The sequence below is a fragment of the Pseudoalteromonas sp. 2CM37A genome (assembly GCF_023161885.1).
Classification (GTDB): domain Bacteria; phylum Pseudomonadota; class Gammaproteobacteria; order Enterobacterales; family Alteromonadaceae; genus Pseudoalteromonas; species Pseudoalteromonas atlantica.
Genome location: NZ_JALNTJ010000010.1, coordinates 1 through 57,671 on the forward strand (window position 1 = coordinate 1; position 57,671 = coordinate 57,671).

At 42.5% G+C, this 57,671-nt stretch carries 56 protein-coding genes (1 of these 56 running past the window's edge); 16 read left to right on the forward strand and 40 right to left on the reverse strand.

The features are described 5' to 3' along the window. Positions 1-492: 492 nt before the first annotated feature. From rplQ to MTF68_RS16870, 18 genes are all read right to left on the reverse strand, one after another. Positions 493-894 carry a 50S ribosomal protein L17 gene (rplQ, locus tag MTF68_RS16785; protein WP_004589197.1) on the reverse strand — a complete coding sequence of 134 codons (402 nt, stop codon included), beginning with the start codon at positions 892-894 and terminating at the stop codon, positions 493-495. Between the two features lie 39 nt (positions 895-933). Beyond that, complete coding sequence (gene rpoA, locus MTF68_RS16790; RefSeq protein WP_004589198.1) at positions 934-1,920, reverse strand: DNA-directed RNA polymerase subunit alpha; 987 nt, start codon at positions 1,918-1,920, stop codon at positions 934-936. A 24-nt stretch (positions 1,921-1,944) separates the two neighbouring features. Then, the gene (gene rpsD / locus MTF68_RS16795) at positions 1,945-2,565 is read right to left on the reverse strand and encodes a 30S ribosomal protein S4 (RefSeq protein WP_004589199.1); all 621 of its coding nucleotides are present in this window, start codon (positions 2,563-2,565) and stop codon (positions 1,945-1,947) included. Between the two features lie 21 nt (positions 2,566-2,586). Further along, on the reverse strand, positions 2,587-2,973 hold the full coding sequence (gene rpsK / locus MTF68_RS16800; protein WP_002959471.1) for a 30S ribosomal protein S11: 387 nt from the start codon (positions 2,971-2,973) through the stop codon (positions 2,587-2,589). 12 nt (positions 2,974-2,985) lie between these two features. Further along, the gene (gene rpsM, locus MTF68_RS16805) at positions 2,986-3,342 is read right to left on the reverse strand and encodes a 30S ribosomal protein S13 (RefSeq protein ID WP_004589200.1); all 357 of its coding nucleotides are present in this window, start codon (positions 3,340-3,342) and stop codon (positions 2,986-2,988) included. Positions 3,343-3,467: 125 nt separating this feature from the next. Then, a complete protein-coding gene (gene rpmJ / locus MTF68_RS16810) occupies positions 3,468-3,581 on the reverse strand; it encodes a 50S ribosomal protein L36 (RefSeq protein ID WP_002959476.1) in 114 nt (37 codons plus the stop codon). 22 nt (positions 3,582-3,603) lie between these two features. Next, positions 3,604-4,932, reverse strand: a complete 1,329-nt coding sequence (gene secY, locus MTF68_RS16815; protein WP_004589201.1) for a preprotein translocase subunit SecY — start codon at positions 4,930-4,932, stop codon at positions 3,604-3,606. Between the two features lie 10 nt (positions 4,933-4,942). After that, positions 4,943-5,377, reverse strand: coding sequence for a 50S ribosomal protein L15 (gene rplO / locus MTF68_RS16820; RefSeq protein WP_004589202.1), 435 nt, complete (start codon positions 5,375-5,377; stop codon positions 4,943-4,945). 4 nt (positions 5,378-5,381) lie between these two features. Continuing rightward, positions 5,382-5,564 carry a 50S ribosomal protein L30 gene (gene rpmD / locus MTF68_RS16825; RefSeq protein ID WP_004589203.1) on the reverse strand — a complete coding sequence of 61 codons (183 nt, stop codon included), beginning with the start codon at positions 5,562-5,564 and terminating at the stop codon, positions 5,382-5,384. A 2-nt stretch (positions 5,565-5,566) separates the two neighbouring features. Further along, positions 5,567-6,073, reverse strand: a complete 507-nt coding sequence (rpsE, locus tag MTF68_RS16830) for a 30S ribosomal protein S5 (protein WP_004589204.1) — start codon at positions 6,071-6,073, stop codon at positions 5,567-5,569. Between the two features lie 9 nt (positions 6,074-6,082). Next, complete coding sequence (gene rplR / locus MTF68_RS16835; protein WP_004589205.1) at positions 6,083-6,433, reverse strand: 50S ribosomal protein L18; 351 nt, start codon at positions 6,431-6,433, stop codon at positions 6,083-6,085. 9 nt (positions 6,434-6,442) lie between these two features. Continuing rightward, complete coding sequence (rplF, locus tag MTF68_RS16840) at positions 6,443-6,976, reverse strand: 50S ribosomal protein L6 (protein ID WP_004589206.1); 534 nt, start codon at positions 6,974-6,976, stop codon at positions 6,443-6,445. Positions 6,977-6,989: 13 nt separating this feature from the next. Continuing rightward, the gene (gene rpsH, locus MTF68_RS16845; RefSeq protein WP_004589207.1) at positions 6,990-7,382 is read right to left on the reverse strand and encodes a 30S ribosomal protein S8; all 393 of its coding nucleotides are present in this window, start codon (positions 7,380-7,382) and stop codon (positions 6,990-6,992) included. 21 nt (positions 7,383-7,403) lie between these two features. Further along, a complete protein-coding gene (rpsN, locus tag MTF68_RS16850; RefSeq protein ID WP_004589208.1) occupies positions 7,404-7,709 on the reverse strand; it encodes a 30S ribosomal protein S14 in 306 nt (101 codons plus the stop codon). A gap of 10 nt (positions 7,710-7,719) precedes the next feature. After that, positions 7,720-8,259, reverse strand: coding sequence for a 50S ribosomal protein L5 (gene rplE, locus MTF68_RS16855; RefSeq protein WP_004589209.1), 540 nt, complete (start codon positions 8,257-8,259; stop codon positions 7,720-7,722). A gap of 16 nt (positions 8,260-8,275) precedes the next feature. Next, entirely contained in the window at positions 8,276-8,590 is a 315-nt protein-coding gene (rplX, locus tag MTF68_RS16860) for a 50S ribosomal protein L24 (RefSeq protein WP_004589210.1), read from the reverse strand. Between the two features lie 10 nt (positions 8,591-8,600). Continuing rightward, a complete protein-coding gene (rplN, locus tag MTF68_RS16865; protein ID WP_004589211.1) occupies positions 8,601-8,969 on the reverse strand; it encodes a 50S ribosomal protein L14 in 369 nt (122 codons plus the stop codon). 276 nt (positions 8,970-9,245) lie between these two features. Continuing rightward, complete coding sequence (locus MTF68_RS16870) at positions 9,246-11,216, reverse strand: AsmA family protein (protein WP_248463124.1); 1,971 nt, start codon at positions 11,214-11,216, stop codon at positions 9,246-9,248. A gap of 311 nt (positions 11,217-11,527) precedes the next feature. Here MTF68_RS16870 and MTF68_RS16875 point away from each other — a divergent pair, with 311 nt between their 5' ends. Both MTF68_RS16875 and MTF68_RS16880 read left to right on the forward strand, forming a co-directional pair. Then, positions 11,528-12,691, forward strand: a complete 1,164-nt coding sequence (locus MTF68_RS16875) for a hypothetical protein (RefSeq protein ID WP_029773141.1) — start codon at positions 11,528-11,530, stop codon at positions 12,689-12,691. Positions 12,692-12,968: 277 nt separating this feature from the next. Further along, positions 12,969-13,655, forward strand: coding sequence for a TorF family putative porin (locus tag MTF68_RS16880; protein WP_248463125.1), 687 nt, complete (start codon positions 12,969-12,971; stop codon positions 13,653-13,655). Between the two features lie 279 nt (positions 13,656-13,934). Here MTF68_RS16880 and MTF68_RS16885 read toward each other — a convergent pair whose 3' ends face one another. Both MTF68_RS16885 and MTF68_RS16890 read right to left on the reverse strand, forming a co-directional pair. Next, on the reverse strand, positions 13,935-17,513 hold the full coding sequence (locus tag MTF68_RS16885) for a M1 family aminopeptidase (RefSeq protein WP_248463126.1): 3,579 nt from the start codon (positions 17,511-17,513) through the stop codon (positions 13,935-13,937). Positions 17,514-17,522: 9 nt separating this feature from the next. Next, on the reverse strand, positions 17,523-18,404 hold the full coding sequence (locus MTF68_RS16890; RefSeq protein ID WP_029773142.1) for an ABC transporter ATP-binding protein: 882 nt from the start codon (positions 18,402-18,404) through the stop codon (positions 17,523-17,525). 185 nt (positions 18,405-18,589) lie between these two features. On the opposite strand from MTF68_RS16890, the gene MTF68_RS16895 reads away from it, so the two are divergent. Beyond that, positions 18,590-19,267 carry a nitroreductase family protein gene (locus MTF68_RS16895; RefSeq protein WP_248451838.1) on the forward strand — a complete coding sequence of 226 codons (678 nt, stop codon included), beginning with the start codon at positions 18,590-18,592 and terminating at the stop codon, positions 19,265-19,267. A 6-nt stretch (positions 19,268-19,273) separates the two neighbouring features. Here MTF68_RS16895 and MTF68_RS16900 read toward each other — a convergent pair whose 3' ends face one another. Continuing rightward, the gene (locus MTF68_RS16900; protein ID WP_024033876.1) at positions 19,274-19,582 is read right to left on the reverse strand and encodes a metalloregulator ArsR/SmtB family transcription factor; all 309 of its coding nucleotides are present in this window, start codon (positions 19,580-19,582) and stop codon (positions 19,274-19,276) included. Positions 19,583-19,681: 99 nt separating this feature from the next. Here MTF68_RS16900 and MTF68_RS16905 point away from each other — a divergent pair, with 99 nt between their 5' ends. The 3 genes from MTF68_RS16905 to MTF68_RS16915 all read left to right on the forward strand — a co-directional run bounded on the left by MTF68_RS16905 (position 19,682) and on the right by MTF68_RS16915 (position 22,059). Further along, positions 19,682-19,870 carry a DUF2892 domain-containing protein gene (locus MTF68_RS16905; protein WP_004589221.1) on the forward strand — a complete coding sequence of 63 codons (189 nt, stop codon included), beginning with the start codon at positions 19,682-19,684 and terminating at the stop codon, positions 19,868-19,870. Further along, positions 19,870-20,214, forward strand: a complete 345-nt coding sequence (locus MTF68_RS16910; RefSeq protein ID WP_004589222.1) for a rhodanese-like domain-containing protein — start codon at positions 19,870-19,872, stop codon at positions 20,212-20,214. The genes MTF68_RS16905 and MTF68_RS16910 overlap by 1 nt, the downstream gene beginning before the upstream one ends. Before the next feature lie 66 nt (positions 20,215-20,280). Then, a complete protein-coding gene (locus MTF68_RS16915; protein ID WP_248451837.1) occupies positions 20,281-22,059 on the forward strand; it encodes an alkaline phosphatase D family protein in 1,779 nt (592 codons plus the stop codon). Here the strand turns inward: MTF68_RS16915 and MTF68_RS16920 are convergent. Continuing rightward, the gene (locus MTF68_RS16920; RefSeq protein WP_248451836.1) at positions 22,056-22,595 is read right to left on the reverse strand and encodes a PH domain-containing protein; all 540 of its coding nucleotides are present in this window, start codon (positions 22,593-22,595) and stop codon (positions 22,056-22,058) included. The two genes, MTF68_RS16915 and MTF68_RS16920, sit on opposite strands and share 4 nt — an antisense overlap. Positions 22,596-22,821: 226 nt before the next feature. Between MTF68_RS16920 and MTF68_RS16925 the strand changes: the two genes are divergently transcribed. Then, positions 22,822-23,571 carry a MipA/OmpV family protein gene (locus tag MTF68_RS16925; RefSeq protein WP_248451835.1) on the forward strand — a complete coding sequence of 250 codons (750 nt, stop codon included), beginning with the start codon at positions 22,822-22,824 and terminating at the stop codon, positions 23,569-23,571. Between the two features lie 86 nt (positions 23,572-23,657). Here the strand turns inward: MTF68_RS16925 and MTF68_RS16930 are convergent, their stop codons facing one another. The 5 genes from MTF68_RS16930 to MTF68_RS16950 all read right to left on the reverse strand — a co-directional run bounded on the left by MTF68_RS16930 (position 23,658) and on the right by MTF68_RS16950 (position 32,404). Continuing rightward, positions 23,658-27,962 carry an alpha-1,6-glucosidase domain-containing protein gene (locus tag MTF68_RS16930; protein WP_248463127.1) on the reverse strand — a complete coding sequence of 1,435 codons (4,305 nt, stop codon included), beginning with the start codon at positions 27,960-27,962 and terminating at the stop codon, positions 23,658-23,660. A 22-nt stretch (positions 27,963-27,984) separates the two neighbouring features. After that, positions 27,985-30,858 (reverse strand): TonB-dependent receptor, encoded by a 2,874-nt coding sequence (locus MTF68_RS16935; RefSeq protein ID WP_248463128.1) that lies wholly within the window; start codon positions 30,856-30,858, stop codon positions 27,985-27,987. A 166-nt stretch (positions 30,859-31,024) separates the two neighbouring features. Next, positions 31,025-31,642 (reverse strand): LysE family translocator, encoded by a 618-nt coding sequence (locus MTF68_RS16940; RefSeq protein ID WP_004589230.1) that lies wholly within the window; start codon positions 31,640-31,642, stop codon positions 31,025-31,027. Continuing rightward, on the reverse strand, positions 31,643-31,825 hold the full coding sequence (locus MTF68_RS16945; protein WP_096740269.1) for a hypothetical protein: 183 nt from the start codon (positions 31,823-31,825) through the stop codon (positions 31,643-31,645). 180 nt (positions 31,826-32,005) lie between these two features. After that, positions 32,006-32,404 (reverse strand): DUF3224 domain-containing protein, encoded by a 399-nt coding sequence (locus tag MTF68_RS16950; protein WP_004587550.1) that lies wholly within the window; start codon positions 32,402-32,404, stop codon positions 32,006-32,008. A gap of 91 nt (positions 32,405-32,495) precedes the next feature. On the opposite strand from MTF68_RS16950, the gene MTF68_RS16955 reads away from it, so the two are divergent. Next, complete coding sequence (locus MTF68_RS16955; protein ID WP_248463129.1) at positions 32,496-34,274, forward strand: ABC transporter transmembrane domain-containing protein; 1,779 nt, start codon at positions 32,496-32,498, stop codon at positions 34,272-34,274. On the opposite strand, the gene MTF68_RS16960 is transcribed toward MTF68_RS16955, so the two are convergent. Then, positions 34,271-34,903 carry an OmpA family protein gene (locus MTF68_RS16960; RefSeq protein ID WP_004587548.1) on the reverse strand — a complete coding sequence of 211 codons (633 nt, stop codon included), beginning with the start codon at positions 34,901-34,903 and terminating at the stop codon, positions 34,271-34,273. The two genes, MTF68_RS16955 and MTF68_RS16960, sit on opposite strands and share 4 nt — an antisense overlap. Positions 34,904-35,118: 215 nt before the next feature. Between MTF68_RS16960 and chrA the strand changes: the two genes are divergently transcribed. Continuing rightward, positions 35,119-36,273 carry a chromate efflux transporter gene (chrA, locus tag MTF68_RS16965; RefSeq protein WP_248463157.1) on the forward strand — a complete coding sequence of 385 codons (1,155 nt, stop codon included), beginning with the start codon at positions 35,119-35,121 and terminating at the stop codon, positions 36,271-36,273. Here the strand turns inward: chrA and MTF68_RS16970 are convergent. The 4 genes from MTF68_RS16970 to speA form a co-directional block, all read right to left on the reverse strand. After that, positions 36,233-37,489 carry a mechanosensitive ion channel domain-containing protein gene (locus tag MTF68_RS16970; protein ID WP_029773670.1) on the reverse strand — a complete coding sequence of 419 codons (1,257 nt, stop codon included), beginning with the start codon at positions 37,487-37,489 and terminating at the stop codon, positions 36,233-36,235. The two genes, chrA and MTF68_RS16970, sit on opposite strands and share 41 nt — an antisense overlap. After that, complete coding sequence (locus MTF68_RS16975) at positions 37,486-38,406, reverse strand: acetyltransferase (protein WP_024033886.1); 921 nt, start codon at positions 38,404-38,406, stop codon at positions 37,486-37,488. The genes MTF68_RS16970 and MTF68_RS16975 overlap by 4 nt, the downstream gene beginning before the upstream one ends. Positions 38,407-38,434: 28 nt before the next feature. After that, positions 38,435-39,313 (reverse strand): acyltransferase, encoded by an 879-nt coding sequence (locus MTF68_RS16980; RefSeq protein ID WP_054983342.1) that lies wholly within the window; start codon positions 39,311-39,313, stop codon positions 38,435-38,437. Between the two features lie 64 nt (positions 39,314-39,377). After that, complete coding sequence (gene speA / locus MTF68_RS16985; RefSeq protein WP_029773672.1) at positions 39,378-41,258, reverse strand: biosynthetic arginine decarboxylase; 1,881 nt, start codon at positions 41,256-41,258, stop codon at positions 39,378-39,380. 197 nt (positions 41,259-41,455) lie between these two features. Between speA and speE the strand changes: the two genes are divergently transcribed. Further along, entirely contained in the window at positions 41,456-42,319 is an 864-nt protein-coding gene (gene speE / locus MTF68_RS16990) for a polyamine aminopropyltransferase (RefSeq protein ID WP_248463131.1), read from the forward strand. Between the two features lie 54 nt (positions 42,320-42,373). Here speE and MTF68_RS16995 read toward each other — a convergent pair whose 3' ends face one another. Both MTF68_RS16995 and MTF68_RS17000 read right to left on the reverse strand, forming a co-directional pair. Next, positions 42,374-43,600: a hypothetical protein gene (locus tag MTF68_RS16995; RefSeq protein ID WP_248463133.1), complete on the reverse strand. Its 1,227-nt coding sequence runs from the start codon at positions 43,598-43,600 to the stop codon at positions 42,374-42,376. Further along, positions 43,590-44,213, reverse strand: a complete 624-nt coding sequence (locus MTF68_RS17000) for a methylamine utilization protein (protein WP_096042433.1) — start codon at positions 44,211-44,213, stop codon at positions 43,590-43,592. The genes MTF68_RS16995 and MTF68_RS17000 overlap by 11 nt, the downstream gene beginning before the upstream one ends. A gap of 159 nt (positions 44,214-44,372) precedes the next feature. On the opposite strand from MTF68_RS17000, the gene MTF68_RS17005 reads away from it, so the two are divergent. Beyond that, positions 44,373-46,415, forward strand: coding sequence for a glycoside hydrolase family 97 protein (locus tag MTF68_RS17005; protein WP_248463134.1), 2,043 nt, complete (start codon positions 44,373-44,375; stop codon positions 46,413-46,415). Between the two features lie 45 nt (positions 46,416-46,460). Here the strand turns inward: MTF68_RS17005 and envZ are convergent, their stop codons facing one another. Both envZ and ompR read right to left on the reverse strand, forming a co-directional pair. Then, positions 46,461-47,777, reverse strand: coding sequence for a two-component system sensor histidine kinase EnvZ (gene envZ / locus MTF68_RS17010; RefSeq protein ID WP_004587538.1), 1,317 nt, complete (start codon positions 47,775-47,777; stop codon positions 46,461-46,463). A 5-nt stretch (positions 47,778-47,782) separates the two neighbouring features. Beyond that, entirely contained in the window at positions 47,783-48,502 is a 720-nt protein-coding gene (gene ompR / locus MTF68_RS17015; protein ID WP_004587537.1) for a two-component system response regulator OmpR, read from the reverse strand. 497 nt (positions 48,503-48,999) lie between these two features. Between ompR and greB the strand changes: the two genes are divergently transcribed. From greB to MTF68_RS17035, 4 genes are all read left to right on the forward strand, one after another. Next, positions 49,000-49,473, forward strand: a complete 474-nt coding sequence (gene greB, locus MTF68_RS17020; protein ID WP_004588245.1) for a transcription elongation factor GreB — start codon at positions 49,000-49,002, stop codon at positions 49,471-49,473. Between the two features lie 132 nt (positions 49,474-49,605). After that, positions 49,606-49,917 (forward strand): hypothetical protein, encoded by a 312-nt coding sequence (locus tag MTF68_RS17025; protein ID WP_029774183.1) that lies wholly within the window; start codon positions 49,606-49,608, stop codon positions 49,915-49,917. A gap of 50 nt (positions 49,918-49,967) precedes the next feature. Further along, on the forward strand, positions 49,968-50,549 hold the full coding sequence (locus MTF68_RS17030; RefSeq protein ID WP_004588243.1) for a CBS domain-containing protein: 582 nt from the start codon (positions 49,968-49,970) through the stop codon (positions 50,547-50,549). A 211-nt stretch (positions 50,550-50,760) separates the two neighbouring features. Continuing rightward, complete coding sequence (locus tag MTF68_RS17035) at positions 50,761-53,082, forward strand: Tex family protein (protein WP_248463135.1); 2,322 nt, start codon at positions 50,761-50,763, stop codon at positions 53,080-53,082. Positions 53,083-53,165: 83 nt separating this feature from the next. Here MTF68_RS17035 and MTF68_RS17040 read toward each other — a convergent pair whose 3' ends face one another. The 3 genes from MTF68_RS17040 to bioH form a co-directional block, all read right to left on the reverse strand. Beyond that, positions 53,166-54,023: a putative metalloprotease CJM1_0395 family protein gene (locus tag MTF68_RS17040; protein WP_248463136.1), complete on the reverse strand. Its 858-nt coding sequence runs from the start codon at positions 54,021-54,023 to the stop codon at positions 53,166-53,168. A 5-nt stretch (positions 54,024-54,028) separates the two neighbouring features. Beyond that, the gene (locus MTF68_RS17045; protein ID WP_248463137.1) at positions 54,029-54,337 is read right to left on the reverse strand and encodes a hypothetical protein; all 309 of its coding nucleotides are present in this window, start codon (positions 54,335-54,337) and stop codon (positions 54,029-54,031) included. A gap of 89 nt (positions 54,338-54,426) precedes the next feature. Then, the gene (bioH, locus tag MTF68_RS17050; RefSeq protein WP_248463138.1) at positions 54,427-55,164 is read right to left on the reverse strand and encodes a pimeloyl-ACP methyl ester esterase BioH; all 738 of its coding nucleotides are present in this window, start codon (positions 55,162-55,164) and stop codon (positions 54,427-54,429) included. Positions 55,165-55,237: 73 nt separating this feature from the next. Here bioH and MTF68_RS17055 point away from each other — a divergent pair, with 73 nt between their 5' ends. Continuing rightward, positions 55,238-55,915 (forward strand): ComF family protein, encoded by a 678-nt coding sequence (locus tag MTF68_RS17055; RefSeq protein WP_248463139.1) that lies wholly within the window; start codon positions 55,238-55,240, stop codon positions 55,913-55,915. Between the two features lie 8 nt (positions 55,916-55,923). Here MTF68_RS17055 and MTF68_RS17060 read toward each other — a convergent pair whose 3' ends face one another. Further along, a protein-coding gene (locus MTF68_RS17060; protein ID WP_248463158.1) for a M14 metallopeptidase family protein crosses the window boundary here: on the reverse strand, positions 55,924-57,671 show its 3' portion. Its footprint extends 808 nt past the window's final position; 1,748 of the gene's 2,556 nt are visible here — the last part of the coding sequence; its start codon lies off the right edge, out of view; its stop codon occupies positions 55,924-55,926.

The window sequence follows — 57,671 nt, forward strand, 5'->3', positions numbered from 1 at the left end:
GTGGGGTCGCATTATAGGGAGATCCGAAAACAGATCAACCCTTTTTTGAAGAAAACTTGAAATAAATGACTGTTCGCTGAGTATTTGAGCTAAACGCTCAAAAACCCTACTAAAAGTAGCCTTAAGCCCACTAAATTAGCGAGTTAAAATTAAATATCTCTGTTTGGTTGGCCAAATTGCTTTATCACTATCCAAATTACACTGTACATTTACAGCCTGGGGTATGTTTTATAAACCTTATACACTCGACTTATAGGGTTACCGCATAATTAAGCTTTTTGAGAATGCAGGCTTTATAACTACATTGGTTTAACTAAGTCGGTTTAACAGAATGAAGGTAATAGGTAATAGGTAATAGGTAATAGGTAATAGGTAATAGGTAATAGGTAATAGGTAATAGGTAATTATCAAGTAACTATTTGGAGGGATGTCAAATTTTAGGCATTAAAAAGCCGAGCATTAAGCTCGGCTTTTTGGTGTCTCTTTAAAGACTTACTCTGCAGACTGCGCGTCTTCTTGAACTTCTTCGTTAGTCGCTGGGCGACCTACTAGTTCAATATAAGCCATTGGTGCATTATCACCAGCACGGAAGCCACACTTAAGAATACGAGTGTAACCACCTGGACGGTCTGTATTACGAGGACCGATTTCGCTGAACAATTTACCAACTACTTCATTATCACGCGTGCGAGCAAACGCTAAACGGCGATTTGCTACACTGTCAGTCTTAGCCAGTGTGATTAAAGGTTCAATTACACGGCGTAACTCTTTCGCTTTAGGCAAAGTAGTTTTGATGATTTCATGTTTCACCAAAGAACCTGCCATATTGCTGAACATCGCTTTACGATGGCTACTGTTACGGTTTAATTGACGACCACTCTTACGATGGCGCATGACCCTATCCTTCTAACTAAACTAATATAGTGATTTAGATTATTCAGCTAGGCTTGCAGGCGGCCAATTTTCTAGGCGCATGCCTAGAGAAAGACCACGTGAAGCTAGCACGTCTTTTATTTCAGTTAGAGACTTCTTGCCTAGGTTAGGCGTTTTAAGAAGCTCAACTTCAGTGCGCTGAACTAAATCACCGATATATTGAATTTGCTCGGCTTTCAAACAGTTTGCTGAACGTACTGTTAGTTCAAGATCATCAACTGGACGAAGTAGAATAGGATCGAATTCTGGCTTCTCTTCTTTCTCTTCTGGCTCAGTTACATCACGTAAATCTACGAATGCATCTAATTGCTCAGCTAAGATAGTAGACGCACGGCGGATCGCTTCTTCAGGATCTAAAGTGCCGTTTGTTTCCATATCAATGATTAACTTGTCTAAGTCTGTACGTTGCTCAACACGGGCTGATTCAACCGAGTACGCAATACGTTCAACTGGGCTGAATGATGCATCAAGCAGCAATCGACCAATTGGACGCTCATCGTCATCAGAGGATAAACGACTAGATGCCGGCACATAACCACGACCACGCTCAACACGAATACGCATGCTGATCTCGCTGCTATCTGTCGTTAAATGACAAATAACGTGATCTGGATTAGCAATTGTTACATCGCCATCGTGCTGAATATCAGCCGCAGTCACAGGGCCTACACCAGATTTAGTCAGGGTCAGAAAAACTTCATCTTTGCCTTCTAACGTTACTGCTAGACCTTTTAGGTTTAGTAGTATTTCAATGATGTCTTCTTGTACGCCTTCTTTCGCGCTGTACTCATGCAATACACCGTCGATTTCAACTTCAGTTACTGCACATCCAGGCATAGATGATAACAGTATACGGCGTAAGGCATTACCCAGAGTATGGCCAAAGCCACGCTCTAGTGGTTCTAAAACTACTTTAGAACGCGTTGGGTTGATAGCGTCGATATCGACTAACCTTGGTTTTAGAAATTCTGTAACAGAACCCTGCATTTTATCCTCTCTTAACTCTTAACTTTACTTAGAGTAAAGTTCGACGATTAGTTGTTCATTAATGTCCGCAGACAGATCTGAACGCTCAGGTAGGCGCTTAAAGCTACCTTCCAATTTCTTACCGTCAACTTCAACCCAAGTCGGCTTTTCACGTTGCTCAGCCAACTCTAGAGCAGCGATGATACGTGCTTGTGTTTTAGACTTCTCACGGATTACTACAGTATCTTCTGGAGCAATTACGTATGAAGGAATGTTCACAACACGACCATTAACTAAAATCGCTTTGTGGCTTACTAACTGACGTGCTTCAGCGCGTGTGCTAGCAAAACCCATGCGATATACAACATTGTCTAAACGTTGCTCTAAAAGCTGTAACAAGTTTTCACCTGTATTACCTTTAAGGCGAGCAGCTTCTTTGTAGTAATTACGGAATTGCTTTTCTAATACACCGTAGATACGACGTACTTTTTGCTTTTCACGTAATTGTAAACCGTAATCAGATAAGCGACCTTTACGAGCGCCGTGCTGACCAGGTGCAGTCTCAAGTTTACACTTAGAGTCGATAGCTCTTACGCCGCTCTTAAGGAACAGGTCAGTACCTTCACGACGACTCAGCTTGAGCTTAGGGCCCAAATATCTTGCCATGTTATTTCTCCTAACCTATTGTTAAACGCGACGTTTCTTCGGTGGACGACAACCATTGTGTGGTATTGGCGTCACGTCAGTAATGTTGGTGATACGGTAACCAGCAGCATTCAAAGCACGTACAGCAGATTCACGACCTGGACCTGGACCTTTAATGAAAACTTCTAGATTTTTTAAACCGTATTCTTGAGCAGCAGTACCTGCACGCTCTGCAGCAACCTGAGCAGCAAATGGTGTAGATTTACGTGAACCACGGAAACCTGAACCACCGGCAGTAGCCCATGATAGTGCATTACCTTGACGGTCGGTAATTGTTACAATAGTGTTGTTGAAAGACGCATGAACATGAGCCATACCATCAGCAACTTGCTTTTTAACCTTTTTACGACGAATTGGTGTCTTAGCCATAATACTATCCCCTTATCGCTTAATAGGCTTACGAGGACCCTTACGGGTACGCGCGTTAGTCTTTGTTCTTTGACCACGTAGTGGTAAAGAGCGACGGTGACGTAGGCCACGGAAACAACCAAGGTCCATAAGGCGCTTGATATTTAGAGTAACTTCACGACGAAGGTCACCTTCTACAGTGTACTTGCCAACTGCATCACGCAGTACGTCAAGAGTTTCGTCTGAAAGTTCACCGATTTTTGTGGTCTCGGCGATACCAGTCGCTTCTAAGATAGCCTTAGAGCGAGTCTTACCTATGCCATAAATAGCTGTTAAACCAATAACTGCATGTTTATGATCAGGGACGTTAATGCCAGCGATACGGGCCACTAACACATCTCCTATATTTGAATTTGGTAATCAAAAGTTTGAAAAGCCCGTAAGGATACTCAAACGAAGACCAAATCACAACTAAAAACACAGGCCGAGAAATCTCAGCCTGCACGACTGTTTACTTAGCCTTGCCTTTGCTTATGCTTAGGCTCACTGCAAATTACGCGTACTACACCAGCACGTTTAATAACTTTACAGTTACGGCATATTTTCTTAACGGAAGCACGTACTTTCATTGCTCAACTCCGTAAACTGACCTTATCGGCCGTAGCCTTTAAGGTTCGCTTTTTTCAGCACAGAATCATACTGATGTGACATCAGGTGAGTCTGTACTTGTGCCATAAAGTCCATGATTACTACAACGATAATCAAAATTGATGTACCGCCGAAATAGAATGGCGTTTGCCATGCCATAGTCATGAATTCGGGCACCAGACAGATAAAGGTTATATACAAAGCACCTGCCAATGTCAGGCGTGTCATCACTTTATCAATGTATTTAGATGTCTGCTCACCTGGACGAATACCTGGGATAAATGCGCCAGATTTCTTCAGGTTGTCTGCTGTCTCACGCGGGTTAAAAACCAACGCTGTGTAGAAAAAGCAGAAGAAGATGATAGCTGCTGCTAGCACCATCGCATACAAAGGCTGACCTGGAGTCAACGTTGTTGCAATAGCTTGTAGCACATCAGCGACCGGACCTTCACCCTGGCCGAACCAGCTTGCAATTGTACCAGGGAACAGAATTATACTGCTAGCGAAGATTGGTGGAATAACACCCGCCATGTTTACTTTTAGTGGTAAATGCGTGCTTTGAGCAGCAAATACTTGACGACCTTGTTGGCGTTTAGCGTAGTTAACAACGATACGACGTTGTCCACGTTCGAAAAACACTACAAGATAAGTAACAGCGAATACTATAACCGCAACCATCAACAGTACAAAAACATTCAAATCACCTTGGCGCGCCATTTCGGCTGTCGAACCAATAGCAGACGGCAGGTTAGCTACAATACCAACAAATATAAGAACTGAGATACCGTTACCGATACCGCGTTCTGTTATTTGTTCGCCCAACCACATTAGGAACATAGTACCAGTTACTAAACTCACCACTGCGGTGAAATAGAAACCGAGACCCGGGTTAACAACTAACCCTTCCATCATGCCCGGTAAGCTAGTTGCAATACCGATTGATTGGATAGTAGCAAGCACAAGCGTGCCGTAGCGTGTGTACTGGCTAATTTTTTTACGCCCTTGCTCACCTTCTTTCTTAAGCTCTATAAACGGAGGATACATATGCGTTAATAGTTGCGTAATAATCGAAGCCGAGATATACGGCATAATACCCAGTGCTAACACTGAAGCTCGCTCAAGCGCACCACCGCTAAACATGTTGAACATCTCAACAATGGTGCCCTTTTGTTGCTCGAAGAAATCGGCAAGTACAGCGGCGTCAATCCCAGGGATTGGCACAAATGAACCTAGACGGTAAATAATGATAGCACCTAAAACGAATAGTAATCGACGCTTCAATTCCGAAAGTCCACTTTGTGCACTTTGTGTATCTTGACCTGGTTTAGCCATTAGTACTTCCTTAGTCTTCTACCTTGCCTCCGGCAGCTTCAATAGCTTCGCGAGCACCTTTAGAAGCCTTAAGGCCTTTAACGGTAACAGCGCGTGAAACTTCGCCAGATTTAACAACTTTAACGAACAGAACGTTCTTTTTAACTAGACCAGCTGCTTGTAACGCGTTTAGGTCTACCACATCGCCTTCAACTTTAGCGATTTCAAAAAGGTTTACTTCTGCAGATACTAACGATTTGCGTGAAGTGAAACCAAATTTAGGTAGACGACGTTGCATAGGCATTTGACCGCCTTCAAAACCAACGCGTACTTTACCGCCAGAACGTGATTTTTGACCTTTGTGACCACGGCCACCAGTCTTACCAAGACCAGAACCGATACCACGACCAACACGTTTTGGAGCAGTTTTAGAACCTGCAGCAGGTGAAAGTGTATTCAAATGCATGAAATTAACCCTCTACCTTAACCATGTAAGAAACTCGGTTGATCATACCACGTACACATGCTGTGTCTTCTAACTCAACAGTGTGGTTGATACGACGTAAACCAAGACCGCGTAATGTAGCTTTATGCTTCGGTAAACGACCGATAGAGCTCTTTACTTGTGTTACTTTTACAGTTTTATTTGCCATGGTTACCCCAGAATTTCGTCTACGCGCAGACCACGTTTAGCAGCGATTGACTCAGGAGAATTCATGTTCTCTAGAGCTTGAATCGTTGCACGTACTACGTTGATCGGGTTGGTAGAACCGTAACATTTAGAAAGTACGTTCTGCACACCAGTAACTTCTAGTACTGCACGCATAGCACCACCTGCGATGATACCAGTACCTTCAGATGCTGGTTTCATGAACACTTGTGAGCCAGCATGACGTCCTTTAACAGGATGCTGTAATGTGTTGCCATTTAGGTCTACATTGATCATGTTGCGACGTGCTTTTTCCATTGCTTTTTGAATAGCAGCTGGAACTTCACGAGCTTTACCATAACCAAAACCTACTTTACCTGCGCCATCACCAACTACAGTTAGTGCAGTGAAGCTAAAGATACGACCACCTTTAACTACTTTAGACACACGGTTTACCGCGATTAGCTTTTCAGCTAAATCAGGCTGTTGTTGCTTTGCTTCTACGTTAGCCATTGTCTACTCCTAGAATTGCAAACCGGCTTCACGCGCAGCATCAGCTAGCGCCTTCACACGGCCGTGATATTTAAAGCCACTGCGATCAAAAGCAATCTTTTCGATGCCTTTGTCAGCCGCACGTTCTGCAACCGCTTTACCAACTGCTTGTGCAGCTGAAACGTTGCCTGTGCCTTTAACTGTTTCGCTAATAGCTTTCTCAACAGTAGAAGCAGCAGCCAGTACAGTACCCTCAGCATTAACTACTTGAGCGTAAATGTGACGTGGCGTGCGGTGGATAACAAGACGCGTTGTGCCTTGTTCAATATAATTTCTACGAGTGCGTTTAGCACGACGTAGACGAGCTGTTTTTTTATCCATCGTCTTACCTTACTTCTTCTTAGCCTCTTTACGGCGTACATTCTCATCTGAATAACGAACACCTTTACCTTTATAAGGCTCAGGTTTACGGTATGCACGAATGTTAGCAGCTGTTTGACCAACTAACTGCTTATCTACGCCCTTAACTAGAACTTCTGTTTGGCTTGGAGTTTCAATCGTAATTCCCTCAGGAACTTCGAAATTAACTGGGTGCGAGAAACCAAGTGTTAAGTCTAAAACTTTACCCTTAGCTGCAGCACGGTAACCAACACCTACTAACTGAAGTTTCTTCTCGTAACCTTCATGCGTACCAACAACCATGTTGTTGATTAGAGCGCGAGCAGTACCTGCTTGAGCCCATGCATTAGCTACGCCTTCACGAGGTAAAGTTGTAATAACGTTGTCGTTAACTTGTACTTCAACAGCGTTGTTGATAGTACGAGTAAGTTCACCGTTTTTGCCTTTAACTGTGATGTCCTGGCCTTTTAATGTAACTTCTACACCGGCAGGAACATTGATTGGTGCCTTTGCTATGCGAGACATAGTTCCCCTCCGATTAAGCTACAAAGCCAATGATTTCACCACCAACACCAGCACTACGTGCTGCGCGGTCTGTCATTAGGCCTTTAGAAGTTGATACGATAGCGATACCAAGACCACCCATTACCTTCGGTAATTCGTCACGTTTCTTATAGATACGTAGACCAGGGCGGCTAACACGCTGGATATTTTCAATTACAGCTTTGCCTTCGAAGTATTTCAACTCGATAGAAAGCTCAGGTTTCGCTTCGCTGTTTACAGCGAAATCTGCGATGTAACCTTCGTCTTTTAATACTTTAGCTACTGCTACTTTCAGCTTTGAAGTTGGCATCGTTACAGATACTTTCTTCGCTGATTGACCGTTACGGATACGTGTAAACAAATCCGCGATAGGATCTTGCAAGCTCATAGTCTTACTCCCGTGATACTATTACCAGCTAGCCTTTTTAAGGCCAGGAATTTCACCGCGCATAGCTGCTTCGCGAACTTTAATACGGCTCATGCCGAATTTGCGAAGGAAACCATGTGGGCGGCCCGTAATGTTACAACGATTACGTTGACGTGCAGGGCTAGAATCACGTGGTAAAGCTTGAAGCTTAAGTACCGCGTCCCAACGATCATCTTCAGATGCGTTAACATCGCTGATGATAGCTTTTAGTGCTGCACGCTTTTCAGCGTACTGAGCAACTAGTTTAGTGCGCTTTGCTTCGCGCGCTTTCATAGAATTCTTTGCCATAACCCTACCCTTATTTCTTGAATGGGAAGTTAAACGCTTCTAACAACGCACGGCCTTCCTCATCAGATTTCGCAGAAGTTGTGATTGTGATATCCATACCGCGTACACGGTCTACTTTATCGTAATCAATTTCTGGGAAGATGATTTGTTCACGTACGCCCATGCTGTAGTTACCACGTCCATCAAAAGACTTAGCACTCACACCACGGAAGTCACGGATACGTGGGATAGCGATTGATACCAAACGCTCAAAAAAGTCCCACATACGCTCGCCGCGTAAGGTTACTTTACAGCCTATTGGGTAGCCTTCACGCACTTTGAAGCCAGCAACAGATTTGCGTGCTTTAGTGATTAAAGGTTTCTGACCAGCGATAGCTTCTAGATCCGCAACAGCGTTATCTAAAATCTTCTTGTCAGCTAGGGCTTCGCCCACGCCCATATTTAATGTGATCTTTTCGATCTGAGGGACTTGCATGACAGAGCTGAAACCAAACTTCTCTTGAAGCTCAGCAACTACTTTGTCTTTATATACTTCATGCAGTTTCGCCATCATTCTACTCCAACTATTAGATAGTTTTACCAGTAGATTTAAAGATACGTAATTTCTTACCATCTTCAATCTTGAAACCTACACGATCTGCTTTACTCGTTTCCGAGTTGTAGATCGCAACGTTTGATACGTCGATAGACGCTTCTTTCTCAACAATGCCGCCAGCTTGGTTCAATTGTGGAACCGGCTTTTGGTGTTTCTTGATTAAGTTAATGCCTTCGACAAATACTCGACCAGACTCGGTAACAACTGAAAGCACTTTGCCGCGCTTACCTTTGTCTTTACCTGCTAGTACGATTACTTCGTCATCACGACGGATTTTTGCTGCCATGATAGACTCCTTACAGTACTTCTGGGGCTAGTGAAACAATTTTCATGAACTTATCATTACGAAGTTCACGAGTCACAGGGCCGAAGATACGAGTACCAATTGGCTGCAAGTTATCATTTAAGATAACAGCCGCATTGCTATCGAAACGGATCAGAGAACCGTCCGGACGACGAACGCCTTTTTTGGTACGCACAACTACCGCGTTTTTAACATCACCTTTCTTCACTTTACCGCGAGGAATAGCTTCTTTCACAGAAACTTTAATGATATCGCCAACTGCCGCATAGCGACGGTGTGAACCACCAAGGACTTTTATACACTGCACTTTGCGAGCGCCGCTGTTATCAGCAACTTCCAGCTGAGTTTGCATTTGGATCATGTTAATGACCTCCGGTGTAGTAATTACAACTTGCCTTAAATTTGTTTAAAATCAAGGCACTTCGATTAAATCCCACTCAAAAAACAACAGAGTTGTCTCTTAAGGGCGGGCAATTGTACCAGCATTGGCTAGTGAGTGGTAGGTTATTTTTTAATTAATTTAAGGGAAGGACAGATTAAAACTGAGTAAAAACCGCTATGTAGCTATTTTACAAGTGGTTATAAAACAATCAAGGCGCAAATAGCGCCTTAATTATTTATTTGTGGGGTTTAATAGTTAGCCAAATAAACCTTTTAGTTTATCTTTAACTTTGTCCTTGGCTTTTTCTTTTGCTTTCTCTTTGGCGTCATCGAGCTTTTGCTTTGCTTCATCTTTAAGCGCGTTGCTTACATCTAGCTTAAAGCCAACGTCATGAAATGGGCCTTCTATACGCAGTGGGATTTTAAAGCCTGTACTATCATCTGTAGTGCCTTGCCCTTCAATCGAATCAACAATGCCGGTCACTAAGCGATAATCAACATTGGTTTTAGGCAAATCTACATCGCCCTCACCTGTAATACGAATAAGTGGGCTCATCAGGGATAGGTCGTTATTACGGCCCACGCCATTAGTAAAGTTAAAGCTACCGGTGAGCGCAGAAAAATCTGTTTGCTCTGATTCTTCAAAGCCTGTATCAAGCCCTTCACTCACAGCACCAAGATTACCCGTAATAAGCTCTTTGCCTTTGCGAACCATCTCAGCCACGTTTGCGCCTTTAACAGCACCATCGGCAAATTCAAAGCTAACCTTGCCATTTAATGCATTAATGAAGGTTTTTTGACTTTGCCCAGTTGTGGTTAAATTCCAATTTAATGACCCTTTACCCATAAGCTTATCAAAGCCAGCTGCATCAGTGAGTAACGGTTGTGCGTCTATGTCGGCTAAATCAAAATTTGTGCTTATTTTATACGGCGTTTGCTGCGCATTTATGTTGATAACCCCTTTACCAGTGCCCTCATATGCTTTAAAGCTATCTAAGCTTAATTTAGCAACGCTGTTGTTTAAATCGACTGTAAATTGATTAGCACCTAGCTCAATATCGTTAGCTTTTAAACCGCTTGAGCGAATAACTACATTAGCATTAAGTGCATTTAATGCGCTTAAATCAATTTTAGTATCGTCCCAAACAATCGGCTGCGCGGCTTTAGGTTCTTCGCTTTGCGGCGCTTGCTGCTTAGCGACTACCTCCGGTAAGTAGGGATTCAAATCAAGCATACCTAGGTCTATATTGGCATTAACCGCTAGTTTATTGCCTAAGTTTACTTCACTTTTTCCTTTAATCTCTAATTCATCTAGGGTAGCAATCAGCTCTTCTAAGTTAAACGTATCATCTATAAGATGCATTTTACCGTTTACACTAAACGCATTAAATGCATTTTCTTTAGCGTTTAAGTCTACCCCTTGCCAAGTTGCTAGCTCTTTAACAGAGTCGCCACTTAGCGCTAACTCGCCTTTTATATCTTTACCTTGGCGAGCAATACTGCCGTTAAAAGTAAGATCGACCAAGCGAGAGTCTACGCTTTGAGCAACCTCAAATGTCGCCCCTTCAATTGCCTTTGCCGGCGTATCAAGTTTTACATCAAGCTCAAAGCGCTCTTGCATATATGTAATGCCGCCTTTGATCTCTAGTGTCTTACGTAGTGAAGGAAGTAAAATAGCCAATTCCAAGTCACTAATTTGTTGTTTAGCGCCTGTTTGCCCATCTAGGTAAGTAAACGTACCACCGTAAATAGCCACTTCACCTAACTCTATATCAAAGTTCTCTGGTAGTTTAACAGCCTCACCTGATTGGGTTTGCTCTTGCGGCTGCTCTGCTACAGCATCAAACAACTGCCAGTTAGCTTTACCGTTTTTATCAGTTTCTAATAAAATATTGGGCTCGTTAATAACAAACTTATCAAGCTTGAATTCGCCGCCAAATAGCGATAACCATGGTATATGCACAGCTAATTGCTCCATACTTGCCATGTCGTCGCGCGAGCCTGTCTGCATGTTTGCAAAGTGCACATCGTTAAGCTCTAACTTTAATGCCGGAAATACACTAAGCGTTTTATCACCTTTAATAGTAAGTGTGCGCCCTGTTGTTTTTTCAACCTGCTCAGATACTTTATTAAAAATAGTATCGGTTGGGATTAAAAACGGAGCGGCAATAATTAACGCAATACAAAGTAAGAGTATTACACCAACAATTTTGAGTAAGGTCTTCATGATCATCCTTTCAAACGTGCAAATAATGTTCTTATCATAGCGAGTGTTAGCTTTAAAATCATTGTCGTTGTGACAAAAAAGCACTTTATTGTAATTTATTTAATTTGAAATGAATTTATGCTTAAAAGTAAACGTTGCGAAATTGGTGACTAAAAGTAAAGCTCATCAAGTTTAAATCTAACCAAGTATTAAACCCTACAACATTGCATCCCTTGAATTGTTAGGTATGATGCACGGCCCTGTTGCTATTGGCGTATTTGCGCTAAAATAAAGCAGCTAAAAAATGTATCTACTCGGAGACTCTACAAGGCATGAAAAAACTGCTAATTTCACCGTCAAAAATGGCGCTAGGCGAACAAGAAAGTCAAATTTACCAAAACATCTTGAAGCAAGCTTCAGAACTAAGCCTAAACCTAATGGCCGTGAAAGTAGAAAACCACCCAGAGGATTTCTTAGGCTGGTGTTATGAGCTGCTAAGTGCAAGTAAAGACCGTATAAATTACGATTTACTAGAGCCACAACAACTGCCAGTTTTAAAAAAGCTGCATGACCAGTTAACCTCTGCAATTAGCTTTTTACAGCTTAAAACACTACGTGTAGCACCTTGGCCTGTTATTAGTATGTTTGTAGAACAACATAAAGAACTTATTGCACTGGACGAACAGCTTCGCCTTACCACGTATTTGCAAAGCATTCGTGAGCAAGCACTAAAAGATATGATCCCAGAGGATTTACTGGCATTTAGTGGTAAACACACTGCCACGCTCGACCCAAGCACCTATAACTTTGATGTTGAATGGTTCGCATCAACCAAAAGTGCAAAGGGTTTTCATCAAATGCTAGCCGACTTGCCTGGCGCGTTTGACGATGCACTTGCTAACATCCCGCTTGAAGGTGATGTGAGCGAAGCTGATTACCAACAGTTTGTTGTTGCTTATTTACTTGCCTTTAACGGTAGCGATGAAAAGCCAACCCTTGCCCCTGCTACACGTTTATTAGCAATGCGCCGCCCAGATGTGTTTACGCCAATTAGTAATAGCCGTCTTGATGCATTATGCGCAGCTTTAGGTATTACAAAATTAAACAATCGCGACTTTGAGCGCTACTGGCAAGATATAGTACAAAGCATTCATGCTATGTCGTGGTTTAAAATGGCTAATGGCAGCAATGAACTAGAAGAGCAACTAGTTAGTATAAAAGCGTTATTACCGTGCTTTTTTTACTATGCAGATGCCAGCACGGCCGACAACTCAAATTATATTAAGCTGTTAAATAAACCTAAACGCAGCACAACAAGTGCAGGAAAACCACAGCGTAGAGGTAAAGAGTCAGCCGAAATACTTGTAGACCGTGCACTTGCAGCCGATGACATTCCCGAGCATATTCGTAGCAAACGCGACTCTATTATTAGCGAAGTACAAAAAGGCCGCGGAGTAAACGAAACAATTAGTCTTATGCGCACTATATTTGGCTAAATTTACCTAACCTAACTGTATTTTTCTGGTGCAGTTAGGTTAATTTATGCACCAGCAGTGTGCGTTTTTTAATTAACCACCTCAATCATCCCCTCTTCTAAAACTTCTCAACATATTGTTTTATAAAAGTAAAAAACCAGTTTTATAGAAATTATTTTAAGCTGGCACATACAGTGCAATTGCATTCCCAGTTAAACAATAAAACACCGCCAGTCAAAGGGTTGCCAATAAGAGAATAAAAACCTAGGCGATAAAAATCATATAACGGGAAATGGACATGCTAAAACTAAAAAAAACCGTCGCAATTAGCGCAATAGCTTTATTAGGTGCTACATCTTTAACATCAACAGCCGTACATGCAGAAGTAACAGCAAACGCAGCGGCTACGTCTAACTACTTATGGCGTGGTCAAGAGCAAACTGGGGGTGATGCTGCTATTTCTGGCGGTATTGATTACGCTGACGAGTCAGGCTTTTATGTAGGTACCTGGGCATCAAATGCTTCATGGGCCGATGAAATGACTTATGAGCTTGATGTTTACGCGGGTTTTGGTGGCGATATTAACGACACATTTAGCTACGATGTAGGTTACATTTATTACGCTTACCCAGATGCAGCTTCTGAGGCAGATGCTGATTTCTCTGAAATTTACGGTAGCATCAGCGCAGAAGGCTTCACCTTTGGCGCTGCAATCCTTGCCACTTCAGCGGCAGATGGCGATGGCACCGACTTTGGCGATTCATTATACCTAAATGCCGATTACAGCTTTGCTGTTGGCAGCAATGGTACTGAGGTTGCGCTGCACTTAGGTCACTACTCTGGCGACTTTATAGGTGATGATAATATTATTGATTACGGTATCTCTGTATCAAAAGATGGTTTTACTTTTAGCGTATCTGACACCGACATGGATGAATCAGATGTTAAAGTTTACGTAGGCTACGCTTTAGACTTTACGCTTTAAAACAAAATGTGTTACTTGCTGCAACACTAAGGGCCTTTTGGCCCTTTTCTCGTTTAGGGCACCTAAATACTCACAGCGCCTTTTAAGTTTAGCGACTAAAGCACCTTACTATATAACCCACTTCGGCTAATCGCCGAACTCCTCGCTGCTATTACCTCTTTCTTACCAATATGCTAATTCGCTTTACTAAGCTTTATTGCGCATTGATATTAGCAATTCGCTAAAACAAAAAAGGCCGCATTAAAGGCGGCCTTTCAGTTAATTACTAATCGTTAATCGTTAAAACTTAGCTAGGTTGTTTTTACTGTCTTTATCTACAAGCTTAATGTACGGGTCAACCCCTGCGTACACTGGTTTTTCTTTTACTTTTAGCTCAATAGTATTAGTACCAGAGACTATTTGATGCTTTTGCGAGTAAATAACAAAGTCTTCAGCGAGAAGGTTTTCAGGATCATCGCTAAACAATGCAATATCAATTAGCTCATCAAGTGGTTGCTCGGTTTCTTCACCTTGTCCATCGGCATGCTGCTTAGTTGCTTCAACGCTCAGTGTTACTGTATAAAAACCTTCGCTATCAACATCATCTGTAACCGAAACTGCTTTCATTTCAAGCTCATAAAGCGTTATATATTTAAACTGATCATCAATAAAACGTTGCTCCGCTTGCGTTGCGTCTTGTTTTAAATAGCTAAGTAAATCAAGCGTAGTTGGGTATGGCGTTGACTGGTATTTAAACTCATTCAAAAACGCTTTAAGTGCTGCATTTAAGCGCTCTTCCCCTAATCGGTCATAAATCGCCATCATCGCAACTGAGCCTTTATTGTAATGAAGATATTGTTGAGACTGCGTTTTATACAGCGGCATTTCTTCAAAGGCTTCGCCTGTGCGGCCCATTAAGTATCTATCTAACTCGTACTTTAAGAATTTACGAAGCTTCTCGGCGCCAAAGCGTTTTTTTAGCACCATAAGCGCACTGTATTGGGAGAGCGATTCAGAAATAACGGCACTGCCTTCTACATTAGCCCCAGATACTTGATGCCCCCACCATTGGTGTGCAACTTCATGTGCGGTTACATAGTAAGGTAGGTCAACTTTACTCTCATCTCTTAAGTCTGTAATAAAGCCAATACTTTCTGAGTAAGGTACCGTATTGGCAAAACTTTGCGCAAACGAGCGATACTTAGGAAATTCAATAATACGTAACTGCTTATGCTGATATGGCCCAAAGGCTTGCTTGTAGTAATCTATTGAGTCTTGTACCGACTCAATCATACGGTCAACATTCCATGCATGATCTTTGTGGTAGTACACCTCAATATTTACACCGTTATGTTCAACCTTTTTGCTTTCAAGCTCCGCCGAAAGAACAGAATAAAAGTTTATAATAGGGGAATCCATTTCATAAACAAAAGTACGTCGTCCGTCTTTTACACTCTCACTTTTTAAGTAACCAGGTGTAATAGCAAATTGGGACTCATCGGTGGTTACCGTTGCCTTGTAGTTTATAAATCCATTAGCAGGCCCAAACTCATTTTGCGTATAATAGCGGCTGTCTTCTAGTTTATGTGCACGTTCAAGCTCGGGTAAATCGTGCTTACGGCGCTCATACTTATCCGCAATTTGAAAATACTTTTGATAACCAAAATTTGGTAATAATTCTCTATTATTTACAAATGTACCGTTATGCACGAGTTGAGTATCAGATCCTCTATCAACAAAACCGTCGTGTTCACGAGAAACTGAAAGCTCACCTTCGCGTACTTCATTAGGCATTAGCGGTTGTTCAAACTCAAACCATACCATGCCAAAATCGGTTAAACGCTCAACTATTTTTCCGCCCGCCATTTTTACATCCCAGCTTTTAGATTGGCTAGGCTCGTTAATTAACACACGGGTTATTGGCTCGTTTGCGGTATTGGTAAACTTAATTTTAGCCACGGCATTTAAAGCACGTTTTTTAGGATAAATATCAATGTGTAAATCAACATCAGTTATTATAGGCAGCGGTAAATTTTTGTATTGTGAGAACTCTTGCTCATACCTTACTTGTAGCGCTTCGTTATCATCACTTGTTACAAACTCATTGATTACACGGGTGTTGTAATAAATGTTACAACCCGCGCCCACAAATACCAATAAACTTATAACGGCTGCAATCTGGCCTTTTAAAGACATGTTGTAACGCACTAAAGATAAACGCGTACGCAATGTTTGCGATGGACCACGGTGCCATAAAGCAAACCCTACAATAGCTAAAAACACACTCAATGCACCCCAATATAGGGTATACCAATGCGCGCCTTGTAAAAAATGCCCGTAACCGTTTATGTCTGAATACGGTACGCTACTGCTTTGCGAAAAATGATACATATGATGCTCAAACCCGTAAGCACCCATTACCATTTGAGCAATGTAATACAGAATAAACAAACCCATACCTATGTATTTATTAGGGCTAATTATTTGTAAAAAGAACGCCAAAATAGCCATCATAATTAAAGGCAGTAATGTAAGGTAGCCCAATCTAAATAAGTACTGGCCAAGCTCTAGGTTAAATTGCCCCTTAAATAGTTGCACTGCAATGGTAAACATCATGCCTACTAAATAAAGGCCACAAACCGCAGTGATTAGCGCAATAATTTTAGATACCCAAAACACACTGTTATGCACCGGGTAGCTGTCAACAATATCGCCCATACCACTGTGGCGTTCTCGCCAAACCAGCTCTGCGCTGTAATAAGCAATAATAATAAACATAAATATAGCGGAGGCGTTTTGAATAATGCCCACCATGTTTTGTGTGAGCGGCCAATCTGTTGTGCCATATGCGCCAATAGGCGCAAAAAGTGGTGCGAGTAACGTAATAATACTGACACCCGCTAAAATCATAAAAGGAGCACTTAATATAACCTGCTTAAGCTCAAATAAGCTGCGCATTACTAATTGCGATTGCGTATTGACCCCTTTTGACTTGTAATTTTTAGCGCTGCTAATAAGTGCTGCTTGTTTGTTTTTTACAAACGTAGAAACAGCAAATTGCTTTTTCTGCTTTTTAGTGACTACGCGATTACCTAACTTTCCGAGGCCAAAAAACATCGCTAAACTTATTGCTACCCATAAAATACGGTTAATTAAAAAATCGCCCAAAAGCGTTAACACTTCAGTATTTTTATCACTTACAGTCCAGTAACGGGTTAAGTCAATTAATGAACCAGTGCCAAATGGGTCTGCGTAAACAACAATATTTCTAAACGCTAAATCGTCAAAATAGATACTCGCCAATTGGTAACTTATATAGATCACCACGGCCGTTACATATACCGCCATTATGGTTTTAAAATAAACCGCCACACTATTAAAAATAGCACTGAGCACCAATAAGCTTGGCACCGCCAAATATAAAAAAGGCGCAGCGTAATATATAAACTTATTAGGGCCTACTAGTTCACTATCGAGCCAGCCAACCAACAAGCCAAACTGAGATCCCAAAAATACGCCTAGTGGCACAGTTAAAAAAACAACGAGCACAACCAAGTAAGCACCAAAAAAACGCCCTGATTGATAAGCAAGCGGGTTAACGGGCTTACTAAACACCAGCTCATCCATTTTGGTCTCGCTGTTGCGAATCGCTGAGCTTGCAACAAAGTTAACCACTAAAAACATAGCAAGCGTACAAAAGGTAACCGTTAAAACCATAATGGTATAAGGCGAGTTCATATGAACATTAGCCCCACCTAGCGGAAACTTACTACTGGAGCTTATAAAAAACGCCATAAAAAAGAAGATTAATGAGGTCACATAAAACGAAGGCTGGCGCACAAAATAGCGCAGCTCAAACGCGAGCATATTAAAAAACATAGCGCCCCCTTATGCTACTTGGCTGTTACGATGATTAAGCAACGTAGAAAAATATACATCTTCTAGGTTTGCACTGCTGAGCTCAAAACCTTCAGGGGCTTCATTGGCTAATACATGTAATATGGTTTGCCCTGCAAATAAGCGTTTTGAAATAACAGGCAGTTGCGGCTCAAGCTCTAGTGCTTCTTCTTGGCTCATGGCTTTGCGCCAAATTTGGCCTTGGAGTTTATCGGTAAGGGCAATGGGGTTACCCTCTAATAATATTTTTCCGCCTGCCAGTACGGCCATGTTTGGGCAAAGCTCTGCTACATCTTCAACAATGTGGGTCGATAATATAACGACTTTTTGCTCGCCTAAGCTTACTAGCAAGTTATGAAAACGATTTCGCTCTTCAGGATCTAACCCTGCTGTTGGTTCATCAACAATTAGTAAATCAGGGTCACCTAGTAAGGCTTGTGCAATACCAAAACGCTGGCGCATACCGCCCGAAAAGCCACTTACCGCTTTTGAGCGATGTTGATATAAATTAGTATGTGCAAGCAAGCCTTCTACCGACTCTTTACGCTCACCTTTATTATGAATGCCCTTTAAAACAGCCATATGGTCTAGCAAGTCGTAAGCACTAACACGTGGGTATACACCAAAATCTTGCGGTAGATAACCTAAACGTTGGCGCAAAGCCTGTGGGTCTTTAAAAACATCAATACCATCAAAAGTAATTGAACCCGAATCGGCAGATTGCAACGTAGAAATAGTACGCATTAGTGATGATTTACCCGCGCCATTTGGCCCTAGCAGCCCAAACATTCCTTTTCCTATAGATAAATCAACACCTTGTAGTGCATGTACGCCATTATCGTAGGTTTTAGATAACCCTGTTATTGATAGCATTTTTACTTCCTTGAATTTTAATAGTTTTTTTATTGCGCTTTTTATATCACATTAAAAAAAGGAACATAAGTTACGCAGCGGTTAATTTTGTAACAATAAATAAACACAATAGGTAATAATACTTGCCTCGCATTTATTCAGTCGGTATAAAAACCACACACACACTTTATAAGAAGCGTAAAGCCATGCAAAAACATCAAAGCCAACCACTAAACGACTTTATAGAATACCCTCACGATGAAATGCTAAAACGCGCAACCGAATTTTTACAAACCAGCCAGCGCCGCCATAGTATTCGCAGCTTTAGCGACCGACCTGTGCCTAAAAATATAATTGAAGCCTGTATAAAAGCAGCAGGTACCGCGCCAAGTGGAGCGAATCATCAACCGTGGCATTTTGTAGCTATAAACAGTAGCGATGTAAAAAAACAAATAAGAGAGGCCGCCGAAAAACTAGAGCGCTCTTTTTATGAAGGCAGAGCAGGAGAAGAGTGGCTTGATGCGCTAAAACCATTAGGTACCGACGCCAATAAACCCTATTTAGAGCATGCGCCTTGGCTTATTGCAGTGTTTAGTCAAAAAAAAGGCGGTGTGAATACGGATGATAAAAACACCAATTATTATGTGCACGAATCAGTAGGGCTGGCTACTGGGTTTTTAATACAAGCCCTGCACCGCTGTGGCTTAGCTACGCTTACCCATACACCTAAACCAATGAGTTTTTTAACCGACATTTGTAAGCGCGACAAAGACAACGAACGTCCTTACATGTTACTTATTGCGGGCTACCCAAGTGACGATGCAACTGTACCTGTCCATGCACTTGATAAAAAGTCGCTTGATGAGATTGCCACTTTTATTTAAAGCAAATTACTCAGCCGTACTTTGCTTACAAAACCATTCGTAAAGTAACGTAATAATCGACTCAACCTTTGGGTCGATTAACGAATAATAAATTGTGTGTCCCTCACGGCGAGTTGCCACTAGCTGGGCTTTACGTAAACTCGCCAAATGCTGAGACAAAGCAGACTGCGCCAACGGAACATTTTGATTTAACTCACCCACACTTTGTTCACCTTGCAATAAACTACATAAAATCATTAAACGGTTTTTATTTGCCATTAATTTTAAAAATTGCTCTGCCTGCTGAGCGTTTTCTGCAAGTTGTTCAATATTCATAGTGATACTTAATTATTTTGCGTGTTTTAATTATAGACTTTTACATTAGTAAGTTCTAATATAATTAACATTAGAAAAAGCTAATATTAAGGTCAATTCATGAAAATAAGTGACGCCATACTCTTAATTGGCGGAAGTGCCGTTACAATTTCTGTGCTTTTAAGCTACTTTGTTGATAGTAACTTTCAATTTTTAACGTTATTTATTGGTATTAACTTAGTGCAATCCGCCTACACTAAATGGTGCCCATTAATGACTTTTTTGCGCAAAAGAGGATTTACAGACTAATGCTTACTTCAATTCCTGATTTACTAAAAATTATCACACCTAACCAACGCCGTATTGATGCAGCGCAAGCAAAGCAAGAGCTAGAACAAAATAAAGGTTTACTTATTGATGTACGCGAACCCGCTGAGCATGCCAATGTAGCTGCGGTAGGGGCAATAAATATTCCACGCGGATTACTCGAAATGAAGCTAATGGAAATAGAAAAAGACGCTGCACGCCCTATTTACTTACATTGTGCCAGCGGTGCCCGCGCCACTTTAGGTGCAGAAGCGCTAACCCGCGTAGGCTACGAAAACGTTACCGTTATTACGTGTAATGCAACGCAAGTAAGTGAAGTTTTTTAATTGCTTCACAAAAAAGTAACCTAAATTGCCTACACTTTGCTTTTTACACTTTACAGGTACAAAGCAATGGCATTTACACGGAGAAGTTTTTTAAAAGCATCGGCAGCAGGATTTGGCGCTGCCGTATTATCACTTGGTTTAACAGGCTGTCGTTTTGACGATGATGACGACACTCCCGTTAGCTTTGACCACGGCGTTGCCAGCGGCGACCCGCTAAGCGATAGCTTAATTATTTGGACCCGTGTAACCCCACTCGATGTAACAACTAAATCGTTAAAAGTACAATGGCAAGCCGCCACCGACCAAAGCTTTACAAATATTGTTCACGATGGTGAAACACATATCAGTGATACCACCGACTTTACTCTTAAAGTTGATTTACAAGGGCTTGATGCCAACACAGTTTATTACTATCGCTTTAATGCACACGGAAAAACCTCCCCTATCGGACAAGGTAAAACGCTTCCTGTCGGTGCGGTTGATCAGGTGAAATTAGCCGTTGTATCGTGCGCAAATTATCCTGCCGGGTATTTCCATGTGTATGGCGAAATTGCTAAGCAAAGCGATTTAGATGCGGTACTGCACTTAGGTGATTACATATACGAATACAGCAATACGGGTTATGCAAGCGAAGACGCCGCACAGTTAGACCGACTGCTACCATTAGATAATAGCAGCGAAATTATCGCACTGACCGATTATAGAAAACGCTATGCAAATTATCGCCTCGATGCCGACTTACAAGCAGCCCATAGCCACTGTGCATTTATAACAGTGTGGGACGACCACGAAATCACCAACGACACATGGCGCGAAGGCGCAGAAAATCATAACGAAGGTGAAGGCGAATTTAGCCAACGTAAACTCAATGCACTACAAGCCTACTTTGAGTGGATGCCAATTCGTAATGTAGCCGACAAAGAACGTATTTACCGACGCTTTGAGTTTGGTAATTTAGTCTCTTTATACATGCTAGATACCCGTGTATTAGCCCGTGATGAGCAGCTTAACTATAGTGATTTTGACCTTACCTCCCCTGCAGGGCAAAGCGCATTTGCTGCAGCAATAGGCGCAACAGACCGTGCATTATTAGGCAGCGAACAACTTACATGGCTTAGCGATGCAATCACTACCTCAAGCACACAGTGGCAAGTGTTAGGGCAACAAGTGCTAATGACAAAAATGCACTTACCAGTAGAGGTCATGTTACTACTTGCTAGCTTACAAAGTGCTCAGGCAAACGGAGGCGATCCAAGTGAATTGCTCGCACAGGCCAATGTATTATTTGCAGAGCTGGCGCAAATTAAAGGCCGTGTATTAGCGGGCGACCCAAGTGTAACCGAGGCAGAGCTTGCCCGTGTTCAAACCACCATACCGTATAACCTTGATGCGTGGGATGGCTACGCCTACGAGCGAGAAGTATTATTAGGCACCGCTATTGCAGCACAAAAAAACTTAGTAGTTTTAGCCGGAGATACTCATAACGGCTGGGCGGGCCAGCTTAAAACTGATGCCAGTAACCCTATTGCAGCCTCACAAAATGCTGGGGTGGAATTTGCAACGGCATCGGTTTCATCACCAGGGCTTGAAGAATATTTAGCGCTAAACACACAAGATGCGCAAACCGTAGCGCAAATAGAGCAAGTAATTGCCTTATTAGTTGATGACCTTGCTTATAATAATTTAGTGGAGCGCGGCTATTTAACCATTACATTTACACCTGCAAAAGCCAGTGCTAAGTGGAATTATATAAGTACAATTAAAGCGCGCGAATATCAGGTTGTTGAAAGCCGTACCAAAGAGCTAAGTATGCTGGCAGGTCAGGCTCAATTACAAAACGCTTAACGCTTCGCCTCTAAAGCTGCCAAACGCGTATCTATGCGCTCTACTACCTCAACTAAGCGAGCAAGTAATGCTTGGTTGAGGTGATCTTCAGCAAGCTCCTGTGTTTTAGGGGCTTGCGCAGCTAAGTTATCTTTTTGCTCAAGTATGGCTTCTCTAAACTCACTGGCATTTTCAACACCAAGTAATGACACTAATGCGCCATGACCCGACTGCCCTGCAGTTTCAAAGCTTAACCGGTATAACCCAAAAAAGCGCATAAGCGGCCCTTGGTTCAGCCCCACATCGGTTATTTTTTCAAGCGGTATAGATTTTTCTTCTTTAAATAAAATGCCGCGTTTAACCACCAGCTTTTGCGTGAGTAATTGCGCCGACATAGCGGCCAAAATTTTACCTGCCACCAGCCATACAACAAATAACACCACAGGTATAAGTGGAATGGTTACTAATGCAACGGCACTAAAAAAGCATGCCATGGTCATCCAGTATTGCTTCACTTTGGGATCAAAGCTGGCACTTTTTAAGATAGGGTTATTCATTGGTTTATCCTCATTCCCATTTTATTAATCTAATCAAACGTATGCCTTTATTCACTTATGTGATCAACGTCTTCAATGCAATTTAGCCACTTACATTCAGATAAACTTTCATACACTCTCTTACAAACGCCAATCAAAAATATAGCTACACTAAAGCCTAATAGCGTTGCGGCACACTTTACTTATCGCAAACAATTTTCACTTTTTACTTAACACCAAGGCTCCTATGAACACTTATATACAAAACTCACTACGGTTATTAGTTGGCACACTTGCACTTGGCAGTATTACTGCTCAAGCTGAGTCGCAGTTTTCATTAGGGGGCGGTGTCATTTCTACCAGCTCACCTTATGCAGGTACCGACAGTGAAACGCTATTTTTACCTATCATTACTTACGAAGGCGAAAGGCTTAGTTTTAAAGGTTTGTCGCTTGATTATAAATTAGTGGAGCAGCAAGGTTTTAACTGGTCATTAGTTTTAGAGCCAGGCGATAACTTTAATACCTCAGATTCAGACCTTGCAGCCATAAAAGCCTTAGACGATAGAAAGCTATCACTCTACGCAGGCACGCAGGTTAGCTACACTGCAAGCTTTGGTAAAATAAGCGCCAGTGCTACCCATGATGTAATAGGCCACGGCGATGGCGCTAAATTTAAAAGCAATTACAGTTACCCTATTAAATTATCTAAACAACTAATGCTCATTCCTTCTGTGGGTGTTGAGCTAAATAGCAGTGATGTATCTAACTATTATTATGGTGTAGCACAGGGCGAATCTACCACCTATGCGCCTTACGAACTTAGTTCTACGGTTAACTACAATGCGGGTTTATTTTTAATGTATTACATTAATAAAAACTGGAACGTAAATGCCATGGTTAACTATAAGCAGCTCGATTCTGATATTGAAGACTCACCCATTATTGATACCGATAACACCACGACTGTGATGATGTCGGTTAACTATCGTTTTTAATCCCCCCTTTGTTAGGCATTAATTAAGCATTAAAAAAGCCGAGCATACAGGGCTATGCTCGGCTTAGGTTTGGGAAAATATAACTGCTACTGCTTATTAATAAGTATGCTTACATTTTCTCTATCTGGGCCTATTACATTAAACGTGTAGGTACCTTGTTCGGTAATATTCAGTGCTATGTTGGCGCCTACCGCTTCAAGTGGTGTTAGTTCATCAATTACCACTACCGGCGTATCGCCTGCTCCACCGTAATCCACTGTGCTCCAATCTTCAGACGCTACTTTAAATTCGTAGTCGCCTACCTCTAATTCAATAGAAGCAGAGTAAATTGCATCACCCTCGTACATAAGCGGGTTATCGGTACTCCAGTCATTTAAGCTGCCGCGAATAAACACCGGTGTTTGTGCAAACATTTCGCCGTTGAGCACTTTTAGCGTTACGTTATTTAAATCACTGGCGTCAAATATAAACTGGTATTCACCTTGCTCGGCAATGTCTATAGTCATATTCGCGCCCGCAACCGACAACTGCTCAGCGGTGCCAACCATTACACTGGCATCTCCCTCAGCCGAGCCATAATCAACCGTGCTCCAATCTTCTGACGCTACTTTAAATTCATAGCTTGCAGCGCTCAGTGTTTTAGTAAAGGTGTAAATGCCTTTACCTTTATAACTTAGCTCATCGGTTACTCCCCAGTCATTAAGCGTACCGCGCACATAAATAGCCGTGCCTACAAATGGCTCTTCGTTATATAAAGTAAGCGTTGGATTTTCTGGGTTTGAAGCATCAAGCGAAAATACATAGGTTGCATCAATGGCAGCGCTGAAGGTCATGTTTGCACCTGAGCGCGTTAATGGCTCACTTTGATTTTCAACTACATCTTTATCAGCGTCAGTAAGCGCACCAAAATCAACTGTAGACCAATCTTCTGAGGCAATTTTAAATTCGTAGTCGCCAGCGCTTAGCGCAATTGCTATACGGTATTCACCCTCGCCAATATATTCAAATACATCACGTGTGCCCCAGTCGTTTAAAGTTCCGCGCACAAACACAGCGGTGCTGCCATAAGGTACTACATCAGGCGCGCCTACGGTCGCATTTGCACTTAAACCAACACCTTGGCTCTCACCTTGGTTTTTAGTAAAAACAGCTAATGTGTAAGGCGGTACAGTAAATGTGCCTTCGTTATCGCCTTGGGCAAAATTGGCGCTGGCCATGCTTGCATCAACACTGTTTTTTAATACGTCGTGTAATTCAAAACCCGCTGCAGTGGCAATAGTATGGCTAAGGGTTTGCTCGGTTGCGTTAATCACCACAACAAGTGCGTCAAATGCTGGGTCTAAGTCTGTGAGTTCTTCGCCATCATCAATGCTCATTACAATTAAGCCATGTTGCTGCGCTTTACCTACGTTATGAAAACCCACTCGCTCAATGACATCTTGCTCTGTGGTTAATCTAAATAGTGGGCTGCTGCTACGTATTTGTAAAAACTCGTTAAATACATCGCCTGCATAAGCTATGTCTTGCGGCATTGCCTGTGCATCTGGATTAGCAGAGATAGGCATAATTTCAGACCATTTTTCTTGGTTCTTCTCTGCGTTTGGTAAACCAATGTTCCAGTTATTATTCTCTTTGGTTAAATCAACAGCATTAAACCAATCACCGGCATTATAGCTATCACGATCCATTGACTTAGAACGCAGTAAATCAGCGCCTAATTGCATAAAAGGAATGCCTTGGCTCATAAGTGGAATAGATAATGCCATGTTGTGCGCGCGCACACGTTGCTCAATACTCATGCTTGATGCATGTTTGTATTGCAACTGATCCCACAGTGTTTCGTTATCGTGTTTTGATACGTAATGAATGCTATCCGCTGGGTCTAGTGCATACGCCGTTGGCTGAGTGTTCCAAGTAAAGCTATTACCTTTAGATGAATTACCTTTAAAGTCTTTTAAAATGTAATTTTGTAAGTTGCCCGCCAGCGATAACCGTAACGTGTCTTGTTCAGCTAGGTTGCCATCTGTCGGGTTATTGCTAAACATTGCACCACCACGCACGGCTTCACGAATACGGTCGTTAAATGTACCCACCTCTGAGCCCGCTATATCAGCCTGTTTAGCTTGTGTGAATAAACGATTGTTAGCTACTTCACCAAAATCCCAGCCTTCACCGTAAAAATAGTTATCTGGGTCAACTGCTTGCACGGCTTCACGCGCAGCTAATATTGATGATTTAGGCATATGCCCCATTACATCAAATCTAAAACTGTCGTAGCCAAATTCACGCGCTAAAACAACCAATGAATCAGTAACAAACTTATCCATCATTACATGCTCTGTAGCTGTATTTTCACAACACGTTGAGCGCTCTATTTCACCACTTACTTCGTTATAGCGATGGTAGTAACCCGGTACTAGCTTATCAAATACCGACTTATTCCAAATACCCGATGATGTTGTGTGGTTATAAACCACATCCAGTACAACACGAAGTCCTACTTCTTGCAGTGATTGCACCATAGCGCGGGTTTCTTTAACGCGGGCAATGCCCTCTGGGCTTGAGGCATACGATCCTTCAGGAGCTATAAAGTAATGCGGGTCGTAACCCCAGTTAAAGCCATCTAAATCACGCATCGCACTGGCTAATGCTTGTGCATCGTCTGAGCCAGGTAGGTAACTTTGCATAATATCGACAATGGTGCTGTTTTTATCTTCGATTTTACATGCATCAGCTTCATCGTTAATACGCTCACATAATTTACCTAAGGTGTCTGTAATTTCCACACGCTGTGAGGCATCCTCTTCAATGGTGCCAATATCAGTCACTGGCAGTAAATGAAAGTGTGTTAAGCCTTTATCTGCTAATTGCTTAAGGTGCTGCATTGGCACGCTTTCAAGTTCAGTGAATGCAAGGTATTTACCGCGGTTTGCTTCGCTTACTGACTGATCACGCACACTAAAATCACGTACGTGGCCTTCATAAATAACCGCATCTTCTGGGTTAGTAATAGTAGGCACGATACGCTCATCCCAGCCTTCTGGCTTAGTGTCATCATCGGCTAAATTAATCAGCTGGCTGTATAAACCATTGGTAGATACATTGAGTGAGTAAGGGTCTGTACTCCAAAGCGACTCTATTTGCTGAGTCAGTGGGTGGTAAACATCAAAATTAAAGCGGTAGTAGTGGCGGTCGTATTGCATATCTAAACTTGCTTGCCAAATACCTGTCTGTGTATTTAATGTCATTGGTATAGAGTGCACTTGTGTTTTTGCATCATCAAACACGTTTAGCACCATGTTATTAGCAGTGGGTGCCCACACAGTTACATCAATCGCGTTATTGCCATAAGTTACGCCAAGTACAGCTTCGTTAGCATCGTCTTCGCCTTGTGTGTAAAGGGCATCGAGTGCTTTAGCGGTTTGCACATAGCTTGCTTCTAGCAGCTTACCTTCACTATCGTAACCGGCAATAACAAGCTGCGATTTTATAAGCGCTTTAGCCGTGTTTGTATCCCAACTTCCTTCGTATGCGTTCCAAGTGGTTAAATGCGGTACTTTTGCCGCTTGCTCATCAGTTAAACTGCTTGATTGCAGCGTAACAGTATCGCCGTTTAAACCAGTATCAATATCCACTTCAAGCTGAGCCGTAGCTGATGAATGCAACTTAATTAGGCTTGTAAGCTCGTTACTTGGTTTATACAAAATAGTATTTAAATCAATCCAATGCGCTGAAGCACCTGTTATAGCAACTGCGCGTTCGCCCAAACTTAAAATAGGGTATTCAAACACCGAAGGCTCACCATGAATGGTAAAGTTCATACGTTGAAAGGTTTCATCGTCTTGCATCAGCGGCATAGTTAAATCCACATCACCAAACGCTTTACCCGTGCCTTCTGTACCAATATGAATAATAAAATTGGCACATTCGTTATAACCCTCTTTAAGGTTAATTACCCAGTACGCACCGTAGTTAGGGTCAATACCATCGTATTCATGGCCGTTAGCCCAATCGCTGGTATCAAATGGCGGTGCATAAGCATCGCATACTTCGTTATTCCACGAATGTAATCGGTAGCCTTCGTAGTTATCATCGGCTAGGCGGTTATAAAATAAAACCGCCTCTCCTTCCCCTGCAAATACCACAGGGTCTGGCAGGGTTGGGTCGGCGCCAACCACACAGCTTTCGTTATTTTCATCAGGTATTGTAGGTGCGGGGCACGATATAGGTTCAGGATCGACACATTGTGTTCCCGCTTCATTAGGGACTTGTGGCACATTACAGGTAAGTAATGGTTCACCAGATTCAACTTCATCTGTCCCACCACATCCTGCTAATATCATTAACCCTAAGGCTATTAGCAAATATTTAGACATTGTTATAATTTTCATTTTTAAACGCTCCGTTTGCTAATTAATGACTGTATGTAAAACCAAGATAAAACTGACGACCAAAGTACTGAGTAGTCCCTGTTCGCTGCTCTGAGCCAAAGTAACTTTGGGTTGGTTCATCGGTTAAATTATTAACTTGCAAAAGCATTGTTAGCGAGTCGCTAAAGCGATAAGAGGTTTGAAAGTCGACTACGGTTTCGGCATCAAAATTAACCACTTGCTCATTAATGGCAACCTGCTCCGATACAAATTCATCGCGGTAACGCACATTAAGGCGGGTTTCAAAATCATCCATTGAGTAAAACACCGTGGCATTAAGCACGTTATTAGACAGCCCAGGTAAAGATTGCGCTAATGTATCGCCCCCTAAACTGGTAATCGATTCAATTTCACTTTCGGTGTATGAGTAACTAGCGTTAGCGCCTAAGCCATTAAATGGCGAAGGTAAAAAGCTAAACACTTGCGTATAGGCAAGCTCTAGCCCTCTAATGTAGCCACCTTCACCGTTATTAACTGCCGTGGTGTAAATACCGTTAGTTGTGGCAACTTGCTCGCCACTAACTGGATCTTCTATAAAGTCAGGTACATTAAAGCCATTGCCTTTAAAGTCGAAGTTTTCGATTGATAAGATTTCAACAAACGAGTCTATATTTTTATAAAATAACGCCGCAGCAACAGTGCCGTTACCTTCTTCAAAATAATATTCGTAAGATAAGTCGTACTGGTCAGCATAAAAGGGTTTTAAAAATGGGTTGTTATTACTTGAACCGTTAATAATCCCATCATCACTCACATTTGCACTGGCATCGCCCGCTAAGCGGTTAATTGGCGCACGCGACATTACTTTAGCCGCAGCAAAGCGTACAAGTGAATTATCGTTAAGTTGCAGGTTTAAATTTAATGATGGTAAGTAGTCGGTGTATTTAGTGCCTAATACATTAGGTGCGTATAAATTATTTACAATGCCGTTCTCATCAACAATATTTTGCGCACCTAAGCGCGCATCGCCTGCTACGTTTTCAAGTACGGTTGCTGATTGGTCGGTTTCAATACGGCGCACCCCCACATTACCTGATAGGTCAAGGCCGGCGATTTGCGTGTTAATGTTTACCATCACATACGCGGCTAGCACATCTTCAAACACCGAGCCGCTTTGTAACACTGACCACGAATAGTTCGTTGTGTAACCTTGCGCATCGTCTACACCATCGGCATTGCCCCATGTTTGAACGGGTTCTGGCGTGCCATCTGGAAACCATGCATTAAGTGCTTTATCTAAATCAATGGCTAAATACGATGGGAAATAACTAAAGTCGCCCTGCCAATCAACCACTGATGCCATATCGTCGGTTAAACGCAAAGGGGGCTGCGTTGTTGAAAATGCCCCGTCGTTACCGTACTCAAACACCGAGCGCTTTCGGCTGTATTCTCTATCTGAATAGCGTGCACCAAATTCTACTGAGCTAAAAATATCGCTTTCTAACTCGTATTTAAAATCGAGTCTAAATGCCGTTACTTCATCTTCGGTTTGATCAGGGTAAATACCATATTTACTGACCATTACTCGGTCTATATCGCTAAAGGCGGCCGCCTGATTAAACCCAACGTCAGGTAAATTTAAGCCATTTAATTGATAGTTAATTGCAACGTTGTTATCAAATACTGGCGTTTCTGCATTGGCATCTTCAGCTACTAAGCTCCACAACAAACCGTTTCTAAAATTACTTGTTGCGCGAGAAAGCGCTACATCAGCATTAACATTTAGTCTATCGGTTACTTGCCAATCGGCATTAACGCCAAAGCTGTCTACTTCGTCAAAATCTTGGTTGTCGTCATTCACTATTTCAACACGGGTATAACTTTTCGAAGTACGATTAACAGCAGCACCAATTACAGCATTACCATCAAGTTGCGCATTTGCGTATGCTGCAGATGGGCCGCCTAATTTAACCCTAAAACCGCGGGCAAATGACTCTTTATCAAAGCGCGATAAAAACGCATCACCTTTTAATTTAAAATTATCTACCGGTGCCCACTCTATGGCAGCCAAATAGCCATTACGGGTTTCTTCACCGCCTAAATGCTGTAGCTCAAAGCCCTCGCTAATGTATTCACTTTCTGGGCTATCTATGGGGCCATTTGTGTCGTTTGGTACGCCATCAACATCTTTTCTATCGTTGTATGCAAGGCCAATAAACTGTGTTGCTACACTTGGCTGAAATAAACGCGCAAACCCCAGTGCTACACCTAATGTATCGTCTAAATATTTACCTTGATACGAAAAGCTAATTCGGTCACCAAACTCAGTGGCATCCGATACCTCAGATGCACGGTCGTTATACATACCGCGCACATTAGCTACAAATTTATGCGTTTGATCATTATTGAGTGGGCTGGCTGTTTCAAGCTCTACCGTACCTGCCACACCACCTTCTATAAGCGATGCCTTTGGCGATTTATATACCGCCGCAGAGCTAATTAATTCTGATGGGTATTGGTCAAACTCAATACTGCGGCTACCACTTGTAGATACCTGCTCACGACCGTTAAGTGTTGAAAATACAAAGCCGCCCGACAGCCCGCGTATATTAATTTGTGCAGCCTGCCCACCAGTACGCACAGCTGAAATACCCGGTAATCGGGTAAGTGCATCGGCCATTGAAATATCAGGCAGTGCCCCTAAATCATCAGCAGAAATTTGTTCTGACACCGTATCGCTAAATCGCTTTTGGTTTAAAGATTGGATTAAACTGCGACTAAAGCCGCGCACTTCAATAATTTCTAAATCTTCAGCTTGTGTGCTGGGTGATTGATTTGTTGAGTCTTCGTTTGCAGCCAATGCACTATTAGCGGCAAATAAAGCCAGCATAAGTGCACTTAGTTTAAACTTGTCCATGTGTGTGAACCTTTGAGTTATTGTTGTCAGGTGTTGCTGTGTTGTTTAAAACACAACCAACAAATTGTAACTAAAAGGTAAAATTAATGTGATGAATACGTATGCAGGGCATGAGGGTTAGGCTGCAGGGGCATATAGGCACGCGCCCCTGCATCGGGAACGCGATTTAAAGGCTTAGCACCACTTTTATCGCAAGGGCAATAAATACGACTCCCAGTATTTTATCAAGCCACGGACTTTGCTTGGTAAAGCCAAAGCGATTTTTTGAAACCTCTGTCAGCAACGCCACCAGCAAATACCAGCCGGTATCAATTACAAACACGGTTAAACACATAATTATACCCACGCTTAAAGTAAGTAGCTGAGGGTCAATAAACTGCGAGAACAAAGCTAAAAAGAAAATAGCGAGCTTGGGGTTCAAAAAGGCAATAGCAAAGCCATCTTGTAAAGCTTGGCCAGCACTTACTTCACTTTTTTGTACTTCAAGTTCGTTATTGCTCGGTTTTGCTAGCAATATTTTTATACCTAAATACGCCAAATAAGCTGCGCCTAAATACACCAGTATTTGATAAACAGTCGGAAACTGCATCATTAAAGCGCCTAGCCCTAATAACGATGCACCTGCGTATAACCCCACACCAGTACCATGGCTGAGCGCAGCAAGCATTCCGTTTTTCATACTGCCGTTAAGTGAGTGCTTTAAAACCACCGCTAAACTTGGCCCTGGCGACATTGCCCCCATCATACAAATAGCCGCTAGGCTTAACCATACTGTAAATGTCATTTAAAGCTCGTCAATTTCAATAAGTAATGTATAACCGTGCACTTGCCCATAAAAACCGGTTATTGGCACTGCGTTTATTACTTTCCAGCCATCTTGATTTAATTCCTGTATGCGGTCATTCAATGCGGCTATATCTACGCCACCCAAAAAACGGGTCTTTCTAAATTCGATTACTTTTTGCATTTTAATCCTTGTGTATCTTATACCAATTCGCTTATTTAAGTGATCTTTTTTGAGGACGGAAAAACGTGTTGATAGCTAGGCAAAAAATTCGCTATTTAGTTGTTCTAAATTAGAATTTTTTAACGCAGGTAGCGACACGTTTAGGCCCGCAAAATGATTAAGTAATATTGCGGATTGGTATTATAAGGTGTATTCAAAATCGTAGTAGTGAATCCCTTGCTCAATACGTATTTTCATACTGCCCGTTAACCCTTCTAGCTCATGAGTGCCTGAGTCGGGAATTACATTTAAAATTAGGCTGTCTTGGCCTTTATCCATAGTACCAAAATGCTGTAATACAAAGCTGCCTTTTTTACCTTCAAGCTCGCCTATTACTTGCTCTATAGCAACATAACCGGCACTGCCTTGTGTAGGAGTCATGGCGCTTAGCATTTCGCCTTGGCTGGTGGCATTTAAGCTACCTTTAAATGTTTTATCTATCGACATACGCCCTAAATTAACGCCGTTTTGGCCGCTTGCGTAGCCTTCTATTGGGGCCAGATTTACATTAAATTCTCCACTTACGGTTGCAGTAGTCATAACGTTTCCTTATTGATGCTAATGTTTAAAAGTATTGATTTTTATTATCTTAGTGCCATATCTATACCTTAACCTTTAAAAAGAATCCACTATGTCAAAAACAAGCCCTAAGCCCGAAAAAGCCGCTTTTAGTAGTTTATTACCTATTTTTGCGTTTATTAAACCGTATAAATGGATGGTAGTGGCCGCACTTGGCGCCCTTTTAGTCACCGCTGGTGTTAACTTATCATTGGGCCAAGGGGTTAAGTTTGTCATAGATCATGGCTTTATTGCTGGCTCCCAAGCGCAGCTACAACAAGCTGTATTAGTGCTTATTGGTTTAATTAGTTTATTGGCCGTGGGCACCTTTAGCCGCTTTTATTTAATGTCGTGGATTGGCGAACGAGTTAGTAACGATATTCGCAAAGCGGTGTTTAATCGCATTGTTACCTTGCACCCAAGTTACTTTGAAGAAAACCGCAGTGGCGAGCTTATGTCGCGTTTAACAACCGACACCACCTTGCTGCAATCGATTATTGGCTCTTCCTTTTCTATGGCGCTGCGCAGTGCATTAATGTTAGTGGGTGGCTTGGTAATGCTATTAGTGACTAACTTAAAGCTTACCCTTGTCGTTGTTGCGTGTGTGCCGCTAGTATTAGTGCCGATGATGGTATTTGGCAAAAAGGTTCGCAAACTTGCAAGTTCTAGCCAAGATGCAATAGCCGATATAAGCACATATGCCGGCGAGATCATTCAAAATATTAAAGTGGTACAAAGCTATAGCCACGAACAGCGTGAGCAACACGCCTTTGCACTTGAAACCGAAAAAGCCTTTAACGTTGCCAAAAGCCGTATTAAACAGCGCTCTTTTTTAATTGCTGCGGTAATATTTTTAACCTTTAGTGCGATTAGCGTAATGCTCTGGGTAGGCGGCAGCGACGTACTGGCAGGCACTATGACAGGCGGTGAGCTAGGTGCATTTGTGTTTTACGCCATTATGGTGGCCATGTCGGTGGCTACCGTAGCCGAGGTTTACGGCGAGCTACAACGTGCAGCTGGGGCAGCAGCGCGCCTACTTGAATTACTGGCCGTTAAAAGTGAAATAGAAAACCCTGTCACTCCACAAGACGAAAAGCTATTAATAAAGACTGACAGCCCCGCCATTGCACTTGAAAATATTAGCTTTAACTACCCATCTCGCCCCGATGTAAGCGCACTTAACAAAATAAGTTTAACAATAGAGCAAGGTAAAACAGTGGCTATTGTAGGCCCCTCTGGCGCAGGTAAAACTACGTTATTTGAATTACTACAGCGCTTTTACGACCCTGCTCTCGGCGCGATTAAATTTCATGATGTAAATATTAAAGACATATCGCTTACCACCCTGAGGGACAAAATGGGCATGGTGGCACAAAACCCTATTTTATTTAGCTCAGATGTAATGCATAACATTCGTTACGGCAACCCAAACGCCACTGACGAGCAAGTATATGCGGCCGCAAAACATGCTCATGCCGATGAATTTATTAAGCAATTACCGCAAGGTTATAACAGCTTTTTAGGTGAGCAAGGCGTAAGACTCTCGGGTGGGCAAAAGCAGCGTATTGTATTGGCACGCGCTATTTTAAAAGACCCAGAAATACTGCTTTTAGATGAAGCCACCAGTGCACTCGATGCGCAAAGTGAGCACCACGTTCAAGCCGCGCTTGAGCACTTAATGCAAAACAGAACAACGTTAATTATTGCCCATAGGCTGGCAACGGTTAAACATGCCGATGCGATTGTGGTGATGGAAAATGGTGAAATAAAAGCAACAGGGAGCCACCAGCAATTGCTAGCAAGCTCCCCTTTGTATCAGCGTCTTTGTGAATTGCAGTTCAACAAAAACTAACCTTCTGTGTTTGGCACTATTTGAATTTCTACACGGCGGTTTTGAGCACGGCCGTTGGCGCTATCGTTAGTGGCTATTGGGCGGGTTTCGCCGTAGCCTGTAGTGCTAATACGTGCGGCCATAATTTGCTGGTTTACTAAGTAATTTTTAACGCTTTGCGCACGCTCGCGCGACAGATTCATATTGTAGCTGTCTTTACCTGTGCTATCTGTGTGGCCTTCCACGCTTAGGTAGGTTTTTTCGTATTTGTTCATTACTTTAGCAATGGCGTTTAGGGTATCGTTAAAGCCTGATGAAATATAAGATTGGTCTGTCGCAAAGGTAATGTTAGATGGCATAACCAAACGTAAGTTATCGCCCTCACGTACAACTTCAACCCCTGAGCCTGCTAGTTCATCACGAAACGCTTCTTCTTGCTTATCCATGTAATCACCTACAGCAGCACCAGCTAGTGCGCCAATAGCAGCACCAATAAAGATGCGCTTGTCTTTATGATTACCCGTTGCTTTACCTAATACGCCACCTGCGGCTGCGCCAATTGCGGCGCCTTTGCCTGTGTTGTTCATTTCGCAACCACTTAGTAATACAGCTACTACGGTTACGCTTAAAAGTGATTTAGTTAAAGTCATGTGATGTCCTATTCATTAAGAATTATAAAGCGAGTATGCAAATACATGTATGAACAAACTATGAAGAGCATGTTAAAAGCAGTTCGCTTTATACCAATCCACTTAATTAAGTGGATTGGTATTATTTGTAGATTACGAATTAATGTATGCATTTAATAAAAGTGTCATACTCCTTTGTGACAATTTAATGAACTTTAAAAAAGGATATGAGCTCAATGTTAGTCGCTATTTTTAGACAGTTTTTTTTACTTGGCTGCATGAGTTTTGGTGGCCCTGCTGCCCATTTAGGCTATTTTAAACGCCACTTTGTAGACACACTAAACTGGTTAAGCGATACCCGCTACGCGCAGCTTATTAGTTTAAGCCAAGCGCTGCCCGGGCCTGGTTCAAGCCAAGTGGGCTTTGCAATTGGTGTTGAGCGCGCGGGAGTTATTGGTGGCATTACCGCATTTATAGCCTTTACCTTACCGTCTTTTTTAATCATGTTGTTATTAGCGGTAAGCGCGCATCAGTTTGATGCTGTTTACTTTGCTATTATTGCGGGCTTAAAACTGTTTGCGGTTGTTATTGTGGCCGATGCAACACTCACTATGGCAAAAAGCTTTTGTACCAGCGCTGCGCTCAAGCTTATCGCAGTAATGAGTACCTTGGCTTTATTACTATTTCCTTTACTTGGCACGCAAATAGCTATTTTAGTGAGTGCCGCTGCTATAGGCGCAATTTGGCCTCTGTTACAGCTCAACACCCAGACTGAGCCTAAAGCAGATACCAAAAGCGCGTTTAGGTGGCTCCCTTTAGGCTTATTTGTATTACTACTCGCTATTAGCTTTATACCTTTAGGTGATGACCTTGCTTTGTTTGCTCCTTTTTACCAAGCGGGCGCTATGGTATTTGGAGGCGGGCATGTGGTATTGCCTGTATTGCAAGCTGGCGTACCAGCGCTAAGTAACGATCAATTTTTAAGTGCGTATGCCAGTGCTCAAGCTATCCCTGGCCCCATGTTTACAATAGCCACTTACTTAGGCGCGCAACTCACTTCAGAGCAACCCTTAATAGGGGCCATCGCAGCAACCCTACTTATTTTTACTCCGGGTTTTTTATTAATGCTGGCGTTTCAAAAAAGCTGGTTAAACCTGGCAAGTAAACCTCGCTTTGCAAGCTCTATTGCGGCGCTTAACGCTGCCGTAGTTGGCTTTTTAGCGGCGGCTTTGTACTCACCTATTTGGACATCAGCCGTTCACAACCTATGGCAGGTTGCACTGGTTATTGCCGCTTTTGCATGGCTAAGAATGAAAAAGCCACCTATTTGGTGGCTATTAGCTTTATTTGTTAGTGTGGGCCTTGTTCAGCACTATTTGCCATTACTTTAAAGGTCGGCTTATCGGTTTGCTGTGCATTAGGCGGGCTTAATTGCCCGCTAACACTTTGATACGCTCTAAGGCCAAATACTGGCAACACTGCCAATAAGTGATCCATAATTTCGGCTTGTAAATGCTCGTAAGATATCCAGCGTTTGTCTTCACTAAAGCAATAAAACTCAATTGGTAAGCCGTGGTTCATTGGTTGTAGCTCACGCACCATAAGCGTAAGTGAGGTATTTATTCTGTTATGCTGCTTTAAATAGCCCTCGGCGTAGCGGCGAAACAAGCCTAAGTTAGAGACCGGATCAGGCAACGAGGCAACACGTATATATTCGTGCAGTGGTATAGCTGCATCTATTTGTTTTCTAAATTCGTCACTTACTAAGCATATGCTGTGCATATCAATATTAAGCGAGCGCTTAATACGTCGGCCGCCAGACTCTTGCATTCCTCGCCAGTTTTTAAACGACCCTGCTACCAGCATATAAGTAGGAATAGTCGTAATGGTGTTATCCCAGTTACGCACTTTTACGGTGTTTAGCCCCAAGTCTATTACTTCACCGTCGGCACCGTAGTTTTCTACTTGAATCCAATCGCCGTAAGTAACTAATCGGTTTGCCGCAATTTGAATACTGGCTACAAAGCCTAAAATAGTGTCTTTAAAAACCAATAAAGTAACAGCGGCTATCGCACCAAAACCCGACAAAATATAGGTAGGCGATTTTTCAAGCACAATGCTGACTATTAAAATTGCACACACAATAAAGGTGATCAGCTTAACAACTTGTAATAAGCCCTGAATTGGCACTTCGCGGGCAAAATCTAGCTGGTTATAAATAGCGCCGGCAATGCTTACAATGCTGCTAAAAATAAAGCCTACATGAATAATTAATATACCTTGGCCAATGGTTTTTAGTATTTCGGCACTGAGCTCATTAACAGGGTAAACGCTGTCGAAGGTTGCTAAAAAAAGCACGCTACATAGCATACCGGCTATGCGCTTATTAAGTTTTGTGAGCAATGGAGAAAGTAACCCTATGCGCTCTGGAGATAACTTAGTTACCACTTTTTGAATGCCTGGCAGCATTAATCGGCGTGTAAATAAATACACCACTAACAACGAAAAAACACCAATAGAGGCTGCAGTAATTGCACTTAAAAAATCTGCGTCGGGTACTTTTTCAAACCAAGGAGCGATTAGCTCCTGCAGGTGGGTATTGGTCATAGTGTTTCTATTTCCTTACAAATGGGTGGCTCAGGTAAATCGTGTTGGGCATAAATGCTGGCAAGTTGCGCGTCTTTAGCAACCCATAGCTCATTAACGTACTTTTGAAAGTGGCTTCTAAATGCTTTGTCGTGTTGGTAACTACCTAACATTTGCTGGTTTATAGCAACTACGTCAATAGAAACATAAATTGAATCAAGCTCGCCCTTTAAAATATTACGACAAACATGGCTTGTGCTGCCGCTGTACACCACACTGGTATTTAGCATGGCGTCAAATTGCTCGCCAAGTACCTCAAGTGCAAAGGCAATCCCGCCCGCTTTGGGCTTGAGTAAATGTTTAAACGGGCTTTGCTGGCTTGCATGCTTTGCGTGCGTGTAGCGGGTGCCTTCAACAAAATTAATTATGGTGGTGGGATTATTCCTAAAATTACGACAGCTTTGCTTGGTACGCTCAACATCTAGCCCTTTAAGCTTGGGGTTTTTAGCAAGCTGCGCTTTAGTTACGCGCTTCATAAAAGGCATGCCCATAGCCCATGCACCAGAGCCAATAAATGGCACATACTTTAATTCGTCTTTTAAAAAAAACTTTGGTGCTGGTAATACATTAATTGAGCTAAGTACCACAATATCTAACCAGCTCATGTGGTTACAAATTAGTAAGTACCAACTTTTTGAATTTACATCGCCGTTTATGTTTACTTTTATGTTGGCGCAGCCCAGCCACAAGCCAAACCGATTGCCATTACACCAGCCTCGGTACACGCTATGCAGTATGGTGTTAATTATAGAAAAAGGCAGGACAAGCTTTATTAACCCTAGCAGTAATACTAAGGTGCCAAAAATGATTACATTTGAAAAAATCACGCAGCCTACAATTAAGCCGTTGAGCCAATTTGGTAACCACTTTTTTAGCATAATTGTAAGCCCATTTTTTATTACCTTATTATTTATGGTTTTGTTCGAGCTGCAAAAGCGTGTGCTCTTTTTCTTCCCATAAACGGTTTAATTCACTTTGAAAGCCGACTCTAAACTCAGAGTCGCCAGTGTAATCACCAATCAACTCCTCGCTTACTGGGCGAATGTCTACATGCACATTAATTTGCTTCACTTTGCCGCCGGCAAAGTCCATAAACGTAGGGATGCCATCGGGGTAATGAATGGTCACATTAACCACTTTAGAGATTTGCTCACCCATGGCTTGCATTACAAATGCGATCCCGCCTGCTTTTGGCTTTAATAAATGCGGAAAAGGGCTATTTTGGCGAGCATGTTTTTGCGTAGTAAAACGTGTACCTTCTACAAAGTTAACAATGCTTACTGGCATTTCTTTAAATTTTTCGCAGGCTTTGCGGGTTGTTTCTATGTCTTTGCCACGTAGCTTTGGGTTCTTTTTTAGCTGTGCTTTACTGGTACGGGTCATAAATGGAAAGTCGAGCGCCCACCAGCACACACCTAAAATTGGCACGTAAATAAGCTCTTTTTTTAAAAAAAAGTTTAAAAAAGGTATTTTACGATTAAATACACGTTGCAGTACTAATATATCTACCCAGCTTTGGTGATTAGCAATCACTAAGTACCAGTCTTTTAATTTAGTTTCTTCAAGGCCGGTAACGTTAATTTTTGTTGGCGTGAATAAGCGTTGGTTAATGCTATTAACCGTCACCCAAATAGTGGCACACTGTTTAGCAACCCAGCTTAAAAGCTTTTGCATAGGCTTGATAGGAATTAATTTTAATAGCCCACAAACAAAAATAGGCACAAACCAAATAAGTGTGTTTATTGTATAAAGCATAATACTTAATACACTGCGGATTACTGACATTTATTTACTTTCCTTTAAACAATGCGCGCCAAACAGCGACGCTTTTAATTCTGAGAGTGTACGGTTAATCTTCGAAGTAAGTATAACCTTCAAGCCCGGCATTAAGCTCGGCTAAATACCCTGCTTTACACTGCTCAGACACTGCTAGCTTGTTGACCAATAATTCAAAGTTTTGTGCCAAAATGGCGCTATCATAGTCAACAAACTTTAATACATCCTTAACGCTATCACCTTTAATGGCATTGGTTAATACATAACCGTCGTCGTTAAGCTCTACATGCACTGAGTCGGTGTCACCAAATAAGTTATGTAAATCACCTAAAATTTCTTGGTAAGCCCCTACCATAAACATGGCTATATGGTATTGCTCGCCATGTTGGTACTCAGGTATAGGTAAACTGGTCTCTATGCCCGCGCCTTCTACGTACTCACGAATTTGCCCATCTGAGTCACAGGTAATATCTTGAATAATAGCGCGCTGGGTAAGCGGTTTATCTAAATTTTCGATAGGCATAACCGGAAACAACTGCTCAATGCCCCATACATCAGGTAGCGACTGAAACAGTGAAAAGTTAACAAATAGCTTATCGGCTAGCTTTTCGTGTAAATCGTCAAGTACCTCACGGTGCGCACGCGCGTTATTGCTAAGTGATGCGCGTACTCGGTGCAAAATAGTAAAATATAATTGCTCTATTTTCGCCCACTCTAGCATGCTTACTAACCCATGCACGTATTGGTCGTGCGCTTCGCTAAATAAGTGCATCGCATCATGGTAAATCTCTAGCGCCATACGCGGGTTTAAACGCTGTAAACACTGCCACATTTCATCAAGCACTAACGCACTGTTTTTAAGTGGCGGTTCTGGATTTGGATGATTTGGCGCTTTTTCTACGTCTATCACATCGGTAATTAACACCGCGTGGTGCGCTGTTAAAGCACGCCCTGATTCGGTGATAATGGCTGGGTGCGTAAGTTGATGTTGGTCGCACACCTCAGCAAAAGCATTAACTACATTGCGTGCGTATTCTTCAACGGTGTAGTTCATCGAGCAAGCACTGCGTGAGCCTGAGCCTTCGTAGTCAACCCCTAAGCCACCGCCTACATCAACGGTATTAAGCGGCACTCCTAGCTGGGTAAGTTCAGCAAAGTGGCGCGCGCATTCCCGCAGGGCGCGGTGTATGTCGCGTATGTTGGCAATTTGAGAGCCAATATGAAAATGCACCATTTGCATTAAATGCAATTTATTATGCTTTTTAAGCACCTCAACAGCACTAAGCACTTGGCCTGCGGTTAAGCCAAATTTGCCTTTTTCGCCCCCGGTATTTTGCCACTTACCTTTGCCTACTGAGTTTAAGCGAATACGTATACCAATGGCAGGCTCTATGCCTAGGTTATCTATTTCTTCAAGTAAGGTTGTCAGCTCTGAGAGTTTTTCGACGACTATTTTAACGCTGTGCCCCATGGCTTGGCCAATACAGGCTAAACGTAAAAACTCACTGTCTTTATAGCCATTGCACACAATAGTAATGGGTTTATCGGCTACCCCTAAAATTGCCATAAGCTCAGGTTTTGAACCGGCCTCTAAGCCAACTAAACCACTTGGGTGCGCCAATAGTTTACTGACCACCGAGCGCTGCTGATTAACTTTAATAGGGTATACACACGTGTACTTGCCTTGGTACTCGCGGCTGCTGCGCGCTAAGGTAAATGCATGGGTGAGTGTATCTACTCTATTTTTTAAAATATCGGTAAAGCGCACCAATACCGGCAATGTTAAACCTTGCTGCTTAAATTGCTCTGTGAGCTGCGTTAAAGAAATCGCATTTTTAGATTGGTCACCATCTGGGTAAGCAACCAGCTCGCCTTGTGCGTTAATATCAAAATAGCCATCGCTCCAATGAGCAACATTATATGTAGCGCGTGCTGTTTCTAAACCCCAAGTCATGGCAACTCTTCTTTAATCAATTAGCTATAAAGGCGCATTTTAATACGTCACTACCCCCTACGCTAACAAAAATTGAACTTTAACTCGATACTGGCTAACTTTATTGGCAAAGCAGTTAAAATTTCATTGAGCAAAACGCGAAGCACTGGCAGAATTGCCCCTTTTTCATACTCAACTTAAAAAGTGTAAAAGCAACTATGGCAAATTTAGATCAAAGTAAGTGGTTTACAGAAATTAGCGACCGCGATGGCAGCGCATTTTCATTACGTATCAACAAAAAGTTGGATGAAAAACAGTCTCCTTTTCAAAAGGTAGAAATGTTCGAAACCACAGACTTTGGTAATTTAATGATCATCGATGGCTGTACTATGGTGACTACCCGCGAAAACTTTTTTTACCATGAGATGATTAGCCACCCTGCACTTTTAGCGCACCCAAATCCTAAAAACGTGGTAATTATTGGCGGCGGCGATTGCGGTACATTACGTGAAGTTTTAAAACACCCAGGTGTAGAAACCGTAACGCAAATAGATATAGACGAAGTAGTCACGCAAATGTCGTTAGAATACTTCCCAGAGCTTTGTGAGTCTAACAACGATGCACGCGCAACTGTTATGTTTGATGATGGTATAAAATACATGCGTGACGCTGCGGGCGAGTCTATTGATGTTGTTATTGTTGATGGTACAGACCCTGTAGGCCCAGGCGAGGGATTATTTAACCACGCGTTTTACACTAGCTGCTTAAATGCATTACGCCCTGGTGGTATTTTAGTGCAGCAAAGCGAATCGCCATTAATGCATATGCCACTGCTAGTAGAAATGCGCGAGGCCATGCTAAGTGTGGGCTTTAACGACTTACAAACACTGCCATTTCCACAGCCAATTTACCCAAGCGGTTTATGGTCAGTAACGCTTGCTCGTAAATCACAAGCATTTGATGGCTTTAGAGAAGCCGATGCCGAGCAAGTTGCACAGCAAAGCGAATACTACAACAGCGGTATTCATCACGGCGCACTTGCTACACCAAATTTTATGAAACGCGCATTTGATAAAAAATAATTTACACTTTTTTTGAAACTTAAAGGGAGCTTTAAAAGCTCCCTTTTTTGTACTTTAAAAACGCCATTGAGCGTTGAGCATAATTTGCTGCTGCGATATTCGCTGAGCAAACCCACTACCCGGCCTATTTTGTACAAAGCTATGCAGCGCCGAGCCTTCAGCACCTATTTGTAGCGTATCGGTTAATTGGTAACGCCACGTAGCTGTTAAGCCTTCGCCGTGGCTGGCGTTAGGGTCAAACGCGGTGGTGTCATCGTCATCTACTTTAAAATAATCATACCTAAGCGATAACCTATGCTTACCCGCTTTATGGCTGAGCATTAAATAATGGCTATAAAAACGGTTATAAATAAGCTTATTAGCCCCCATTTCGGTTTTACCATCGAGTAGCTGGGCAATCAAACGGGTTTTACCTGTAAATTTATATAACCACGCTAAGCTGCTAAAGCGAGTATGCCAAGCATACTGCCCTGTTGTGCGATTAAAAATGCTGGGCTCGGCGTTATTATCGTAATAATAAAACCTAAACTGCGAGCGTTTTAAATAATCCCAATGCACACCGGCATAGTAGCCAAAGCGGCCATCTACTTCTTCAAAAGGCAGCACTTGGTTAGCTTGCCAACGTAATTCGTCACTATTTAATGCCGCAATAGGTGCAAATTGTACACTTTCGTTAAATGTTGTTTGCCTGTCGTGCAGCGCAAAGCCGCGCCAAGATAGCAACGTCCCTGTTGGGTCGTTCCCTTTATAAATAGCAGCGCTCACACTAAAACTATGCTTAGAATTAAAACGTTTACCTGGGCGCTTAATGCTAAGCTCACCACCTATGGTGCGAAGCTCTTCGCCAAGCCAACTGTTTATGGCCGAATTAGTATAATTGTAAGGCGAGGCCCAGCCTATATCGGGGTTTTCTAGCGACATACTAGGGTAAAACCCACCAAGCTTTACATGCCATTTATAACGGCTATTTACTAACGGCTGATACTGGAAATACGCTTGGCTTAAACCTAATGTGGTTTTCGGCTCTTGATTAGCATTAACAACGGCATGTGCGCTCCAGACGCTACTTAAATCGGCCTTAAAGTCTATAATTCCTTGCGATAACAAAATGCTATCACTGCTATCTCCATGGCGATATAAACCAATACCGCCATCTTGAAAGCTTTGTGTATCGTCGCTTGCAACCGCACGTACCTGAATAAGCCCTTTAACCTGCGAAAAAGCCGGTAGGCTCATAAAAAGTAAGCCAAGTAATACTGTATTTTTGCGCTTAATAGTCATCAAATTCATCCGTAGCAAAGTCTATTTGCTCGGCTATGGCCTGCTTTACGGTGTAGTGTAAAGGTGACTCGCTTACATTAACGCTGTGGGTTTCTACGTTGCTTATATCGCTAAAGCCAGAATGCCATACACTCATGCTGTATTGCCCATTAGGGGCAGTTAAATTAACCCTACCGTTGTCGTCGGTAATTGCAAAAACGGTGCTATCAACCACCACAATATAGCCCAGCATCCAGTCATGAATATTACAGCCAAGCTCAACCACCCCAGTTTGATCAAACGTTATGGGGGCTTTAGGCTGCTCTTTGTAAAGTTTCAGCTCAAAGGTTTTAGCTTTAGAAAACGAATAAACGTGGTGCATGATAGAGTCGGCATTAGGAAACTCTACCTTTGCATTTTGCGGAACAACTAACGTACGCGGCGTAAACTCGCGGTTTTGTTGGCTCATTGCGTAGGTTTTACTTTCTTGATTGCCGGCCTGAATTGATGCCCCGCTTAGCCACACAACCGCATTTGCTAAAGGCTGATTATTGGCATTTTTTATAGTTATTGTTGTTGCTGCTGCGCAAGTACTCATACATAGCAGTAACACACTTAGTAAGGGTTTTATCATGGGGCTAATCACTATTATCAATTTGTTTACATTATAGACCGATTAAACCGTTAAATTCTTTCTATTTTTTAAAACATTGAATACGTATGTAGACAGTCGTATTAACAACTCACTGCCATTATCCTTAAAGGTCACCACCGACTCATCAAAGGACACACAATGAGAACATCCGCACTTTTACTACTGGCGTTTGCTGGCAATAGCTTTGCACAAACCGCTGTAGTTGAATCACCAAACTCACAAATAAAAGTGACTATTTCAGATGAAAATAGCACACCCAGCTACGCTATTAGCTTTAAAAACAAACCAGCTATAAACGCATCGCGCCTGGGTTTTGAATTTAAAACCCAAGCCGCATTTAGAGATGGTTTTAAAATTACCCATGTTAAGCAGCAAAGCGTAAGTACCCAGTGGCAACAACCTTGGGGCGAGCGACAAACGGTTACTGATAAACACAACGAAGTTGCGGTTACGTTTACAAAAAACGAGCCTAATGGTGCAACCTACACAGTGCGCTTTAGAGCTTTTGATAGTGGCGTTGGCTTTAGATACGAAGTACCAAAACAAGCAGGCTTTGAGCAAACACACATTACCAAAGAGCTCACCGAATTTGCCATTAACAATAACAACAATGCCACCGCCTGGTGGATACCCGCCCGCGGCTGGAACCGATACGAATACGTTTACAACACCACTGCATTAAATGACGTCCCCCTTGCACACACGCCGTTTACCTTAAAAACCCATGACGGTACCCATATAAGCATTCATGAAGCAGCCTTAGTGGATTACGCAGGCATGGTGCTTAATCAGCGCCGCCCAGGCACTTTTAATGCCGATTTAACACCGTGGTCAGACGGCATTGCCGTTAAAAAACAAGGTGCGTTTAATACCCCTTGGCGCACCATTCAAATTGCCGACAGCGCGGTAGGCTTAGTCAATTCAGACATAATATTAAATTTAAACGAGCCTAATAAACTAGGCGATGTGTCGTGGGTAAAACCTGGCAAATACGTGGGTATTTGGTGGGACATGCATATAAACACGCAAACCTGGGGCAGCGGCGAAAAACACGGGGCCACTACACAAACCACTAAGTACTACATGGATTTTGCCGCAGAATATGGCTTTGATGGCGTACTAGTAGAAGGCTGGAACATAGGCTGGGATGGTGACTGGTTTTTTAATGGCGATGTATTTAGTTTTACACAACCCTACGACGACTTTGATATAGCGGCCCTTACTCAATACGGCAAACAAAAAGGCGTGCAGTTAATTGGCCACCACGAAACATCGGGTAATGTAAGTAACTATCGCGACCAAATGGAGGATGCCTTTGCCCTTTACGAAAAATCAAACGTAAGCCAAGTTAAAACGGGCTATGTAGCGGATGGCGGTAACATAAAACGCATAGACGAAAACGGCATTGCCCGTCATGAGTGGCACGACGGCCAATTTATGGTTAACGAGTACCTTTACAACGTAAAGCTGGCTGCTAAACATAAAATTAGTATTAACACCCACGAGCCGATAAAAGACACCGGCCTGCGCCGTACCTACCCAAACTGGATTGCGCGCGAAGGGGCACGCGGCCAAGAGTTTAATGCATGGGGCACGCCACCTAACCCACCAGAGCACATTCCTATGCTGGCGTTTACCCGTATGCTGGCAGGGCCTATGGACTTTACCCCTGGCATTTTCGATATGGGCTTTAATGGCTTAGGCGATGATACAAACCGCCCGCAAACAACACTTGCCAAGCAACTTGCACTTTATGTTGTGCTGTATAGCCCAATTCAAATGGCCGCCGACTTACCTAAAAACTATTTAGCCAAGCCTGATGCATTTCAATTTATTCAAGACGTACCAACCGATTGGCAGCAAAGTATTGCGCTTGATGGCGAAGTGGGCGACTTTATTGTTTTTGCCCGTAAAGAGCGTAAACGCGATAAATACTCAGGAAACGATTGGTACTTAGGCGCCGTAACCGACGAAAAAGCCCGAACTATTGAGGTAAAACTCGACTTTTTAGAAAAGGGTAAAAAGTTTGAAGCGCACATATACCAAGACGGTAAAAACGCTGAATGGAAAAACAATCCGTACGATTTAGATATCAAAAAGCGCATTGTTAGCGCAAACGACAAGCTAACTTTAAAACTAGCAACAAGTGGTGGTACAGCAATCCGCTTTAAAGCACTTTAAGTTTTAATACTATTAACGTTATGGAAATAGCCAACTCTGCACAGCTTACTGTGCAGAGTTTTGTATTTTTATAGGTAAATAAATTTGTGCACTTAGGCCGCCTTCTGGACGGTTTTCTAGCTTAACTTTACCATCGTGCATATCAATAATACGCTTAATAATGGCAAGGCCTAAACCACTCCCCTCACTACCACGCGCAGTGTCACCTTGTTTAAAAGGCTCAAACACCGATTCTAGTTCGCTTTCTGGTATACCGGGGCCGTTATCGTTTACCGCTATCACAACGTATTTTTTGTTTGAATTAAAGTAGCTTAATACTTCTATATCGCCATCGGAATAGCGCAGCGCGTTTTCAATCATGTTAGTAATTACACGCTTAATAGCCACACTACTTAACGGAACAAGCCCTACGCTGGGGTTGCCTTTAAAGGTAATAACGCGTTGCTGTTTAAGCTCACAATTAACCACTTCAGTCACTAGCGCGTTTATATCTTCGCAAACAAGCTCATCTGTTTTGTGGTGGCGTAAATACTCAATAAATTGATCGATAATGCCGTTCATATCTTCAATATCGTAAATAATGCCTTCGCGAAGGTAGTCATCTTCATCATTCATCATTTCGGTGGCAAGGCGGATACGAGTAAGCGGGGTGCGTAAATCGTGAGAAACACCAGCCATGAGTAAACGGCGGTCGTTTTCAAGAGCGGCTATACCGCGCGACATTTGGTTAAATGCACGGGTAACTTCTATTACTTCACTGGAGCCTTCTTCTTCAAGCTTACTACTAAAATCGCCCTTACCCACTTTCACGGCTGCTTGCTGCAACGCCTTTAATGGGCGATTTAAGTGCCGAGCAAATAGCCAGCCGCCTAACACACTTAAAAAACCAATACTTGATAAGTAAAACGTTAAAAATTCGAGGTTATTTTCTTGATACCCGCTAAGCGGTACTTTTACCCAGTAACCGGGTGCTTGCGGCGCTTCTACCCAATAAATCAGCGGGTCGGTTTGACTAATACGCACCCGAGCAGAACCATTTAATTGCTCAGACATACTACGCGACAGCATCGAGTATTCTCGGGTTTGACCCAGCCCTTGGCGCATTGCCTCGCGCTGCGTCATCACTTCTATACCTGTAATTTCAAAAAACTTTTCAGATACTTCGTCGTTTATTTCTACGCCGTCTTCCCAGTCTATAAATACCGTTTTAATTTGCTTTGCGAGCATTAAATTTACTTGCTCTATGGTTGGTTTTACAACGTAAAAGCTCACCGTTACATACGACACTATTTGGTTAATTAGCAGTAAAGCGGCCACTAAAAATACAGTTTGTCCAAACGCACTACGCGGAAAAAATCCCATATAAACTACTTATCACCGTCAGGAACAAACACATAACCCAAACCCCATACAGTTTGAATATAGCGCGGATTGGCAGCATCTACTTCTATCATGCGGCGCAGTCGCGATACTTGCACATCAATACTGCGCTCAAGCGCACTGTAATCTCGCCCTCGAGCAAGGTTCATTAGTTTATCGCGGCTCAGTGGCTCGCGCGGGTGCGATACAAGGGCTTTAAGTACGGCAAATTCACCGCTGGTGAGTGAAATGGTTTTATCGCCCTCACTCATTTCGCGCGTGGCTAAATTAAGCGTAAATTGACCAAAGGCTATTAAGTTTTCTTCTGCTGCGGGTGCGCCCGGTACTTCTTTGGCGCGGCGGCGTAAAATAGCTTTTATGCGAGCCAGTAATTCGCGCGGGTTAAACGGTTTCGGGATGTAGTCGTCTGCGCCTAGTTCAAGGCCTATAATACGGTCGACCTCATCGCCTTTTGCTGTCAGCATCACAATAGGGATTTCGTTTTCTTTTTGGCGTAGCCGACGGCAAATAGATAAACCATCTTCGCCTGGTAGCATTAAATCAAGCACCATTAAGTGAAAGTTCTCTCGCTCAATGAGTCTATCCATTTGCTCTGAGTTTGCGGCGGTTCTAACAATAAAGCCTTGCTCTACTAAATAGCGCTCTAGTAAGCTGCGCAGGCGCATATCGTCATCTACAACTAATACTTTTGTGGTTTCGTGTCCCATTGCGTGTTTCTTATTTTTATTTCCAATTAATAGTTAATATAAATGAAAAACTTAATAATCAAAATCTAATTGCGCGCTTAGATTGTTACTGAACATTTCAAAGTTATAATATTAGGGCGTGTTGACCTTTGCGGATTGAAATTTGTTCAATCTAGGGGCGATTAAATTGCGGCGCGAGCTTTATAACCTAGTGGGCTAAGTAAAAACCGAGTAAAGCTTCCGCGTCCTGCTCACGCCCCTTACCTACATCCATGTAGGCAACTAAGAGTTTATCGCCCCTAGGCAGAACCCGAAGGGCAGCGCATGTTTGGCATTTATGCTGCGTTATCACCTATTTATGGGGAATAACCACACTTCATAGGCTCTGCCTTGCCTAAAAACCAAACATACTGCTGCAAATTCGACCATCAAAGAACAACACGCCCTAAAGTTTACACTCGACAAATTTTAGCAATTTTAATAACGTGCACAGCATTAGAGTTAATGAATAAAAGCCCATGAAAACAAATTTAATAACCCGCGAAGGTTACTTACAATTACAGCAAGAGCACGACCATTTATGGAACGTTAAACGCCCTGAAGTCACTAAAATAGTGAGCTGGGCGGCAAGCCTTGGCGATCGCTCAGAAAATGCAGACTATCAATATAATAAACGCTTACTGCGCCAAATTGATCGTCGTGTTCGGTATTTGCGCAAACGCTTACCCGATTTAAAAGTTATTGATTACTCACCGCAGCAAGACGGTAAAGTATTTTTTGGCGCATGGGTAGAAATAGAAAACGAGCAAGGCGAGGTTAAAAAATTTAGAATTGTAGGGCCTGATGAAATATACGACCGTAAAGACTACATATCAATTGACTCACCTATGGCGCGCGCCCTGATAAAAAAACAAGTAGACGATGATTTTGAGGTACCTACACCGCAAGGTAAAAAAGAATGGTATGTAAATAGTATTGAATATCAAAAATAGTCCCCCATAACATTATTAATAAATAACTACTTTGATTCAGATCAGGTAAATTTTTTATTGTGTAATATATCTCATTAGGATATATATTGGTTTAGCAGGTTTATCTTTAACCTGATTTTTAAGGTAGTGGCTATGTCAAACTTAGTACAGCGCATATGTAGTAATGCCGTATTGTTTGCACTTTTAATGAGTGTGAGTTTGACTCTGCATGCCAATACCACCGAAGTAAGTATAGATAACGCCAGTGTATCTAATCATTTTATCGCTTGTGAATTTCCTGACCAAGCAACCCCCGACATTGACTTAGATTCTCATGTTAATGCATTTGCTATTAGGTTGTTTCAACCGCTACCTAATGCTGTTTCATCTTTTTACCAAAGTACAAACCTATACCGTCCTTTTAGTACGGCATATCAACGTGGTCCACCTAGCTATTTAATTTAATTCACAATTTTACTTTTTGATTAAATTTTATAACTAATAAGGTGACTACTATGTCTAACTTTAAAGAATTACGTACCCAAAATATTTCTCATGGCGTTATTGCAAGCACGTTTGAAGATCAACAAGCCACTATTGATTTAACATCTCCGGCTTTAACCGTAATCAATAACTTTACCCAAAAAACGCCAATTCGGGCTCAATACGACACTCCTATTAGCGAGGCGCTTAAACAAGTACTAGCAGAGCACTCTGACTATGTATTGGTGACTGATGATGCGCAAAAATTAATTGGTATTGTTTCAAGTGCCGACCTACAAAGCGCTAAAATTACGGCCATTGCACAGCGTTTAAATACCAGCCGCAATGAAGTGAGCTTACGCTACATTATGACACCTATTAGCCAACTTAATGGCGTAAGTATGCAAAGCCTAAGCTATGCAAGTATTGGCGATGCACTACAAACAATGGAGCATCAAGGCAGCATGTTTTTATTAGCAACAACCACTAATAACGAAATATGCGGGTTAATCTCGGCGCGTCAAATAGCTAAAACGTTACACATTCCAGTGCATATTACCCCTATTGCTCACACGTTTAGTGATGTTTTAGAAAGCGTAGAGCACCCTCACTAAAGCGCGCTTTTACGCTTTGTAAGCTCAGCCAAGCCAACCATCTTAAAGCAAGCAAAATTGCTTGCTTTAAGAGCTTTTTATTACAACCTGCTGTGATATTATTCAACTAATAAATACCTACCAAACTCATTAAATAGCAACTTTAATAAGCTGGGTATAACAGTACCAGAGGGATTTTCTGGTTTTATTTTTTGTATTAAAAGGTTTATGCATGAGCGATATCTCTGCACGTTTAGCCACTGAGCTAAATGCACAACAGCAACAAGTTGTTGCTGCTACAAAATTACTTGATGAAGGCGCAACGGTTCCTTTTATTGCGCGTTACCGTAAAGAAATTACCGGTGGATTAGACGACACGCAATTACGCCTTTTAGAGCAACGTTTGTCGTACTTGCGCGAGCTGGAAGAGCGCCGCAGCTTTATTTTATCAACCATCGAATCACAAAATAAATTAACGCCAGCACTTAGTGCCGATATAACCAGCGCACAAAGTAAAACTGAGCTTGAAGATTTATACCTTCCTTATAAAGCTAAACGTCGTACCAAAGGGCAAATAGCCATTGAAGCAGGCCTTGAGCCACTTGCCGATGCGCTATTTAACGACGCAAACTTAGAGCCAGAGCAACAAGCGCAGCAGTTTATAAATGCCGACAAAGGCATTGCTGATACCAAAGCAGCCCTTGATGGCGCTAAATTTATTTTAATGGAACGCTTTGCAGAAGATGCCAAGTTATTAGCTAAATTTAGAAGCCACATTAGCCAACACGGCGCTATACAAAGCACACTTATTGACGGCCAAGAGCAAGCCGGTAGCAAATACCGCGACTACTTTGACCATCAAGAACCTCTTAAAAAGGTCCCTTCTCACCGCGCACTTGCTATGTTGCGCGCGCGTAACGAAGGTATTTTGCAGCTGAGTATTAACCCAGAGCCAAGCAGCGAAAATTCAGCCCAGCTATGCGCGCAAATGATTGCTGATCACTACCGCTTAGATGTGAAATATAAAGCAGCTAGCGCATGGCTATTAAGTGTTGTGCAGTGGGCATGGAAAATAAAGCTTGGCCTACACCTAGAAAATGAATTTTTAGCAGCCATGCGAGAAAAAGCCGAAACCGGCGCTATAGATGTATTTGCTAAAAACTTAAAAGACTTACTTATGGCCGCCCCTGCTGGGCCGCGTACCACGCTTGGTCTAGATCCTGGTTTGCGAACTGGCTGTAAAATTGCCGTAGTTGATGGCACAGGTAAATTGCTTACAACCCAAACTATTTTTCCCCACGCACCACAAAATCACTGGGAAAAATCGTTACGTACATTAGAGCAACTATGTCGCCAGCATAAGGTAGAACTTATTGCGATTGGTAACGGAACCGCATCACGCGAGTCTGACAAGCTAGTAGGCGAACTTATTAAGGCCAATGCTGAGCTTAAATTAAACAAAATTATGGTAAGCGAAGCCGGCGCGTCTGTTTACTCTGCGTCTGAATTTGCAGCGAATGAATTTCCTAACTTAGATGTGTCTTTGCGTGGCGCGGTATCTATTGCGCGTCGCCTGCAGGACCCACTTGCCGAGCTTGTTAAAATTGAGCCAAAATCAATTGGTGTAGGCCAATACCAGCACGATGTATCGCAAAGCCAATTAGGCCAAACACTAACCGCAGTGGTAGAAGACTGTGTAAACTCAGTGGGTGTTGATTTAAATATGGCCTCGGTGCCGCTTCTTACTCGCGTATCGGGGTTAAATAAAACCTTAGCGCAAAATATAGTAAATTACCGCGACACTAACGGCACGTTTACTAAGCGTAGCGAACTTAAAAAAGTTGAGCGTTTAGGACCAAAGGCGTTTGAACAAGCAGCAGGCTTTTTGCGTATTAATCAGGGTAAAGACCCACTTGATAACTCATCAGTACACCCTGAGGCTTATCCTGTTGTTAAACTTATTTGTGAGCGTAACAACCTTGATGTAAATAGCTTAATAGGCAATAGCGAGTTTTTAAATAAGCTGGTTGCTAATGACTACACCGACGAGAAGTTTGGTTTACCTACCGTTACCGACATCATTAAAGAGCTAGATAAGCCTGGGCGCGATCCTCGTCCTGAGTTTAAAACTGCTGAATTTAAAGCCGGTGTAGAAAAAATCACAGACCTAAAACCCGGTATGATTTTAGAAGGTGTGGTTTCTAACGTTGCTAACTTTGGTGCGTTTGTTGATGTAGGTGTTCACCAAGATGGCCTAGTGCATATTTCGGCAATTACTAATAAGTTTATCTCTGATCCGCGCGAAGTAGTAAAAGCCGGTGACATTGTAAAAGTAAAAGTGGTTGAGGTAGATGCCCCACGTAAACGCATTAGCTTTACTATGCGCTTAGATGATGAAATAGACACAAGCAATAAACCCGCTGCCGCGCCGCAAAAGCAACGCAGTAATCAGGGCCAGCAACCGCGTGCAGCAAAACCAAAGCGCGATAACGGTAACGCCATGATGGGTAATGCCTTTGCCGATGCATTTGCTAATGCAAAAGTAAAAAAATAATACCCTTTTGCTTCATTAAGTGATGTCTCCTCAAACTAAAAAGCCGCTCATTGAGCGGCTTTTTTAATTATGCTTAGCTGGTTTTAACCAAACGCAGAAAAACCACTCTCGTTTTGGGGTGAGCTAGTCATTTGATAAAAATTGGCTATACGGCCAGCTCGTGCGTCTACTTCTGGGTCGCGTGATTGCTCGGTATTAGTATCGTTTTGAGACTCAGCAGTGCTGGTTTCGTTTATTGATAACGCACTTTGTGGCTCTTGTGCTTGCGCTTCATCGTCAGCAGGGGCTGATAATTCAGCTTGCGCTGCGGCCATTTTTTGGGTTGCATCAGCGGCAATGGCTCTATCGGCACTAGAAGGTTCAGCAGGGGCAAGTGCGGCTGCACGTACCGTTTGCATTTTATCTATAGTGGCTTGCGGATCGCCAGGGATTTCAGATACATCAATTTGTACCTCACCGCCAACAGCGTAATTAGTGCCATCTGGTCCACGTTGGTATTCATAACTTGGTGAGCCTGCATACTGCCCACCCACCGATGCATGAGCTTGTTCGTGCACACGCACTTCAGTATCGCGCGCTTTAAGCTCTTCAATTTGCTGCTGTTCTAATTCTAGCTGTTGCTGATCTTGCTCTTCTTCGGGGGTGTCTTCGCTTGCTTGTTGGTTTTGTTGTTCGCTATCTGAATCTTCGCTGCCTTGCTGGCGCTGCTCAACAGCTTGCTCATCACTGAGTTTACCGGTTGCATCGTAGGTGGCGGCTTCTGCACTGCTTGGCAGTTTTGCTTTATCAGCATCGCTTTGTGCTTTGGTTTCGGTATTACTGGCGCTATTGGGTGCAGGGGCAGGAATTACTTCGCGCAGTTGGTTGTCACGCCGAGCGGTTTCCGTATAAACATTGGCGGTGTTTATATTGATAGACGGAAATGGCGTGACAATATTCATAACGTTTAAACTTTAATATCGATTAGCGTACCAAGCACTTCATCTGCAGTTTGAATAGATTGCGTGTTTGCCTTGGCATTAAACTCTTCAACTTTTAAATTAACAAGCGCTTCGTCAACCCGAGCTGGCTGTGCAACAGGCGCTGTTACAGCCTCTTCAGGTCGCGCAGCTGTTAACTGGCGCTGTTGGGCTAGTTGCGTATCGTCTTGCTCTTCAATGGTGGCACGGTTTATCTCTGCGCTTGCGCGTTCTATACTTTGGCTTGCACGATTAAACCCTTCTACACCACTATTAAATACTGTACCAATAGCCATGCTGTACCTCCCAAAAATAAATATTGTTTAATTATCGCTCACTTCATGGGCAAAATAAAGCTTTAAACAGTACCTTTCTTTAGGCTATTTTAAAGCATTGATTTAACGGCAGATAAAAACTCTTTTTTATGAGAAATAAACGGCGCATGGGAGGCTTTGTCTAGTACTTCGTATTCAAACTCAGTATTTAGTGCTGCCATTTTATTAATTGCTTTGTAAGGTACCAGCGCATCTAAACGGCCAAATATCGCTTTTATAGGCACTGGGCAATGCGCAAATACGTTGCGTAAATCATCATTTTGTAAAATATTTAAACCCGCACTTAATGCCTCACTTTTAGGGGCGTTGTACTGATTTAGCAAGTGCTTTAGCTGCTTTATATCATCGCGTGCCGACTCGCTACCCATGGCCTGAATAGCTAAAAAGCGCTCTATGGTTTTTTCTCGGTGATTAACTAATTGCTCTTTAAATTGCTCAAGCACGCTGGATTTTATTCCAGGCCAATCATCTGCCTCGGAAAAAAAAGGGCTTGAGGCAACTAAAATTACTTTTGCTACTTTATTTGGCCAATGTTTAGCAATATAAAGTGCAAACAATCCTCCTAGCGACCAGCCCATTAAAATAGAGCCAGAGCTAAGTTGCTCGCTTACGATTTCAGCTGCATCGTGTAAATTATAAGGGCTTGGGCAGCTATTGCTGTTGCCAAAGCCAGGCAGGTCAATGCTGCGCACCGAGCCACTGTATAAAAACGTTAACTCTGGCTGCACTAATTGCCATACGCCTTGGTTCATGCCCCAACCATGTAATAAAACTAACTCGCTTTGCATATTTGCCTAACCTTAACCAAACTTAGCCACATCATAACGCTTACATTGACGAAAGCAACGCAAGGAGCAGCCAATGCAACACTCATTTTTTAATTGGTTATTCCCCTCTTATTGCGTGCAGTGTCAGGGAGTTATTAGTGCTCAAGAGGGGTTGTGCGACTATTGCTTAACGGATTTAAGCGTGTTTGATTTAAATAAGCACAGTAATTTATTGCACCGCCCGGATATTGTAGAAATGTTTCCGCATTACGAATTTGATAAGCTCTTTGCCTGTGCTTTTTATCAGCCCCCTTTTGAGCATTGGCTTAAACGGCTCAAATTTAATAATCAAATTCACTATAAAAAAGCGCTGCAACAAGTAATTAAACGCCAACTATCGGTGTTTTTTGAAAATTTAACTACCCAGCCCGACATAGCTATTATTTTACCTTTGCACCGAGGACGCTTTTTAACGCGCGGGTTTAATCAGGTAAGCCAAGTGTGGCAACCGTGTTTGGCAAAACATATTTGTATAAGTAATGCGCTAATACGCAATAAAGCCACGCAAGCACAGTCACAATTATCTAGATCCAAGCGGGTTAAAAATGTAAAAAATGCCTTTGTATGTACACAAGATATGAGCGGTAAAACGGTGGTTATTGTAGATGATGTAATGACCACAGGCGCCACGCTCAACGCGGCTACCCGGGTATTAAAGCAAGCGGGCGCTAAACAAGTCTGGGCTTTTGCTACGTGTTTAACGCCACTTTAAAGGGGTAGTTAATCACCTCTTACTCTAAATGTGTGGCCAAAAAATAAAGCATTACTGAGTAATCGGCTTGTGCCGTACCAGTATCCTCTAAATACAGGATTATCTGTCATCGCAATAACACTGCCACGCCCGTATGAGTGGGCCATCATGGCTGCTGCACCGGCAATTTGCTGCTCATTTACGCCATCGGTAAACCCTGCTAATAGTGGTTTTTGCGGGTAAGTGAGTATGTTTACAAACGGGGCAGATGATTTTTCTAATAACCAGGTACTATTTTTAAATACAGGCAGCGTTTCGCGATTAAGCGAAAACGTTAGTGGATGCGTGGTGTCTACATCGGTATTAAAAATAGCGCCGGCTATACGTTGTCGCCCTGCTAAATGATCTTTATCTGCGTAATTTAGCCCTTGAGTATTAAAAGCGCTGGCTACATCTTGCCTAGATAAATAATTAGCCTTAAGTAATTGCTGATCAGCTAAAAATTTAGCGCCGCCTTTGTGACCCCAAATTACGCCGCCTTTTCTTACCCAGCTTTTAATGGCAACTTTATCGCTATCGGGTAAGCCCGAATAATTACCATTAGCTAGTACAATGTGGCTGTAATTATTTAAATCTAGGCTACCTAAACGTTCCATTTCTACTATGGTCGGAGAAATACCGACAAAGCGGTCAAGGTAATACCATACTTCACCCGCTTCGTATTGGCTTACGCCTTTACCGCCCACAAGCAGTACTTTTGGCTCGTTTAATACCGCCATAGTGCGCGAGCCTAAATCGGCGCCTTTCCCTGTAAGACCAGTGGTAATAGGCTTTATCGCAATACCAAACTGGGTTTGAGCATCGTTTAAAATAGCCACCCAATCAGGGGGTGTTTGCAGCCCTGCGGGGACAATAATGCTGCCAGGTGCAAAATCTATTTCGGTGGTGCTACTTTTAGCTGTTAAGGCGCTTAACGCGACACGCGCTTTAATGCCTTGCTTTAGCAAGCTATTTAACATTTTAGGCGCTAAGTAATCGTCCCAGGCAAAGCCAAATGCATAACTTTGCTTTAACGCAGCAAATGATGGTTTAACTGCTTTTTGCCACGCAGTGCTGGCTACTTCTAAGCCCCAACTACTTTTTACTTGTGCAAACTCTAAATTAAAAGCGTGGGCGAGTGTCCAGCCCGACACATCATAAAATGTGTTATCGGCAAAACTTTTTTGCTCACTAAAAATAGCTTTTACTAAACGAAACTGTGGCTGAGCTAACGGCACAAAATAACTCTGGGTGCTAAAGTTTTTGCCATTGGCTTTTAGCGCTTTTGTAAGTGGATAGGCGTTAATTTGATGCTGCTTTAACAGGTTTAAAAATAGTTTAATCCGGGTGTTGTCTTTAGCACCCTCAACCACATAGCCTTCAAAACTTTCATCATGTGCTAAATCAACTGCTTGGTTATAAAATTTAGCCTGATAGGTTAATAGCGCCTGACGGTTATCTACCGCTGCTTTAAAGGTTGATAGGCTTGTTAATAACTGATTTTTAATAGTAAAAGGAAACGTAAGCGTACCATTTATGGTTTCTTGTATATGCCCACGTGAGCTGGCTTGCTCAAATAAAATACCTATACCGCCGTTTACATCGGGGTAGGTTGAACCCTTGCCGTAATAAAAGTCGTCAAAGCTTTCTTCGGTAAAATAAAGGGCATTATTTTTATCTAAAGTTTTAGCATGGTAATTGGCTATGGCTTTGGTAAGCGTTACGTTTTCATCTGGGG

What these genes read in the sequence shown, in the direction of transcription:
- MTF68_RS16925 (WP_248451835.1), top strand. Translation starts at nt 22,822, where the DNA reads ATGAACACTTATATACAAAACTCACTACGGTTATTAGTTGGCACACTT.
- speA (WP_029773672.1), bottom strand. Translation starts at nt 41,258, where the DNA reads ATGACTTGGGGTTTAGAAACAGCACGCGCTACATATAATGTTGCTCAT.
- MTF68_RS16885 (WP_248463126.1), bottom strand. Translation starts at nt 17,513, where the DNA reads ATGTTTTTTAATATGCTCGCGTTTGAGCTGCGCTATTTTGTGCGCCAG.
- speE (WP_248463131.1), top strand. Translation starts at nt 41,456, where the DNA reads ATGGCAAATTTAGATCAAAGTAAGTGGTTTACAGAAATTAGCGACCGC.
- greB (WP_004588245.1), top strand. Translation starts at nt 49,000, where the DNA reads ATGAAAACAAATTTAATAACCCGCGAAGGTTACTTACAATTACAGCAA.
- rpmJ (WP_002959476.1), bottom strand. Translation starts at nt 3,581, where the DNA reads ATGAAAGTACGTGCTTCCGTTAAGAAAATATGCCGTAACTGTAAAGTT.
- rpsK (WP_002959471.1), bottom strand. Translation starts at nt 2,973, where the DNA reads ATGGCTAAGACACCAATTCGTCGTAAAAAGGTTAAAAAGCAAGTTGCT.
- rpsN (WP_004589208.1), bottom strand. Translation starts at nt 7,709, where the DNA reads ATGGCAAAGAATTCTATGAAAGCGCGCGAAGCAAAGCGCACTAAACTA.
- MTF68_RS16945 (WP_096740269.1), bottom strand. Translation starts at nt 31,825, where the DNA reads ATGCAAAAAGTAATCGAATTTAGAAAGACCCGTTTTTTGGGTGGCGTA.
- MTF68_RS16890 (WP_029773142.1), bottom strand. Translation starts at nt 18,404, where the DNA reads ATGCTATCAATAACAGGGTTATCTAAAACCTACGATAATGGCGTACAT.
- secY (WP_004589201.1), bottom strand. Translation starts at nt 4,932, where the DNA reads ATGGCTAAACCAGGTCAAGATACACAAAGTGCACAAAGTGGACTTTCG.
- rplF (WP_004589206.1), bottom strand. Translation starts at nt 6,976, where the DNA reads ATGTCTCGCATAGCAAAGGCACCAATCAATGTTCCTGCCGGTGTAGAA.
- rpsD (WP_004589199.1), bottom strand. Translation starts at nt 2,565, where the DNA reads ATGGCAAGATATTTGGGCCCTAAGCTCAAGCTGAGTCGTCGTGAAGGT.
- MTF68_RS17055 (WP_248463139.1), top strand. Translation starts at nt 55,238, where the DNA reads ATGCAACACTCATTTTTTAATTGGTTATTCCCCTCTTATTGCGTGCAG.
- bioH (WP_248463138.1), bottom strand. Translation starts at nt 55,164, where the DNA reads ATGCAAAGCGAGTTAGTTTTATTACATGGTTGGGGCATGAACCAAGGC.
- MTF68_RS16970 (WP_029773670.1), bottom strand. Translation starts at nt 37,489, where the DNA reads ATGACCAATACCCACCTGCAGGAGCTAATCGCTCCTTGGTTTGAAAAA.
- ompR (WP_004587537.1), bottom strand. Translation starts at nt 48,502, where the DNA reads ATGGGACACGAAACCACAAAAGTATTAGTTGTAGATGACGATATGCGC.
- MTF68_RS16895 (WP_248451838.1), top strand. Translation starts at nt 18,590, where the DNA reads ATGCAAAAACATCAAAGCCAACCACTAAACGACTTTATAGAATACCCT.
- MTF68_RS16935 (WP_248463128.1), bottom strand. Translation starts at nt 30,858, where the DNA reads ATGGACAAGTTTAAACTAAGTGCACTTATGCTGGCTTTATTTGCCGCT.
- MTF68_RS17025 (WP_029774183.1), top strand. Translation starts at nt 49,606, where the DNA reads ATGTCAAACTTAGTACAGCGCATATGTAGTAATGCCGTATTGTTTGCA.
- MTF68_RS16910 (WP_004589222.1), top strand. Translation starts at nt 19,870, where the DNA reads ATGCTTACTTCAATTCCTGATTTACTAAAAATTATCACACCTAACCAA.
- chrA (WP_248463157.1), top strand. Translation starts at nt 35,119, where the DNA reads ATGTTAGTCGCTATTTTTAGACAGTTTTTTTTACTTGGCTGCATGAGT.
- MTF68_RS16875 (WP_029773141.1), top strand. Translation starts at nt 11,528, where the DNA reads ATGAAAAAACTGCTAATTTCACCGTCAAAAATGGCGCTAGGCGAACAA.
- MTF68_RS16880 (WP_248463125.1), top strand. Translation starts at nt 12,969, where the DNA reads ATGCTAAAACTAAAAAAAACCGTCGCAATTAGCGCAATAGCTTTATTA.
- rpoA (WP_004589198.1), bottom strand. Translation starts at nt 1,920, where the DNA reads ATGCAGGGTTCTGTTACAGAATTTCTAAAACCAAGGTTAGTCGATATC.
- MTF68_RS16950 (WP_004587550.1), bottom strand. Translation starts at nt 32,404, where the DNA reads ATGACTACTGCAACCGTAAGTGGAGAATTTAATGTAAATCTGGCCCCA.
- MTF68_RS16960 (WP_004587548.1), bottom strand. Translation starts at nt 34,903, where the DNA reads ATGACTTTAACTAAATCACTTTTAAGCGTAACCGTAGTAGCTGTATTA.
- MTF68_RS16920 (WP_248451836.1), bottom strand. Translation starts at nt 22,595, where the DNA reads ATGAATAACCCTATCTTAAAAAGTGCCAGCTTTGATCCCAAAGTGAAG.
- rplX (WP_004589210.1), bottom strand. Translation starts at nt 8,590, where the DNA reads ATGGCAGCAAAAATCCGTCGTGATGACGAAGTAATCGTACTAGCAGGT.
- MTF68_RS16870 (WP_248463124.1), bottom strand. Translation starts at nt 11,216, where the DNA reads ATGAAGACCTTACTCAAAATTGTTGGTGTAATACTCTTACTTTGTATT.
- rplN (WP_004589211.1), bottom strand. Translation starts at nt 8,969, where the DNA reads ATGATCCAAATGCAAACTCAGCTGGAAGTTGCTGATAACAGCGGCGCT.
- MTF68_RS17000 (WP_096042433.1), bottom strand. Translation starts at nt 44,213, where the DNA reads ATGATAAAACCCTTACTAAGTGTGTTACTGCTATGTATGAGTACTTGC.
- MTF68_RS16995 (WP_248463133.1), bottom strand. Translation starts at nt 43,600, where the DNA reads ATGACTATTAAGCGCAAAAATACAGTATTACTTGGCTTACTTTTTATG.
- MTF68_RS16955 (WP_248463129.1), top strand. Translation starts at nt 32,496, where the DNA reads ATGTCAAAAACAAGCCCTAAGCCCGAAAAAGCCGCTTTTAGTAGTTTA.
- rplE (WP_004589209.1), bottom strand. Translation starts at nt 8,259, where the DNA reads ATGGCGAAACTGCATGAAGTATATAAAGACAAAGTAGTTGCTGAGCTT.
- MTF68_RS17035 (WP_248463135.1), top strand. Translation starts at nt 50,761, where the DNA reads ATGAGCGATATCTCTGCACGTTTAGCCACTGAGCTAAATGCACAACAG.
- rpsE (WP_004589204.1), bottom strand. Translation starts at nt 6,073, where the DNA reads ATGGCTAACGTAGAAGCAAAGCAACAACAGCCTGATTTAGCTGAAAAG.
- MTF68_RS16980 (WP_054983342.1), bottom strand. Translation starts at nt 39,313, where the DNA reads ATGTCAGTAATCCGCAGTGTATTAAGTATTATGCTTTATACAATAAAC.
- MTF68_RS16900 (WP_024033876.1), bottom strand. Translation starts at nt 19,582, where the DNA reads ATGAATATTGAACAACTTGCAGAAAACGCTCAGCAGGCAGAGCAATTT.
- MTF68_RS17030 (WP_004588243.1), top strand. Translation starts at nt 49,968, where the DNA reads ATGTCTAACTTTAAAGAATTACGTACCCAAAATATTTCTCATGGCGTT.
- MTF68_RS16915 (WP_248451837.1), top strand. Translation starts at nt 20,281, where the DNA reads ATGGCATTTACACGGAGAAGTTTTTTAAAAGCATCGGCAGCAGGATTT.
- rpmD (WP_004589203.1), bottom strand. Translation starts at nt 5,564, where the DNA reads ATGGCAAATAAAACTGTAAAAGTAACACAAGTAAAGAGCTCTATCGGT.
- MTF68_RS16975 (WP_024033886.1), bottom strand. Translation starts at nt 38,406, where the DNA reads ATGCTAAAAAAGTGGTTACCAAATTGGCTCAACGGCTTAATTGTAGGC.
- rplR (WP_004589205.1), bottom strand. Translation starts at nt 6,433, where the DNA reads ATGGATAAAAAAACAGCTCGTCTACGTCGTGCTAAACGCACTCGTAGA.
- MTF68_RS16930 (WP_248463127.1), bottom strand. Translation starts at nt 27,962, where the DNA reads ATGAAAATTATAACAATGTCTAAATATTTGCTAATAGCCTTAGGGTTA.
- envZ (WP_004587538.1), bottom strand. Translation starts at nt 47,777, where the DNA reads ATGGGATTTTTTCCGCGTAGTGCGTTTGGACAAACTGTATTTTTAGTG.
- rplO (WP_004589202.1), bottom strand. Translation starts at nt 5,377, where the DNA reads ATGCATTTGAATACACTTTCACCTGCTGCAGGTTCTAAAACTGCTCCA.
- MTF68_RS16905 (WP_004589221.1), top strand. Translation starts at nt 19,682, where the DNA reads ATGAAAATAAGTGACGCCATACTCTTAATTGGCGGAAGTGCCGTTACA.
- MTF68_RS17045 (WP_248463137.1), bottom strand. Translation starts at nt 54,337, where the DNA reads ATGGCTATTGGTACAGTATTTAATAGTGGTGTAGAAGGGTTTAATCGT.
- MTF68_RS17005 (WP_248463134.1), top strand. Translation starts at nt 44,373, where the DNA reads ATGAGAACATCCGCACTTTTACTACTGGCGTTTGCTGGCAATAGCTTT.
- MTF68_RS17040 (WP_248463136.1), bottom strand. Translation starts at nt 54,023, where the DNA reads ATGAATATTGTCACGCCATTTCCGTCTATCAATATAAACACCGCCAAT.
- MTF68_RS16940 (WP_004589230.1), bottom strand. Translation starts at nt 31,642, where the DNA reads ATGACATTTACAGTATGGTTAAGCCTAGCGGCTATTTGTATGATGGGG.
- rpsH (WP_004589207.1), bottom strand. Translation starts at nt 7,382, where the DNA reads ATGAGCTTGCAAGATCCTATCGCGGATTTGTTTACACGTATCCGTAAC.
- rplQ (WP_004589197.1), bottom strand. Translation starts at nt 894, where the DNA reads ATGCGCCATCGTAAGAGTGGTCGTCAATTAAACCGTAACAGTAGCCAT.